Below are 53,275 nucleotides of genomic sequence, written 5' to 3'. Positions count from 1 at the left end.
TATTCGCAAGCAGTTGCGCGACTCGGACAACCTACGCGATGCGGTAGAATTTGTTCTTAAACAAGCTGCGTCCTAACCAATGTGGCAGTGGCTATACTGCTCAAATCGTTTTCGTTCATGTCGATTTGCCCGTCGTGCTGAAATTACTCGAATTACATCGCTTCACCGTTCTGTAAAATTATACTTTTGCCTGGTCTAGAGGTGAGAAGCCCAAGCTAGAGGCTTTTATATAGGCAGTTTTACTTATACAATATTGCTCTATAGCCTTTATACTCCGACAAAGCCCGTAATTTATTATAAAGTTTTTAACCTCATATATAAAGATTTTACTTTTCAAGCTAAATACACTATACTAAAGGAGTCGAATTACTTAAAGAGATCACTGAATATGAATAATAAGCCTACTAGAGGAAAACTACTCGCTTTTTACAACGCTGTTGCGAGAGACCATCCAGTTTCTAGAGAAGATCTTGAAAAGCTTGTAGATGAGTTAAAGAAGAAGTATCCTGACCGTCTGTTCAATCATCACGATGTTGGGAACCTGCTGTACCAAGGACGAGGCTTCATGATTCCTCATCCTGAAAGAGAGGGTTATTTCTTGAGAAGCGATAGCTCTCTAGCTTCCGGACTAGGTAGCAATTCTGTATCTCCAGTCCAATCTCTTGATCTAGACATGATGAATAGTAAGAATTTCTCTAGGAAGCTAGAGGACATTACAAAGCAGCACGAGGAGCTACGACAGCACATCAATGAAAAAGTTGAGCAAAAAGAACGCCTTGAACAGGAATTATGGCAAGATCAAGAAAAACTAAAAGAATTAGAGGATACCTTGGAGCTTGCACGTGAATTTTTTCGCAAGGCTGCCTGATAAGGATGGATTCTGATAGTTAAATAGCCGAGTGCAGTTCCTCCTAATATTTTCATTAAGAGGAACTGCATATTCCCAAAGATGTCCCAACAAGGGAGTTCAACTTAGCTTAAGCGGCACAGCTCACTGATGACTTTTCAACTTCAACTACGCCCTCACAAGTAACTTAAGCGGTTGGACAAACTTTTGGAACGACATTTCTTATAAGGAGTGGACGGTCAGTATGCTTGGGATAATTGTTTAACGTAAACCCGATCGCACCGCTCTGTCTCGATACCTGTTGCCGATTGATAGCCGCTCGATTCATAGAGTTTGACGGCTTCTTTGAGAACGCTGGCAGTCTCGATCCAGATTTGATCGAAGCCCCGATCGCCGATCGCTCTCTCCAATTCCTTCAGCAAAAATCTTCCTAATCCTTGCCCTCTGACTTCCGGCACAAGATACATTTTGCGAATCTCGACTGCTTTGTCTCCCCTTGACACCGGATAGTAAGCGCCCGTGCCGACTAGCTGACCTTCGCGCTCAATCACCCAAAATTCGCCGCCTGTTGCGTGATAAAACGGCTCAATTTCTAGAACATCACGATCGGCTCCCAGTGGTTCCCAACTCAGCCCATAATCTGCTAGGACTGAGCCAATAATTTCAACCGCTAGAACCCGATCGCGATCTTCCCAATCACGAATCAGAAAGTCTCGATACCGAACGTTCATCTATTTCAGAATCTCGAATTTCTGAACTTCTAGAACAGGACCGATCATCGCCAGAGTCATAATGTCATCGCGAATCTTGCCCTCGACTTTGACCTTTAGACCTTTTTTTTGTAACTCACTCGGCGGTTTGTGAAGCTCATAGGTTTGCCCGTCTTCGGAGTCGATCGCCCAAGTCCCCGTGCCAAACCCTTTACGATCGATGATGCCGTTCACAGTGGTACTCATGCAATTTTGTCTCCTGGTTTAATCGCAAGCCAAACTAAGCCGTAGCACAACAGCGCATTCACAATCAAAAATCCTCGTGCGAGGGCACCGTCACCCAGCCACATGAGTTGCGGATCGATCGCTGCACTCACCGCGAGACAGGCAGTGACTCCGATCGTAGACCCGATCGCAAACCACTTCCACTGAGCATGACCTAACAGCAGCACAACCAGCGCTAAAGGAATCAGCACACTCGCAAACAATGGGTTTAGTGCGCCGCTGCCCTGAATCGAGCTACCCAACTCAGGAATCGAGCTACCCATCACCCGTAGCGGAGCCTGCGGCAAGTCGAAGATATAAATGCCCTTGAGGAAGAACAACCCCGAACTTCCGGCAATCAGACCCGATGCCATTGACCAACTCCAGGCAAAGGGAAAGTAGTTTCGCAAGAAGAACGCCAGCAGATAGGAACCCACCACCATCGCCAGTTTGGGAACTAGCGCCACTACGCCGCCATCGATCCAAAAGCGCGGATTGAGATATCCACTATCGCGCAGCCATTGGAAGAAATCGTTGAAGGTGATTTTGCCTTTGAGTGCCAGCTTGACGGCTGCAGCCGCATCGAGTTTGCCTGCACCATAGTGATTGAGTTCGTCATCTTGCACCTTGCGAGCAGACTGCGTTAATGCCGCCGCCACTTCGTCGGGATCTTTTACGCCCGACGCGCTGACAAGAGCCGCCACACCAGCCACATGAGGCGCTGCCATGCTGGTGCCTTGAAACGCTGCAAACGTCGATTCTCCGGTCGAGGGATCGATCGTGTTCTGCAAAATTCCGCCTGCCGCATTTTCCTCTGACGTGGAGCCGCCCGGAGCCGAGACATCCACGCCTGCGCCGAAGTTAGAGTAATCCGCTTTTTGACCTGAAGAATCTAAGGCAGCAACGCCCAAAACGTGAGGATAACGAGCCGGATAAGAGGCTGAATTCTGACCAGAGTTTCCTGCCGCAGCGATGACTAGAACACCTTTTTTGTGGGCATAGTCGATCGCTTCTGCCATTGCCGAGCTTTCACCCCCACCGCCCAAGCTCATGTTGATCACATTCGCGCCGTGATCTGCCGCAAATCGAATCGCCTCAGCAATATCGGCAACCGTTCCACCTCCACTAGCGCTAAGAACTTTTAAGGGCATCAAAGTCGCTTCGTAAGCAATTCCGGCGACTCCAAACCCGTTGTTGGTGGATTGGGCGATCGTGCCTGCAACATGAGTGCCGTGACCATTATCGTCTCTGGCATCTTCTCGATCGTTGACAAAATCGTATCCTTTGGCAAAGCTCGTTTCTTTCAAGTCGGGCACTTCTGAGATTCCAGTATCAATCACCGCAACGGTCGCGCCTTTTCCTTTGGTGTCTTGCCAACTCGACTCAACGTTGATGCTGTGCAGATTCCACTGCTGGCTATACATCGGGTCGTTGGGTGCCTGACTCGCCTGAATCGGGCTTGCCTCTTTGCCGATCGAGACATTCACTCTAGAATCCTGAGATTCTGGAATGCTGTAGATATAGTCTGGCTCAACATATTCGGTGTATTGCTTGAGGTCATGCTTGAGGGCGTTTAAAAGAGCCTTGTCGCCTTTGACCGTGTAAAGGTGATCGGGCTGTGAGAATTCGCTGTTTAGACGAGGACGGACGTTATATTTCTGAGCGATCGTCTGCACTTGTTGCTCAATCTGGGCAGCATCGACATCTTCTCTAAAATCTAGAACGATGCGGTCATAGGTTCCTTGCGCTGCCAAGCCCGAAAAACTGGCGATCGCCCAAATCAATCCCACCAAAAATAAGCCCGCCAGCACTAGCTTTCTCATAAACACCTATCTGAGGTCTTGCTTGTCTACCAAGATAACTCAGAGTTCATTGAGATTTTGAGCTTTTAGTTTTAAGTTAAAGACTTGGTTAGGATGGAAGGAGGTTACCCTACTCAACCCTCAACATTATGATCCACGGACTTCTTTGGCTGCCTCTGTTAGCAGCGTTTATCGGTCTAGCGTGGGCAGGTCGAAATGAATATCAAAAGATAGAAGCCTATCGCGTCTGGGCTGAGACGTTTCAGCGTGCAAAATATGATGTCTATGCGGTGTTGGGTCAAGAGGGTAACTTGCTCACCTGGGGCAAGCCGACCCGCAAAGAACCTGTGAATGTGCAAACATTTTCGCTGAAAGATGTGCGAGAGATTCACCTGTTAGTAGACGGGCAAACGGCAGATTTGCGATCGCCGCCGAGTAAAGGTAAGTCGATCGGGTTGCAGTTTATTTTGGATCGGGATGGCTCGATCGAGATCCCATTTACTCAAACTGACTTAGCCGCAAAGTGGGGACAAGCGTTAACCGAAGATTTGCAAAAACTACGAAGTGAATCGCGTCTTTGAGATCAGGACTTCTTTGTGAAAGGTTGTTACTGAGACGGCTTTTGGGAGGCTTAAGGGTTCATTCTACAGGTGGGGCGCGATCGTCTTTCTCAATTTTTCGCTAGAACTTGACAACGCTCCACAAGCTAGGTTTTAGCAATCTAACCCAGAAAAAATAAGTAGGCAGGCTCAATTAAAGTTAACTCGTGTAGGTGGGTTTCGGCTCCACTCAATCCGCTGGAAACTCTTGCTTTGAGCGTTGAGGGGAGCCGAAACGCATCTTAAATTCTGTTCACCTACCTAAGGCGCTTCTATCTTACGATTCCTCTCTGTTTTTGTGCCGGAAGTCTTTGTGTCAGAATTGTTGAAACGGATTGTAGAAAAAAAGCCAACGTCGCAGACCATATGACAAACCTCTGGAGCCAACTTTTTCAATCCGAAGCGTTTATGCCCCACGGACACTGCTATCTGTGGCAAACGAATCTGGTAGGGTTGCACGTCATCTCTGATGCGCTGATTGCTTTGGCTTACTACTCCATTCCTATTACACTGCTCTATCTGGTGCGAAAGCGTCAAGATCTCCCGTTTGAATGGGTTTTTTTGCTGTTTGGAGCCTTTATCGTGTCGTGTGGGACCACTCACTTACTAGACATTTGGACTCTGTGGTATCCGACCTACTGGCTTTCAGGAATAGTCAAGGCATTCACCGCCCTGATCTCAGTAATCACTGCCACTCAGCTTTTTCCCCTGATGCCTCAAGTGCTAGCACTGCCCAGCCCAGCTCAGCTAGAACGCGCTAACGTCGCTTTGCAGTCTCAGATGACCGAGCGACTCAGAGTTGAGGCAGAACTCAAGGTCTATCAGACTCAGTTAGAACATCTAGTGACCGAACGAACGAACGAACTGATGCAGACCAATGCAACGCTGCAAGCAGAAATCAGCGAACGCAAACGGATTGAACAAGAGCGAACAAAATTGCTGGTACGAGAGCAGGCTGCCCGATCGGAGGCAGAGCAAGCCAATCGGATCAAAGATGAGTTTCTAGCGGTTTTATCTCACGAACTGCGAACCCCGATGAACCCAATCCTGGGCTGGTCAAAACTGCTTTTGAGCAACAGGCTCAATCCGGCTAAAAGTCGAGAGGCAGTGGAGACGATCGAGCGCAACGCCAAGCTACAGATGCAACTGATCGACGATTTGCTAGACATTTCCCGAATTTTAAGCGGCAAACTCAGCTTAGATGCCAGCCCGGTTGACCTCAACAGCAGTCTCTCTGCGGCATTAGAAACTCTACGGTTGGCGACAGAGGCAAAGTCTCTACAGATTCAAACGACCCTTTCATCAATGCCTATCTGGGTCATGGGAGACGATACGCGATTGCAGCAAGTGATCTGGAATCTCTTATCCAATGCGATCAAATTTACTCCGATCGCAGGTCAGATCGAGATTCATCTAACTCAAACGGAGGCTCATGCCCAAATCCAGATCAAGGACACTGGCAAAGGAATTCATCCTGATTTTTTGCCCTATGTGTTTGAGCATTTTCGGCAAGAGGATGGCGCAATCACACGCAAGTTTGGCGGGCTAGGGTTGGGGCTAGCGATCGTGCGTCGAATTGTAGAATTACACGGCGGAACCGTCAGAGCAGAGAGTCTAGGCGACTCACAAGGGGCAACATTCACGGTGCAAATTCCCCGTGCGGTGCCGTTGGATGAGCACTCTTCCTTAAGCGACTCTTCAAAACCCCCTACCGATCTAAACGGCGTTCAGGTCTTGGTAGTCGATGATGATGAAGACTCACGCAACTTTATCGCCTTCGTTCTGCAACAATCGGGGGCGATCGTCACGATGGCGGCATCGGGTATAGAAGCCCTCGATGCGATGACTCAATCAAAACCCGACGTAGTGGTCAGCGATATTGAAATGCCAGAAATGGATGGCTATCAACTGGTGAGCAAAATTCGGCAACTGACGAGTCTCCAAGGAAAAGAGGTGCCTGCGATCGCGCTGACTGCTCATGCGGGGGAGTCCAATCAGCAGCAGGCGCTGAAGGCAGGCTTTCAACAGCACTTTTCTAAACCTGCTGACTCAAATGAGCTAATTCGAGCCATTGCTAATCTGATTAAGTGACTACCAATACAGTAAGACTCGTCGGCTTCGGCTGATACTTCACCCTCAATCTCTTGAGTCATCAAACCCATCGGTTCAAACTCAATGCCCTTCTCGACAAAAAACGTTTCAATCAACAGCCCGATAAAGGTTTTAAAGAACTCGTGTTCGCGTCCGGGCATCAGAATCTCGATCGTACTGTTGTGATAAAAAAGTCTCACTCCCGAAGACTCAGCAAACCCTTCTTGAATTAGCTTAAATTGTTGCCAAGTCCTCCCATGACGAACGATGCGCTGATCTCTGGTTGGGTTAGGTTACTGAGTTTGAGCCATGACAAATCGCTTCTATCGTCCCTTTCAGTCACTCCAGCTTAGTCTCATGCTACTCCCACTCAGCCGATTCTTTAGCTTCTGATTGACGAATGGTTGCTTTCAAGGTTTGCCAGTCTACTTGATCGCTAAAGTCATCTTGTATTAACTCACCGCGATCTAGGTGCAAGACGCGATCGCAGAAGGATTGAGCGAGGTCTAACTGGTGATTTGCCATCAAAACTGTGATTTCTGGCAGATCTTTGAGGACATTGAGAACGTGATCACTCCGTCCTGAATCCAGGGCTGAAGTGGGTTCGTCTAGGAGCAAAACTTTGGGCTGAATGACCAGGGCACGCGCGATCGCCACGAGTTGCCGTTGCCCGACTGAGAGTTGGAGTTCAGTACGATCAAGCCAATCCTGAGGAATATGAAGCTGTTTAACCCACTTGCTTACTTGTTGTTCAGCTACTGTAAGTTGAACGCCTCTTAACTTAAGCGGGTAAAGCAGTGCTTCCCGGACGGTCATGTTCAGCAGTTTTGATTCTTGCTGCACTAAGGTGATTTGCTGGCGCAGTTGCAGCACTGAAATTTGGCGAAAATCCTGTCCTTCTAAATAGAGTGATCCCTGGGTGGGTTCGTTCAATCGATTGAGCAATCGCAGTAGCGTTGTCTTACCTGAACCCGACGCGCCCACGATCGCGATTCGCTCGCCCCGAACCACTGCGAATGATAAATCTTGCAATAAATAATGTACTCCGATCTGCGATCGGGTTCCCGGCTTTTTGCTAGACGCGACCCCTCTGGAGGCAAAACTAACGTGTTCTAAACAGATTTGAGGCGGCTTTGATAAATTCAAAATCATTAAGCGTGAAATCTCATGCACCAGCTTACTTCGCTGCGCCAAACTTTGAAGCCCACGGTGAGCATGGCACCTCTCAAAAAAAGTCTCTGGAGAGCCGTCAGATGCCTCGATCTAACTTTCTCCAGGGAGTCTGTGCTCTATTTGTTTACTAGAATACGTGCGAGAAACGGTATCGAACCTCCTCCGGTCGAGTATGTCTCATCTCTTCCAGCCGACTCAGTTTAGGATTGAGCGACTTTGTGATCGGTACCCAGCAGTTCGGCGATCGCTCGATGCTCTGCCGGAAGCTGGGTCGGCAGAGCTTGTCGAGTGTCGGTAATCAACCAGTCAAGAGAAGCGGCTTGCACGTCGATCGTGGCTCCCGTCTTGTCAACGCAATAGCGACCAAACACAAGCTTGTCTACCAGCCGCACACCCGGACCCAGCCGAGAATACTCAAAAATTACGCTGTTATCGACGGTTGCGCCACTGCACACCCAGCAGTTTTGACCAATCATCGCAGGACCGACGATTTTGGCACCGTCTTCGATGCAGGTCATGCTGCCGATATAAACCGGACCTTGAATATCTACTTTATCCCAGTTGACGCAGACGTTTAGCCCCGTGTAGATGCCAGGAGCCACTTCTCGCCCCGGAATCGCAACGTTTTTGACTTCGCCACTCAAGACACTGCGAATTGCGTGCCAATAGTCGGGCACTTTGCCGATATCGACCCACTCAAAGTCCATTGGCAAGCCATAAAACGGCGCATTCATCTCGACGAGCTTCGGGAAGAGTTGACTACCGATGTCGTATTCTTGCCCCGATGGAATGTAGTCGAGGATTTCGGGTTCAAAGATATAAATGCCTGTGTTGATCGTGGTGCTCATAGCTTCCTCAACAGAGGGCTTTTCCTGGAATGCTTTGATTTTGCCTTCTTCATCGGTGACGACCACACCGTAGCTAGACACCTCTTCGCGAGGAACGGTCTTCATAATCACCGTGGCGATCGACCCTTTTTCTCGGTGCCATTTCACGGCTGCGCTCAAGTCTAGATCGATTAAGGCATCGCCGCACAGCACGACGAACGTATCATCAAAAAACGGGGAGAAATCTTGGATTTTTTTCATCCCACCCGCCGAGCCGACCGCCTCGCCGACTAGCTCACCATCGACGATTTTACCCTCAAACGAGTAGCCGATCTGGACTCCAAACCGCTGCCCGTCGCGGAAATAACTTTCTATTTCGTATGCCAGGTGACTGACATTTACCATGATTTCGTCAAAGCCGTGCTGCCTGAGCAGTTCTAATAAAAACTCCATTACAGGCTTTTGCAGAATGGGAATCATGGGTTTGGGAATCGTGTATGTAATCGGACGAATCCGCGTTCCCTTCCCAGCCGCTAAAATCATGGCTTTCATAAATCGCTCTCTCTACCCTACACCGACAAATTCCAAGAGATCGACCGTCAATCTGGAGAAACTCCAAAACTTGATAGTCTCTATATTGAACGGTCAAATCTCAAGCAAAAGGCAAGCTGTGCCCGATCTCGACGTGACCTTTAGTGACTATAGCGGTTCTAAGTGGGATGTGTCACACCCGAATGGTTTAGCCCTTTATATCTTCATCTATTTGAAGTACCTAACTCTGGCAGTGCGTTATCTCAATCGAGCAGAACGCTGGCAGAGAGTTCGCTTAGCCCAGAGTCTGCCAGTTGTAGCAGTGAGCGGATCTTTAAATCCTGGTAAAACTCTTCTTGTGATAACTCGACTTTGTTTTGAGCCGACAATAGCAATAACGCCCAAAACACTCCGACTCGCTCATGATTTGGGTGTGAGTCGTGCAGATCGTCTTCCCCATCTTTAGGTCTTTGATCCTTTAAAGCGATCCAAAATTCTAGCACGAGATCAAAGTCGATCCACTCTTTGTCTTGAGCGACTTCTGTCCAGTGTTCGTGAAAGAATTGCTCGATCGCCACTGCCATTTCTGAGAGGTTTTCCTGATGGGCGAGTTCAGCGATCGCTCGCACTGCCTGGGCGCGAGACTGAGGTTTAGGGCGACGCAGCCGAGCACGAGGAGTCTGATCTTCTAAGGTCGTGGCGATTATCTGGAGCTGGTCGATTAGCTCTTTGAGGGTAACTCGCCGCTTTTGGGGAGGTCGTGCCACTGCCCTGCGTCGAAGCTGACGCTCTAAATTGGGAGGCAACGCAGCCCCGCCAAAGTCTGCCCCATTGAGAAATTCTGCCTCGTCAAACTCATCGGGATCGGCGGCGATCGCTTCTGGCTGAGTCAAGCTATCGGCTTTGAGCAATAGCAGCATCGACGCATATAAAAAGGCTTGACCCGACTGTGACAAATTTGACTCATATTGCTCTCGCCCGATCGTGGCAGCAGGCGTTAACTCGCTCAAGAAGCGATCGATCACATCAATGACCTTGACATCCCAGGGGTCAATTTCTCCCCGTTCTGCCAGGTCAATCAAGAGGGCGATCGCGTCCTGTGCTAAAGAAAGGGTCATGGAAGCAAGGGGAGGAGTGAATGCTTTATGGTGGCACGATCTTGCAGAATCGACTACCTAATTTTGATTCGCATGAAATACACGGCTGCCAGAAGAATCAACCCTAGCAGCAGCAAAGGAACTAGCAGACTCCAGAGGTTGTTAGGATTGGTCACTTTATAAAGTGAATTCACGATTTTTTATTGAGCAAATACCTCGGCTGATTCAGCATCTTGCACCATACCTTGAGGCAATAATCGCTGCTGTTCCTGAATTTCTGCTTTGTAGCGTTCGACATCTTGCTCAAGTTCATCAATGCGCTCTTCTCGAACTTGGAGTTCTTTGCGTGTGCCAATCGTGCGCTGGATCTGGCTCCACACGCTAAATACCCACGCCAATACAGCCCCGATTCCCATCGCTAAGATTAGCTCGATCGAGAGCGGTGCTTGCACCTGCACGCCTTCGATGACTCGAATCACGGCTGGCTCAGTATTTTCAATGCCAAACAAAACGAGTGCCAAACAAATCACGAAAATGAGCAAAAAATTAACTTGTCGCATCTTGGGTTCTCTCCAATCACGCCGCTAGTGGTTCAACGTCTTTAACAGAACAGTTGCTCAAGAGTAGAAACTGGAATCGAGTTTAGCACCCCGTTACTCGATCGGAGGATAGTCTTTGTGAACCACCTCTGTCACAATCACCTGAGTCGAAGTCACCGTGCGCAACGCATCGATCGTGCCTTTGATCGTGCCTGCGATCGGCACGGCAACGACGACCCCTAAGAAGCCACCAATTTGCAGCCCCATCAGCAGGGCAATAAAAATCCACAAGGGGTTTAGCCCAGTGAATTCGCCCATCATTTTGGGAGCCAGCACATTATCGCGGACTTGTTGCAAAATGACGGCAGCGATCGCGAATTGAAACGCCAGCCAGACACTCTGAAACATGATTAGAATCGTGACCAGCCCGATCCCCAACGCTGCTCCGATGAAGGGAATCAGTTCTGCAATGCCGATGATCAGGGCAAACAGAAGGGTGAAGGGCACTTTAAGCGCCAGAAAAACCGGAATCAATCCGCCTGCCATAAACAGCGCCAGCAGCACTTGGCTCAGAAAAAAATTGTGAAAGTTTTTCCGCAGTGACTCACTGATCGGAATGCCAAATTTGAGCGGCAGTAGATTGATCAGTCCTTGCCAGAGTCTTCCCCCATAAAGCAGCATATAAGATGCCAAGACAATGACTAAAATGCTGTCGATCAAGCCAGAAACGGTTCCTAGGGCAAATCCGAGTGCCTGGGTGGCGACTTCTTGAATCTGGCTTTCAATTTGGGTGCTGACTCGACCGCCAAAACTTTTGAGGTCGATCGGAAAGCTTCGCGTTCTTGCCCAAGCATCCCAAAAGTCTAGATTTTGCCGACTCGCCTCTAGCCACCCCGGAATTTTTTCAAGCAACTGGGTCGTTTGGGCGACCAAAACGGGCACCAGCGTGACTCCTAAGATCACCAGCACGGTGACTGCCACCAGCAGCACAATCACCACTGCCCCGATGCGTTTGATTCGAGCGCGTTCAAAAAACTCGACGGGGTAGTTGAGCAAAAACGCCAGAATTGCCGACACAACCAGCACGGTCAGAAGATGCTCAAAATAGCGCAACACCAACGTCACTAGCCAAACGTTGAGGGCGATCACGGGTCCGCTGAGACCCAATATGATTAGTCGTTGCAGGTCGGCTGAGCGGCGAGACATCCGGTAGTTATGAGTTGGGGGCTAGAGGCGGCGCAGTCGTTGGAGTCGGCAAAATGCGTCTAAGATAAATTCCACCCGCGACGATCGCGACGATTACCACCGTCCCAATTCCGAGCGGGTTGGGGAGCCAGAAAGCGGCTTCTAGGTGATTGCTTTGCCCTGGTTGCAGCGTCCAGATAAGCTGTTTGCCTTCGCGACGGGCGGAGATCGCGGTGCCGTCCTTTCGGGTGATGCTGCGCGCACCCCAAGGAGTCGTCAACCCAAACTCTAGCTCAAGCAGCGAACCCGGACTCGCGATTAAGCTGCCGTCTGGGGCGAGAATGCCCAGCGATCGCAAGTCCAGATCATAAATCACGCGCTGACGCTCTAGCAGGAGGAAATTGCCTTCCTGAACTTTGAGGTGAGACTTTAGTTTGGGCAAGTCGAATTCTTTTCGATCAGAGCGATCGGGATCGGTGACTGAACTAAAAAACTCGTTAAACCTCGTCTCTAATTCTCTGCTGTTGCCAAACGGAATCGTGACTAAAATTTCTTGATTTGAGAGGCGGCGAGCTTTCCCTTGAATTCTGCGAACTCGTTTTTCAATGCCATCCAGCCATTTTTGAGCCGTGCCGCTGTTCACGCTGGTCAGCCGCTCATCTAGACGAATATGCTGGACGATCGTCCCTCGATTTGGACTTTCAACCGTGATGCCCACTTCAGATTTGACGCAGCCTGACAGCACCAAGCTAGCGAGTAGCATCACCCAAATCATTCGCGATCGCTGCAAAAATCGCATCACAGAATGGGAACTTAGTAAAGGCACGTCGCCTGAAAAGAGAGTTGAAGTTCTGCGGGGCATATCGACAAAGGTTCATGAGTCCACTAACATCTAACACTACTTTAAGGAAATCAGAAGTTAACGGATGTTACAAGACAACCGTTTAAGGGCTAACTCAGCCACACTAAACCGCTTACGATCAGTCCTGCTGCAACTAGCGCCACCCAAATGAAGCGATTATCGGTGTTGACTTGACTCAAATCTACAGGTTCTGGGATGGCAGGACGGGTTTTTTGAGTCAGTTTCGGCGGAGTAGCAGTACCGAATTTAGACACCCCGCGATTGTCTTTTGCTTCGCTATCTGACAGTTTTGACAAGTCAGGAATCTCGGTTAACCATTCGGGGCGGGTTTGCAGCTTAGGGGCTTCGAGAATGTAAAGCAGTCGCTTTCCCTGCTGGCGAGTTTTGATATCTGGGTGACGACTAATTTTTTGACAGAGGGCGATCGCCTCCGATCGCTGTCCGGCTGCTTCGTAAGCGGTCACAAGCCAGATTTGCACTTCGCCGCCAAAGCGTGAACCTGGGTCGGTTAAGGCGCTAGCGCGTTCTAAATACTGCACCGACTTGCGGTATTCGCCTCGCTCAAAGGCATCTTTTCCGATTTGATATTCGGTGGTCGCCAAGTCTAATTGTTCAGAACTCACAGGCTTTTTGATTGTCTTAAGCTACTCTTGCATCCTAAGTTATCTGAAGCATGAATTCTACATCCGTGGTGGCATTGGGGGCAGATAACATGGGCACCTCGTTGACTTCACAATAGATCAGGGTTCATACCAGGATTGCGTTTGAGGACGATCGCTCGTTTATCCATCATTGTGATAAAAGCAGGCATATCAGGAGAAGCCCGATCGGCAACCTTCAAGTCTGCGACAACCTGGTCAAAGGTTTTGCCATCGGTCATTCGATAGGCGATTTCTTCGACTTCAGCCCAGGTGAGATCGCTCTGCACATAGGCTTTTGCCATGACGTTGAGCAGATTTTCCCATTTATTACCCTCGGCTTTGGTCAACATCGTGTGAGGAATGTTGAGAACCCGATCGAACTCGTAATACCAAGATTTAAGCTGACGCTTGAGAATATTCTCAAATAGAACTTGATGATCGGTGTCGCTGGTGGCTTTATCGGCTTCGGTCGAAACGATAAACATCGGCGCTGAATCTGCATTCTCTGAGCGATGGAGAATCTCCTTGCCCATGTCAAGATAGACTCGCAGAGCCTCCATCTTAAAGCCCTTATAGCCAATCACCTGATCTGGCGATGTGTCATCAATCCATTCAAAATAAGTGTTGAAGATTTTGACAAACAAATCAACGACTTTATTGCTGCTGCTGAGATAGGGCGCAAATAGCATCGCTCGATCAATCTCCTGGGCGCGCTCAAAAGCTAGCCAAGCCGCGAGGGTTCCTCCGCCCGACAAACCACCCACGACCACTCGATCGCCCAACGTCTGCGCTTTTTGCAGCCACTCTAGCCCAAATTGCTGATAGGTGTCGGGGTCAGTCGGCAGGGGTGGCGGGTTGTCGCGATTCCAGTCGCCTGCCTCACCGTGACCCGGCATTCTGGGAATCACAACGTTATAGCCCGCTTGATAAAGCACCCGTCCCATCGGCAAAAACTGATAGGGAGCCGCCGTGAAGCCGTGAAAAAACAAGCAGACTTTAGACGTGGGAGCCTCATGGAGCAGGAACTGCGATCGACAGCCTTCATTTTTTACGGGCAGTTCGGTTTCTTGAGTCTTCACTTGTTGAGCCAAGTTAATCGACGCGGCAGAATAGCCCAGACGAGAAGGAAAGTTAAGCATAGGTAGATGAGATCGGGGGTCGGGGGGCAGTCGGTGAGAATTCTATCTCAATTACTCCCCTCGCTTTCTCGTTGCTAACGATTGCCCATAAATTCTGAGGCAACTATCATGGAGCCGATGCCCATATCGGTGAAGATTTCGAGCAGCAGCGCGTGAGGGAGGCGACCATCAATAATGTGGGCAGCCTTCACGCCCTGAGCTAGCGATCGCACGCAGCAATTGACTTTTGGAATCATGCCTCCAGACACCACTCCGTCGTCGATCAGTCTGCGAGCGTCTTGAATGTCGAGTCGCGGGATCAGGGTGGAGACATCTTTATAGTCGCGCAAGATTCCGGCGGTGTCAGTCAGCAGAATCAATTTTTCGGCACCCAAAGCGGCAGCGAGTTCTCCGGCAACGGTGTCGGCGTTAATGTTATATGCCTGTCCGGTTTCGTCGGCTGCAACGCTAGAAACTACTGGAATGTGACCCGTCGTAACCAGCGACTCTAGAATCTGGATGTTGACGTTAGTGACTTCACCCACAAACCCGATGCCTTCCGCGTCAGCAGGACGGGCGGTGATTAAACTCGCATCTTTACCGCAAAGTCCGACGGCAGATCCGCCTGCCTGGTTGATTAACGAGACAATTTCTTTGTTGACTCGACCAACCAGCACCATCTCGACGACATCCATTGTGGCGGCATCGGTGACGCGCAGCCCGTCTTTAAACTGTGGCTCAATGCCAAGTTTGTCAAGCCAAGAGTTGATTTCAGGTCCGCCCCCATGCACGACTACCGGACGCAGCCCCACACACGCCATAAACACCACATCGCGGATCACCTTCTCTTTGAGAGCGGCATCCTTCATCGCGGCACCGCCATATTTAACGACGATCGTGCGTCCGGCAAATTGTTGAATGTAGGGAAGCGCTTCACTTAAGACTCGGACTCGTGTGGCAGCGGCTTTTTCAAAATATTCGCTTTCGTTGAGCATTGGCAAAGTAGAAAGATTGCTATGCAAATTATGCTACGAAATGCCGAATTAAAATTTTGTCTAGTGCAGCGTCACCCTTAGAAATTAGGGTTGCGTAATGGATAGAGTTTGAAGGGGGGCTTTACGCATTCACCTGGTAAGATTTGGGAGAAATTGAGTTCAGGACGATCGCGGTGTTAGCAGCCCTTCTCTATGGTCAAGAAGACCTTCGTTTAGAAACCGTTCCTGATCCGACCCCGGCGGCTGGGGAAGTCGTGATCGAAGTCGGAGCCGCCACCACCTGCGGGACAGATTTGAAGGTTTGGCGACGCGGTGGACACGCCAAAATGCTCAAGCCACCGACTCTATTTGGACACGAAGCCGCCGGACAAATTGTGGCACTCGGAGAAGGCGTGACGGGTTGGAGAATCGGCGATCGCGTCGTCGCAAACAATTCTGCCCCCTGCACAACCTGCTTTTTTTGCCAACGTCAAGAATTTTCTCTCTGCACGAATCTGACGTTTAATAACGGCACCTTTGCTAAATATCTGAGAGTTCCTGCCCCGATCGTGCAACAAAATTTGCTCTCAATTCCAGAGGACGTGACGGATGCGATGGCGGCAATGACCGAACCGTTAGCCTGTGTCTTGCATGGAGTAGCGAGATCGCAGGTCAAACCCGGCGATCGCGTCGTGCTGCTAGGCGATGGCGCGATCGGGCTAATGTTCGTCGCGGCTCTTGCAAAATCTGCTGAAGTATTTCTCTTTGGCGGTAGTGAATCTCGGTTAGAAATCGCCAAAAAATTTGGGGCGGTAAAAACCTTTAATTATCGTCAAGTGGCGGATCTACCAGATTTAGTTCGCGACTTAACCGATGGCTGGGGCGCAGATGTCGTGATTGAGGCGACGGGCGTTCCGGCTGCGTGGGAAATGGCGATCGCCTGTGCGCGTCCGGGTGCTACGGTCAATTTATTTGGGGGTTGCCCTCGCGACACAACAATTACCGTCAACACTGAGCAACTCCACTACAATGAACTGACTCTAAAAGGGGTGTTCCACAATACGCCTGAGTTTGTTCGCGCCGCGCTTGCTCTGATTTCGAGTCACACCATTCCGTTTAAGCTGCTGATCAGCGATCATCAACCCTTAAGGAACTTAGAGCAAGTCTTTCAGGATATGAAGCAGCGCAAAGTCGTCAAAGTGGCGATCGTGCCGTGAGTTGACCATCCACTTTGTTTTTATCGGGGAGTTCGAGATGGACGGGATTCGATTTGGCTCGATTTTGGGATTTTCACTGCTGCTCAGTTTAGGAGCCAGCCCCGCTAGGGCATTACCCGGAGAAACTACTAAAGACGTTGCCGCTTGGATGCAGGCAAATTCAACCTTGCGCCCCAGTCGAGGGGAAAAGTTTTTGGTGACCAAAAGCGCGACTGCCGCGCAACGATTCACTTTTGAAGCGTCGCTGCTGTCTCCAGGCAAAATCAAGCTGTCTCCCAGATCAGGCATTATTCGCAGTGAGCGGTTGACTCTTTTTGATATGCAAAACGGCGTGACCCAAGAACGCCTCAAAGAATCACTGCGAGCGATTTATGGGTCTGACATTTATCAAGACTTCGATCGCGCCCAAGTTCTCTACGCCTACCCCAGCGAGATCACGATTCAGCAAGCTGTCGCGCAAAAGAATCCTCTATTGGCATCGCTGCAAGGAGAACTGCGTCGAGGCAGTCGCTATGCCTATTGGCTAGAAGTTGCCCAAACCGCCGAAGGGCTTGCCTACTCAGGAAGATTTACCGTGTTTCTCAGAGACGACCTAGACAAACTAGAAGCAGAACTCAGAAATCGCTGATCTGATTTGAGGTATCGATTGATCAGGGTCAAATTTTTTAAGTCGGGGTTAACTTGGATGCCAAAGGCACTGAATCCCTGTAACCTGACACCTTGCCCATAACCCCCTGGGTTGCCTGTGATTGGAGAGCGATCGCTGTGAAGTTGCGCCAACTGATTCCTTTTTTTGATACGACGGCTCAAGACTGGGCAGCCGAAGCCCGCATCTTGCGGTGGCTGACCTTTCTCTGGCTGTTTGTTGGGCTGGCGGTGATGTTTTCAGCGTCCTATCCCGTCGGAGATGCCGATTTTGGCGACGGACTCTATTACGTCAAGCGTCAACTGCTGGCGGTTTTCATTGGCATGGTGGGGTTTAATCTCATCGTCCATGCGCCTCTTCGCTATGTGCTAGGAATCGCCGATTGGTTTTTGATCATCTGTCTCGGCGGAATTATCGTCACCTTGCTGCCAGGAATTGGCACCTCGATCGGAGGCGGTGCTCGATGGATCGCCCTCGGACCTTTTCTGCTTCAGCCCTCAGAACTCATCAAACCCTTTCTCGTGCTGCAATCTGCCCGGATTTTTGGGCAGTGGGAGCGACTTACCTGGACAACCCGAATCACTTGGGTAAGCGTTTTTGGTGCCATGTTGGTAGGCATCTTACTTCAGCCAAACCTCAGCACCACAGCGCTATGTGGCATGACGCTCTGGCTGATTGCTTTAGCGGCGGGGCTTCCCTATGTCTATTTGTGGTGTACTGCTGGTGGCGGGTTGCTGCTGGCAACGTTGAGCATCAGCCTGCGAGAATATCAGCGCAAACGGATTATGTCGTTTATCAATCCGTGGGCTGACCCGTCGCAAGATGGCTATCAGTTGATTCAAAGTTTGTTAGCGATCGGGTCTGGCGGCACGTTTGGCACCGGGTTCGGACTCTCGCAGCAAAAAATGGGCTACTTACCTATCCAATACACTGACTTTATTTTTGCCGTCTTTGCAGAAGAATTTGGCTTAGTCGGCAGCGTTCTGTTGATGATATTGATCTTGACCTACGGCACGATGGCGCTGATCGTTGCCCGAAAAGCTCGAACTACCGTGCAGCGATTAGTGGCGATCGGAGTGATGGTTCTCATGGTCGGTCAGTCGCTGTTGAATATTGCGGTCGCGACGGGGGCGTTGCCGACGACTGGGTTGCCGCTGCCTTTTTTCAGCTATGGTGGCAGTTCAATGATTTCGACCTTGATTTCGACGGCGTTGTTAATTCGGGTCGCGAGAGAAAGCAGCGAAGCAGAGGTCGTGTCTTTACCTGAGCGACGGTCTGCAAAACCCGCCCCAACGTCCAATCCCGCAAAAGAACGGCGCAAACCCGCTTCAGAACCGCAAAATAAAGCTTCCTCAGAGCCAAGACGATTTAGACCCCGCAATGCTCCTTAAGTTGGGTGGGCAGAAGATCGGTAGAATATGAGTAGCGCTTAAAGCAGCGTAACAATTGAGCCACCTTATGTTAGAAGCCCTTCAAACTCATCTCTATGAGCTAGAACAGTTCGCAAATCATCTAGTCTCAAATCAGTTAACTCATTTATCTCTGACTAGCGTTGGCGTGATTTTTGCGGCGGGGTTGCTCACCAGTCTGACTCCCTGCACCCTCTCGATGTTGCCAATCACGATCGGATATATCGGCGGCTATGAAACCAAAAGTCGAATGCAAGCCGCTGCCCAATCTATCTGGTTTTCATTGGGTCTCGCCACCACCCTTGCTGGGTTAGGGATTTTTGCCACCGTTGTGGGTCAAGTCTATGGGCAGATTGGGATTGGACTTCCGATCGTGGTTAGTCTCGTCGCGATCGTCATGGGGCTAAACCTGCTGGAGGCATTACCCTTGCGCTTACCGTCGTGGGGCGGCACCGATTGGATCTCGCAAGACTTGCCTGCTGGAGTTCGATCTTATCTGATCGGACTAACCTTTGGATTGGTTGCATCTCCGTGCAGCACTCCCGTTTTAGCGACCTTGTTAACGTGGATTGCCAACACAAAAGATCCGTTAGTCGGCGGCACGCTGCTGCTGTGCTATACCGCTGGATATGTGGCTCCTCTCGTGTTAGCGGGAACGTTCACCGCATCGATTAAGAAACTGTTAGAACTGCGTCGCTGGTCGGGTTGGATTAATCCTGTGAGCGGCAGTTTGCTGGTGGGGTTTGGTGTGTTTTCGTTGCTTTCTAGAATTAATTTTTTTAATTAAACATGACGACAGATCGATCGTTCTTGACGAAGCTATCCGGGTTGGGTTCGGCTCCTAGACGCTATTTCAAAAAAGAACTGCTGCCGCTGCTGGCAGATTTGCGATTAGCGATCGTGCTGCTGTTAGCGATCGCGGTGTTTAGCATTTCAGGTACCGTAATTGAGCAGGGTCAATCGCTCTCGTTTTATCAAGCAAATTATCCTGAACATCCGGCTCTATTTGGCTTTCTCACCTGGAAGGTGTTGCTAATCGCAGGATTTGATCACGTCTATCGAACCTGGTGGTATTTAGCACTGCTGATTTTGTTTGGCTCTAGTTTGACGGCGTGTACATTTGTGCGACAGTTGCCCGCGTTGAGATGGTTTACGCGCAACACCAGCAAGTTTTATACGCAGCCGCGACAGTTTCAAAAGTTTGCCTTGAGCGCGGAGTTTGATTCTGCCTCATTAGATGAAGCGATTTCTCTGTTAGAAAAGCGTCGCTATCGCGTGTTTCGCAGTGGCGAGACGATTTATGCGCGCAAAGGCATCATTGGGCGAATTGGTCCGATCGTCGTTCACGTCAGCATGATGCTGATCCTGATCGGCGGCATTATCGGGGCGATGACGGGTTTCATCGCTCAAGAAGTCGCGCCGAGCGGGTCAACCTTTCTGATTAAAAATATTGTCGATGCAGGTCCGTGGGCAGAACCTCAGTTTCCTAAAGATTGGGCAGTGAAAGTCAATCGCTTTTGGATTGATTATTTGCCAACGGGCGAAATCGATCAGTTTTATTCTGATCTTTCAGTGTTGGATAACGACGGAAAGGAAGTCGATCGCAAGACCATTCACGTTAACGAACCGCTTAAACACAACGGCGTGACTCTTTATCAAGCAGACTGGTCGATCGCGGCGGTGCAAGTCAAGCTCAACAAAAGTCCGGTTTTGCAGTTTCCGATGGCAAAATTGGATGCGGTGGGCAGTCGGGTCTGGGGAACCTGGATTCCGCTCAAGTCAGACTTGAGTGATGGCGTGTCTTTGATTGCGCGAGACTTACAGGGGCTGCTGCTAATTTATGACACCGATGGCAAACTGATTTCGACCGTTCGCAAAGGAATGTCGGTGCAGGTTAAAGGCGTGACGTTGGCGATCGCAGACATCATCGGCAGCACTGGGTTGCAAATCAAAGCTGATCCTGGCATCCCGATCGTCTATCTGGGCTTTGGCTTGCTGATGATCAGCACGATGATGAGCTACGTGTCTCACTCGCAGATTTGGGCATTGCAAAAAGACGGTAAGTTCTACATTGGCGGCAACACAAACCGCGCTCAAGTGGTGTTTGAGCGTGAGTTTTTAGAGTTGTTGGATCAGATTGGAGAACAGCAGCAGACCTTAGACTCAAATATTCAGTTAGCCAAAGTCTAGACAAACTATTGGCTTGAGTAAGGACGTGTTGTGATGCATCTCGCTGTAAACGGATGGCTTTCGGTCTTTCATAATCTTTTCATTTTTTACTGCTTTATGATAGATTTTAAAATATGAAATCATAATGAAAGATGCGAACGAAGCCTAAAGTTGGTTTTGGTCAAAGCTCGATTCTCTTAAAACTTTATCAGGCAGGTCTGGTTGCTCTGATGTTTGGGGTATGGCTAAGTGGCTGCGCCCAGACTACTCTACCTAGCACTCAGCAGAGCCAAGCAAATTCTACCGCTCCTGTCCCTGCCCGCAAAGATCAGAAGGTCATTCTCACCACTTTCACGGTGCTGGCAGACATGGCAAAAAACGTGGCAGGTGACAAGGCGATCGTCGAGTCGATTACCAAACCTGGGGCTGAAATTCACGGCTACGAAGTGACACCCAGCGATTTAGAACGGGGGAAAGGGGCAAATCTGATTCTAGAAAATGGCTTGAACCTAGAACGCTGGGCAGATAGGTTCCATAACAGTTTGCCAAAAGTCCCTCACATCACCCTGAGCGAAGGATTACAACCTATCAACATTACCGACGATTCCTATCAAGGTCAGCCAAATCCTCATGCCTGGATGTCACCGCAAAATGCCTTAATCTATGTCGAAAACATCCGCAAAGCTTTAGGAAATCTTGATCCCGCTAACGTGACTGCCTACGACACAAATGCAAAAGTCTATCGTCAGCAAATTCAGGCGATCGATCAAAAACTGAAACAAGCCATTGCCGAGATTCCTTCTGATAAACGCTACATCGTGAGTTGTGAAGGCGCATTCTCATACCTTGCCCGTGACTATGGTTTAAAGGAGGTTTATATCTGGGCAGTCAATGCCGAACAGCAAGCTACACCCAAACAAGTCGAGAAAGTAATCAATACGGTCAAAGCAAACCAGATTCCGGCGGTATTTTGCGAGAGTACGATCGACAATCAGGCACAACTTCAGGTGGCAAAAGAAACCGGTGCCAAATTTGCCGGAGTGTTCTACGTCGATTCCTTATCTCCCCCTGATGGTCAGGCCTCAACCTATCTCAGGCTATTAGAATACAACGTCAATACCTTGATTAAGGGCTTGCGAAGTAACTAAAGGAAATCTATGGATGCAGTCGGCATTGACATCGAAAATTTGCCGGTTGCCTACAACGGTAAAGTAGCACTGCACCACGCATCGCTGCACCTCACAGCGGGGACTATTTGCGGATTGGTGGGAATGAATGGCGCAGGAAAATCGACGCTGTTCAAAGCAATGATGGGATTCGTTAGACCTGCTAGCGGACGAATTCTAATCAACAAGCTGCCGATCCGCTCAGTGCAAAAACAGAATCTGGTGGCGTATGTGCCCCAATCGGAGGAAGTGGATTGGAATTTCCCAGTGAGCGTTCATGATGTGGTCATGATGGGACGCTACGGCTACATGAATCTGCTGCGGATTCCTCGATCGTCTGATAAATCTGCCGTGAGACAGGGTTTAGAGCGAGTCGAAATGTGGCAAATGCGCGATCGCCAAATTGGAGAGCTATCTGGCGGACAAAAGAAACGGACCTTCTTTGCGCGAGCGCTGGCTCAACAGGGCAAAATCTTGCTGCTCGATGAACCGTTTGCTGGAGTTGATGTCAAAACCGATAGAATGATGATTGATCTGTTGATAACTCTGCGACAAGCGGGGCAAATCATTCTGATCTCAACCCATGATCTCGCTTCCATCACCCGGTTCTGCGATCAGGTGGTGCTGATTAACCGCAGCATTCTGGCACATGGTCCTACCTCTGAGGTGTTTACTGAAGAAAATCTTTCCCGAACCTTTGGCGGTTCGGTTAGCGATTTCTCGTCTGCTAAGGAATGTGTATTAAATAAGACCCAGACTTTCCCTCACCCTAGCCTCCCATCAGGAGAGGGAACAAGATTCTAGCTCCCTTCTCTCTTGGGGAGAAGGGTTGGGGATGAGGGCAAATTTCCGGCATTATTAAATACACAATCCTAAAAATTGGTTAACGCAAAGCAATCAAGGGAAGCTGTAATGGATTTGGTTCAGTGGTTTGCTGCACCTTTGCAGAATGAGTTTATGGTGAAGGCGATTTTGGTCAGCGCCTTGGTGGGAGTTGTCTGTTCCGCGCTTTCCTGCTATATGACCTTAAAAGGCTGGGCTTTGATGGGCGATGCGGTTTCCCACGCGGTCATGCCAGGAGTCGTCATCGCCTATGTGCTGAATATTCCTTTAGCGATCGGGGCATTTGTGTTTGGGGTCGGCTCGGTCATTGCTATTGGGTTTATTAAATCAAAAACTCGGGTCAAAGAAGATACAGTCATTGGGTTAGTTTTCACGGGCTTCTTCGCGTTAGGGCTAGTGTTGGTTTCTAAAGTCAAAAGTTCGATCGATTTGACTCACATTTTATTTGGCAACGTCTTAGGCATTTCTGACTCCGATATCATGCAAACGTTAATCATTAGCGTGATCACCTTAGTGACGCTAGCGATTTTACGCAAAGATTTAATCCTGTTTTGCTTCGACTCAACTCATGCCCGCTCGATCGGAATAAACACCGTCTTTCTCTACTATGTCTTGCTCTCTCTGCTATCGCTCACTGCGGTGGCTGGGCTGCAAACGGTCGGCATTATCTTAGTCGTTGCAATGTTGGTCACTCCAGGAGCAACGGCGTATTTATTGAGCGATCGCTTTGATCACATGATGCTAATTGCAATGGCTTCCGGGGTATTTTCTAGCGTGATGGGCACCTATATTAGTTACCATATTGATGGCTCAACTGGAGGATGCATCGTTGTTCTGCAAACAGCCTTGTTTATCGTAGCGATGATTTTTGCGCCCAAGCACGGCTTGTTAGCTAGAGCTAAGAATTCACGGACAGTGGGTGAATAAGTCACAACCTAAAAAAGCAACATAAAAATGTCCTATCGAGTTGCTCTACTCGTCTGCGCGATCGCGATCCTGCCGATCGGCTACATCGCACGATTTTCTCAAGGGTTTGGGGCGGAATGGTTGCACGACCTCTCAGGCAGTCTCGCCTACGAGATTTTTTGGATTCTATTAGTGATGGTGTGCTTTCCCAAGGCTTCTTTGACGCGAGTGGCAATCGCCGTCTTTTTTGCATCCTGCGCGATCGAGTTCCTCTAACTCTGGAAGCCCCCATTTCTACAAGCCATTCGCGCTACACTGCCGGGAAGATTAGTGTTGGGCAACACTTTCACCTGGTCAGACTTTCCTCCCTACGCAGTGGGTAGCGCTTTGGGGTGGGCTTGGGTGAAAGCGTTGCGCCAATGGACGCGATGACCTACTCGCCCTTTTTGTGAGTCACCTCAACAACCGTATGCACATTGCCGCGAGGCGTATAGTCGGCTTTGACGGTGATTTCTAACGGGTCACACGCCGCAACCAGATCATCCAAAATTTGATTGGCAGACTCTTCGTGAGAGATATAGCGATCGCGATAGCTATTGATATAAAGCTTGATAGCTTTTAGCTCAACCACGCGCTGATCGGGCACATAGGTGACATAGATCGTCCCGAAGTCAGGATAGCCAGAAAACGGACACTTGCAGGTGAATTCTGGCAGCGTAATGGTGATGTGATAGCGCCGTCCGGGGCGAGGGTTGGGGAAGGTAATCAGTCTCCCTTCTTCGATGATACGTTCGCCATATTTAACGTTTGGATCGGGCAGCGTTTCTTGTGGATGAGTCATAGGAATAGGTGGAAATCGTAGGATTCAGGCAATATTGACTATTCTAAAACAGGGCGCATCGCAGTTATTGGCTCTGCAACGATTGATCGGTCGTTGCAGAACTCTTTCGCCCCCTAAATCCCCCATTCTGGTGGACTTTGAGATGAAACGAGGTCTTAGAGGTCAAGCCATTTATCTGGTTCAAAGTCCCCCAATTTTGATGAGTCACTGCGTTGGGCGGGTTCCCCGACTTAAAGCAAGTGACGTAGGGGATTTAGGGGGCATAAGCCGACTCAAACGAAGCGACGAGGACTTGTGTGTACACGGTAGCTCCCGTGGGAGAGGGGTCAGGGGTGAGGGCAATTCATATCTACATTCAGCAATACTGAAGCTATACTACAAATACTACAAGTGAACTTAAGGGCGCTCGAAAATTTGGGCACTCTTACATTCAAGTTCAAATCACTTACTATGCTGCTGACGATTACCACGACTCATTCACCTGCAACCGATTTGGGCTATTTGCTGGGCAAGCATCCCGATCGCTTTCAATCGTTCGACCTCTCGTTTGGACGAGCGCAGGTTTTTTACCCAGAAGCTACCGCAGATCGCTGTACGGCGGCGCTTTTGCTAGAGATCGATTCGGTCAAGCTTGTGCGGGGTCAGGCGACGACTTTAGACCAATATGTCAACGATCGTCCTTATGTGGCTTCTTCGTTTATGAGTGTTGCGATCGCGCAAGTGTTTCGCTCTGCCTTATCGGGTCAGTGCAAAGACCGTCCTGATCTCACCACGCAGGAAATTCCTCTCCAGGCAAAGCTTTCGGTGCTTCCCTGTCGCGGAGGTGAAGGCTTTTTGCATCGCTTATTTGAGCCGTTAGGCTATACGATTCGTGCAACTCAGCATTCGTTAGATGAGCACGCTCCAGAATGGGGAAACAGTTCTTATTTCAGCGTAGAGCTAACGGCAACCACGTCTCTGCAAACGTTGCTGAGTCATTTGTATGTCCTAATTCCAGTGCTGGATGAGGATAAACATTATTGGGTTGGGGAAGAAGAAGTCGAGAAACTGCTGCGGCATGGGGAAGGCTGGTTGAGTTCGCATCCTGAGAAGGCGCAAATCACCCAGCGTTATTTGAAGCGGCAACGAGATCTGACTCAGGCAGCATTGGTGCAGTTGAGCGCAGAAGAATCGCCCGAACCGATCAGTGTTTCGTACGATTCCGAAGGTAGTGAAAAACCGATTAGCCTGAATCAAATCCGCTATGAAACAGTCATCGCTAGCCTCAAAAAATCCCACGCCAAACGAGTCATCGATTTGGGGTGCGGAGAAGGAAAACTTCCAGTTCAGCTAGCCAAAGATCCGTTTTTTGAGCAGATTGCAGGTATGGATGTCTCGCACCGATCGCTCGGAATTGCCCAAGAGAAGTTAGATCGCCTCTTGATTTTAGAGTCTCAAAAGCAGAGAATTCAAGTGTTTCAAGGGGCATTGACCTATCGCGATCGTCGCCTAGAAAACTATGATGCGGCAACTCTCATCGAAGTCATTGAACATCTAGACGAATCAAGGCTTGCTGCACTAGAACGAGTCGTCTTTGAATTTGCCCATCCGCACACTGTTCTGATTACGACCCCCAACAGCGAGTACAACGTCAAGTTTGAGAATTTGCGAACCGGAAAATTACGCCATCACGATCACCGATTTGAATAGACGCGCCAAGAATTTCAAACCTGGTCAGCGGCAATTTCTCAACGGTTTAATTACACGGTGAGTTTTGCGGATATCGGCACTCTCGATTCAACAGTGGGCGCACCGACCCAAATGGCAATCTTTGAGCACGGCACATGAACATCACAATTCCTGAACTCTCTTTAGTCACCCTAATCGGGGCTTCTGGCTCTGGAAAGTCAACCTTCGCCCATCAGCATTTCTTGGCGACTGAGATTGTTTCATCCGATGTTTGTCGCGGATTGGTCTCAGACGATCAACTGGATCAATCTGCGACTCAAGATGCGTTTGATGTGTTGCACTACATTGCAGCCAAGCGACTGGATCGAGGACGATTAACGGTGATCGACGCAACCAATACTCAGGCGGCAGATCGCAAACATCTGATTCAAATCGCGCGAGAATATCACTGTCTGCCCGTGGCGATCGTTCTGAATTTGCCAGAGCAGATTTGCCGCGATCGCAATCACCTTCGACCCGATCGTCAATTTGGAGATCATGTCGTTCGTCGCCATGTCCAGAATATTCACAGATCGCTTAAAGGACTTCAGCGCGAGGGGTTTCGTCAGGTTTATGTGCTCTCATCGATCGAACAAATCGAGTCCGTTGAGATCACACGGCAACCGCTCTGGAATAACAAAAAACACGAGTCGGGTCCCTTCGATATTATTGGCGACGTGCATGGGTGTTGCGATGAGTTAGAAACGCTGCTGCAAACGCTGGGATATCAATTAAAAGAACACACCTATTATCATCCTGAAGACCGAAAAGTGATTTTTCTGGGTGATTTAGTTGATCGGGGCGATCGCATCCTCGACACCCTCAATCTTGTGCAAAAAATGGTCGCTGCGGGAAGTGCGCTCTGCGTTCCCGGCAATCATGACTATAAGCTACTCCGCAAACTCAAAGGTCAAAACGTCAAAGTCAATCACGGTTTAGACAAAACTCTCAAAGAACTCGAATCATTGGATGAATCTGAACTGCGATCGCTGCAATCTTTTCTCGATTCTCTAATCAGCCACTACGTGCTTGATCAAGGTCGCCTCGTCGTTGCCCACGCTGGCATGAAACAAGCTTATCAAGGGCGTGGTTCTGCCAAAGTCAGAGAATTTGCATTGTATGGCGAAACGACGGGAGAAATCGACGAGTTTGGGCTGCCTGTGCGCTACAACTGGGCATCTGACTATCGGGGCGACGCGATCGTGGTTTGTGGTCATACGCCTGTCCCCGCTCCCGTGTGGCTCAATGGCACGATCGATATTGATACGGGCTGCGTGTTTGGTGGCAACCTTACCGCATTGCGCTATCCAGAAAAAGAACTGGTTTCGGTTCCGGCTCAAAAGGTGTACTGCGAGCCGATTCGCCCCCTTGTGTCTGAATCTCTATTATCAATTCAGCAACAGGATGATGATGTTTTAGACATCGCTGACGTGACAGGCAAACGAATGATTTCGACTCGGTTGTATCGCGCGATCGCGATTCGCCCAGAGAACGCGATCGCAGCCTTAGAAGTGATGAGTCGGTTTGCGGCTGATCCGAAATGGCTGATTTATCTTCCGCCCACCATGTCTCCGGTGGAAACCTCTAAAGAACTGGGATTTTTAGAGCATCCTGCCGAAGCATTTGCCTATTATCGCAAGCAAGGAATCACCCAGGTTATCTGCGAAGAGAAACACATGGGATCACGAGCCGTCGTGATTGTTTGCAAATCTCCCGCAGCGGCACAAACGCGATTCGGCATCACAGATAGTCGGTTTGGCATTTGCTACACACGCACCGGACGACCTTTTTTCGACCATCTTCCCCTCGAAACGGAATTTATAGATCGACTGCGATCGTCCCTTTCCGCCACTCACTTTTGGGATGAATTTCAAACCGATTGGGTCTGTCTAGATTGCGAACTAATGCCGTGGTCAGTCAAAGCCCAGCAGCTTTTGCGGCAGCAGTATGCCCCCGTTGGAAAGGCGGCTCAAGTCGCCTTAACTGACGCGATCGCGCTACTAGAACAAGCCAAATCGCGGGGAATTGAGGTGCCCTTAGAGCAGTATCAAGCGCGATCGCAGCTTGCCCAGCAATACAGACACGCTTACCGTCGCTATTGTTGGTCAGTCAACTCGATCGCGGATCTCAAACTCGCCCCCTTTCATCTACTCGCCACTGAGGGAGCCGTTTACACCGACAAATCCCATCTGTGGCATCTAGAACACATGGCTAAACTTGCGCGATCGGACTCCGACCTGCTTCTCGAAACGGCTTCTCAAATAGTTGATACCACAAATTCTGAGAGCGTTGCAGCCGGAATCGATTGGTGGCTCTCCCGCACTCAGCAGGGCAGTGAAGGAATGGTCGTCAAGCCCCTCGAATTTATTCCTCAATCGCGATCGATTCAGCCTGCGGTCAAATGTCGAGGACAAGAATATCTGCGGCTCATTTATGGTGCCGAGTATTCATTGCCTCAAAATCTAGAGCGACTGCGGCAGAGAGGATTGTCGGCTAAACGATCGCTCGCCCTGCGAGAATTTGCCTTGGGAATTGAGGCACTCGATCGCTTCGTCGCCAAAGAGCCGCTGCGCCGCGTCCATGAATGTACGTTTGGAGTCTTAGCCCTAGAAACCGAACCGATCGATCCCAGACTGTAGCCAGATCATTGAACTTCTTGCTGTAAGTGTGGCTGGTCTGGAATCCGACGATCCAAACATTGACGACGGGCTAAGACACTCAGTTCAATCTCTGCCATGTTTAACCAACTGCCATGCTTGGGCGTAAAGTGAAATTCGAATTTGTCTAAAATTCATCGCGCTTTCCCGCTCGTTCAGTTCCTGTCGCAGCGTGGTGATGAATTGGGCGCACTTGGTGTCTTCGCATGTGTTGTCGAACCGCCGCAGCAGGTCTTCGAGGTACTGAATCTCTTTAGGGTCAATCGGTTCGAGATAGGATTCTAGCCCTTCAATGACTGCATCGTCGGCATTGTCCAATTCTGCCAAATCGTCTGTGGTGAAGTCCGTTACCCTGTTGAGTCAAGAGGGCATCGAGGCGGCGCTGGAGCGATTGCTGAGCTGCATAGAACGAACTGGTCAGGCGTTTGCGATAGAGCGTCATCAAAAAGCCCAACGCCTTGCGGTTTTCTTTCTGCGCGAGTCGGTAGAAGTGACGGACGTAATCGCTGACGGCTCGGTAAAGGGCGGTGGCGCGATTGGGTTCTAGAACGATCGCATTATCTTGCACTTCCCGCGTGGGAATATCGCGATCAAGCAGTCCCCGACGATAGTATTGCCGTAGGGTATCGCGAGTGTGGCGAAACATGCGGTCTTTCAAAGGCGTGTTGATGGTGAGGTATTGACGAGAGGCGTTGATTAAGGCTTCGTTGTCAATAAACTGCTTGGGGTTGATGATTTTTTTACCGTTGTGCCAGGTGTCTTGAAGTTGGTAGGTCAGCAAGCGATCGTGTTTTTGGAGGTGCTGCTGTAATTGGGGGCAGGGCTGACCGCCTTGAATGAAATAGTCGGTAGACATTTGCTGCCAGAAGTCGAGGATGTGACGGTCTGGTTTTTCTGTCAGAGCCGCAAAGTAATTGCAGAAGTTGTCGCCATATTGCCAGTGTCCTTCTAACCCCAGCAGACTTAGGAGATCAAAGATTTCGATCGGGTCAATCTGCATGGGAGTTGCCGAGAGCAACAACAGCGCTTTGGTTTTGTGCCGCAGCTTCCGCATCAGTTCTAGCAGGCGATTGGGGGTGTCTTTGCGGTCTTGTGGGCTTTTGCGCCGAGCGTGGTGGGCTTCATCTGGCACGATGAGATCCCAGGGGTCGGAGTCTAGCAATTCCTGCATTCGCTCTTTGCGGCGAATCAGACTGGGCTAATGATTCTGGCAAGGGTCGTTGATCAAACTCATTCTGCCGATCCCAAGCAGGTTGGGTTGTCGGGGTGTAGCGAAGCAGCTTGCGTTTGACGGCTTCTGGAACTTCAAAGACGCGCACGTTTGGCAGCTTATTGTCCCAGAGTTTATCAACCCGGGACATCTCAAGCTGGACTCGTTCAAGGTCGCGTCCGCCTTCCCAGCCAAAGTAGACGGGAAAGGATTCGATGTTGGCTTCCCAGCCGCCGATCGACTCGTTGTTAGAGCCACTGAAGGTAAGCCGATCGCCATTGGTAAGTAGACAGACTTAATTAAACATAAAATGCGGGAGATGCCCTCACCCCAGCCCTCTCCCGCAGGAGAGGGAGCCAGAATCTAGTTCCTCTTCTCCTTGGGGAGAAGGGGTTAGGGGATGAGGATCTTCAGTTTAATTGTGCCTACCTACTTATCAGTAATGATGCCAACTTTTTCGTGGAAGATTCGATGGGGGTCAAGTTGGCGATCGCTCTCTTCAGGTAGTCCATCGCTCTTGAGGGGAATGGCGATGCGAATATCCAGGTATTGATTCTGGATCAGCCAACTGAGAATCTCGAAGTGCTTGAGTTGGGCAAAGTTTTTGGGCGCTTGGAGGTCGGCATCGAGCCGTTGAGCCACTGCCTCTCGTAGTTCGTATCCTTGCTGGATTGCTTGTAAGTCTTGAGGGCTGAACTGACAGCCCATCACTAGCCGCATCTGTCCCTGGTTGTGCAGCATGGCTCCGAGTCCCCGTGCAACTTTGCTGAGAATCGTGCTGTTGAAGAAGCCAGCTTTGCGATCATACTGAACCGCGCATTCGAGAGCCGGGATGTAGAAATCAGCGACGGGATTATTTTCGTCGTTGGAGTAGCTGATTTTCCAGGAGCGATCGCGGAGGAGCTAAGACATAGGCAAAGATTCGATAAGTTCTTCAAAGTCAGAAGTCAAGAAGTAACCTCAGACAAAATGACAACAGGCAGATTCGATAGACTTTTGAACTGCTGATCGTTAGTGAGCAAAGTGGTGCATTTTAGAATCACCGCCGTAGCAACATGGATCGTATCTGGAAGTTTCAACCTGCTGCTGGTTGCCCGTTGCCGCGCTGCTTCAATTAAGATTGCCCGTTGTACTGGAATCACCCGTAGATTTGCACGACTTGAAAGAAACTGTCGGGAGGTAGTCTGCCGAGGAACATCCTCTTCTCGCATGGGTTTAACCAATGCTTCTGCCAGTGATAATTCACTGGTGACAACAGTTAGCTGAGATCTTGCACCTGAACTAAACCTCTCTCGTTTCTGGCATTCACCCGCCCGTGGTTGAACATCACGGTCTAACGGTGCGAAGTCCACTCAAGGGACTGAGAGAGGGTTTGAGGTTCAGTCCGTTTCAACGTCCTACATCCCACCCGGAATTTCGTGAATCGAAAGATGGGCACCATTGAAAGCCGAATCGGTGCGCGTCTGCCATTTGAGAAACTGCCCTTTAGTGAGATTGTCGGCAAAGACTCCAACTCTCAGGCTGATTTTCGTGCCAGTGGGCAGCATGAGAGTGGTGCAGCCCGAAAAGCTAAACCCCGAATCTTGAAGATTTCCGGCAGGCGAGAGCGCAACCACATTTTGTCCTAGCCGCAGTTCGTGAGTCGCAATACCAGGGTTGACAGACGGATTGGGAGGAATGCGAATGACGATCGCGCCCATCACATCAACAGTGGCGTTGGCATCGCTGGCTTGGATCCCACCCTGAACGTAGGTCGAGCCACACACAATAAACCGTCCGGTTCGCCCGATCGTCACCTCTCCAGTGTTGAAGTCTAGCAGCAAGACTTTTGAACCAACGCTATTGCTGATCACCGGGGTCAACCCGATGATGTTGTGTCGAGTGACTTTGCCTGCGATCGGGTTAAACCACTGCGGCGACTGGAGAATGGCATATTCTCCCCAAGCGGGAATCGCGGTTTCGTCTAAGTTTCCAACGTCTGTCAAGGTTAAGCTCTCGTTTTTCGTGACATGGTGTCATTCAGTCTAGCGGTTCACTAGACCTCCCGCGTGAATCTGGATAGCCCTCCTCACAAAGTGGGGCAAGCCCTCGCCAACCCTTCTCCCCAGGGAGAAGGGAGCTAGAACCTCTTGTTCCCTCTCCTCAGGGAGAGGGCTAGGGTGAGGGCGAATCTATCGGTTCATACCTAGATTCAGCAACGCCAAAAATTCGTTATGCGGTAGATCAAGCAACGCTATTTATCGCTGAATGCGAACCGTCAGTGTGCGAATTTGCCGTTCTTTAGGTTTCAACTGAGCCGCCGTCCCGTTTTGGCACGCGACATCTAAATCGTAGGGCATCGTTGTGCAAGGCTCCATCACCAGCACATAATAATCGCGCCAGCCCCCATAGCTTTGAAACACCCAAACATAGGGAAAATCAGCCGTATCAAAGGTCATGACTAGCGCAGTGCCCGATCGAGCATTGCGAATTCCACACTCGCCTTTAGCCAGATCGGAACTGTAGAAGAACTCCTGAGATTTCGCCGATCGGGGCGGAATGTGCTGCAAATCAATTTCTTGCCCGTCGGCTGCAAAGGCTTTGGGAAAGTGAGTTTTTTGAGCGCGTCCGATCAGGGTGCTAAACTCTAGGGCGACTGGCTCAATGAGACAATCGGGCAGCAGAATCTCGTCTCCGGCTTCGATGACGATCGCGGGGTGGTGCTTAAATAAAAACGGAATCGTCTCGTCTGATTTGTTGTGAAACTGAAACTCAATGTGAGCCTGCGTGTCGTCTAATCGAATAGTCTTCTCAACGCTCACAGGCACCGTCTTGCAAAATCGCGCCATCTTAATGCTGGTGCGCGTTGTCTCCACCACGTTCCACGCCTGTGACCAGAGTTCGCCGTGATCGACCAGATGCCGATTTTGAGACAGTCCTTCCCCATCGTTTGGAAACATCTCATCCCACCCGCCTGACCAATGCTCGTCAAACGAGGCACCAACCGGGAGCGATCGCGTCTGATTTGGATCATATTCGGGTGGATGCCAAAGCCACTCGCGCCCTGTTTTTTGGTCTACTAATTGATCAATCCGTCCACCTAAGTCAGGGCGAATCGTCAATTTGAGTTCAGAGTTTTCCAATATGGTAGTCATCGTCGTTCCCGCGTTCAGAAATTGAGCACAAATCTTTTTCCATACTCTCCATCCTCAACGCTATCGGTCACGGCGCGATCGCGATATATATCGCTAGGAGGAAATGTGAACGCTGATTTGCACTTGCAGGTCTACTCCCCTCATGGCAGAGGTGGGAACGCTCGCAGTTTCGTCGTCAAAGCATTGCCCGGTTTGCAGACTGAAGTCTTGTTTGTAGATCGGAGAAGCCACTTTAGAAACGCCATTGCGATCGCCCACATTTCCCCGTGACCGCACAAAGGCGTTGCTAAACGGGTCGTAGTTGCTCAACGCATAGACTGCGGTGCTGTCTCCGATGCGAAAGACCGCAATTTGCTGATTCTTGAAGGATTGCTCAACAACTCTGCTTTTCAGTTTGCCATTATTGACCATAAACTCAACCAATATTGGCAGCGATCGCGGTTAGCAAGTGATGGCAACGAAGCATTAGCGATCAGGTGCGTCGCATCGTGGTGCAGAGCGGTAAACCCGATCGCTCCCCTTCGGCGCGATCGCGGTTAGGAGGCATAGGGGCGGAGACGTTCCGGTAGAACATCTCTACGGGAGGTTGGGTTTATTTACTTTCGTAGGGAAACTGGGTCGTCGGAAGGATCTTTTTCTAACGTGGGAGACGGCTCGATCGCGTCTATTTTTTTGCCTCGTCGCCAACCAAATAGATCATGCAGCAGTAGATAAGAACAGGGAATAATAAACAGCGTCAACAGAGTCGCTAACGACAATCCTGAAAAGACCACGATTCCTAACGGTTGTAAAAACTCTCCGCCCTGCCCCAGACCCAAGGCGAGGGGAAATATTCCTAGAACAGTTGTAACGGTTGTCATCAAAATAGGGCGAAGTCGCTGGGGAGCCGCTTCCAAAATGGCAGTTCGACGATCGACTCCCTCCTCTTCCCGAATCTGGTTCGCGGTCTCGACCATAATGATGGCATTGTTGACCACAATTCCAACTAGCAGCACCGCTCCGACAATCACCGTCGCTCCGATCGCGGTTTGTGTAAAAAACAGCCCCCAAATGCCGCCTGCCAGTGCTAGCGGTAGGGTCAACATAATCACTAGCGGATCGACCAGCGAATTGTATTGCACTGCCATGACCACAAACACTAAGAATGCTGCCACCAAACACCACAAAGGTGACTGCCAAAACCAGAAATCGACGACCTACGACTCGTCTTAATACTCTGGCATATTGATGAGTTGCGCCCTCAAACCGCCGATTAAATTCTCTCAACAGCCAGAACCGATCGATTCGACTCGACCAGCGAATCGTAATCAACAGAGACGAAAGCATCGGCACCACCGTAACGGCAACCAGCAGCGATGCGGCAACTGCAAAGCAAATCGTCAGAATCAATTCGTTAAAGAGTAGAGAGATGAAGCCGCCAATCAGCAAAAATGGCAGCACTGATACCAGGTTGCCCCCAGTTGCCGCGACCAGCGAAGATTCTACCTCTCGACTGCTTTCTTCTACTAAGTCGATCGCAGCTTGGCGAGTCTGCCCATTGCGGTCAATAGAGGAAGATCCGCCTACTTCAGCCGATCGCTTATTGATGTTTTCTAAAACCACGACTGAGGTGTCCACCGCCTGCCCGACGCTGATTGCCAGCCCCGCCAGCGTAAAGACGTTGAGCGAAAATCCGCAGAGCTTCATGGCGATCGCAGCTGCCAGTGTGCAGAGGGGAATGGTCAAACTAATGATCAGCGTTTGCCGCAGAGACCCCAAAAACAGCAGCACAGCGAGCGCAGCCAGAACAGCACCAGAAAGCGCGGCATCTGTCACACTGTTTAGCGATTCTTGAATGAACACCGACTCATCCAGAGTTGATGTCAACTCCATGTCGTTTGGAATGGCTCCTGCTCGTCTCAACTCTTCGATGCGCCGTTTCACCGCTTCTACGACTGCGATCGTGTTTGCATCTGGCTGTTTTTGAATGCTGACTTTGACCGCAGGCTGCTTGTTTAACAAGACGAAAATGCGTTGATCTTCGGTTCCATCGACCACCTGAGCAAAATCGCGCAAATAGACTCGACGGGCAGCGGAAACGGGGCGACTCGATTCAGCCCCTGCGATCGCTGGCGCAGCAGTTGCAACTCTAAAAGAGAGGTTGCGAATCTCATCGGCATTCCGAAACCGTCCGATAACTCGTGTCAGTGGCTCAGTCAGATCACCGAGAATTCGTCCTCCAGAAACATCTTGATTCGCTTCCTCTAGCTCGGTGAGAACTTCGTTGATGCCAATCCCCAGAGATTGAAGACGGTTGAGGTCTAACACGACTCGCACTTCTTCAGGGACTCCACCTGCAATGTCTACAGACGCAACCCCTGGAACCACTCCGAGTTCACGCGATAGCTCTTCGTCAGCAAACACCCGCAGGTCAACATCCTTTAGGGACGGAGACGTGATCGCCAGCTCATATACGGGAAGCTGTGATGGATCAACTTTAAACAGGCGCGGGGCTTCGACGACATCGGGCAGATTTGACTGTGCCCGGTTAAAGGCAGCCGTGGCATCGTTCAGCGCTTGGTCAATGTTGCCCCCTGGCTCAAAATATAAGTCGATGTTCACCTGCCCCTCTCGCGTCTGAGAGTAGACCTGCACAACCCCTTCGGTTGCTGAAAGGGCTGCTTCGAGCGGTCTAGTGACTTCATCGATCGCCACTTCGGGGGAGATGCCTGGAACATTGACCCGCACGCCGATGCGAGGGTAGGTAATGGAAGGCAGCAAATCAACCTGAAGATTGAGGATAAAAAAGATGCCGATCGCAATCACGGCTAAAGTCAGCATCAACGTGCCGATGTGTTGCCGGATTGCAAGGCTGCTAATGCTAAAACCAGACGGTTTTGAGTTTTGCGACATGAGCCGTTTTATCGGGTGAAGGGCTAGTGAGTCACTGGGAGCTATTGAGCCGACTGCTGAGGCTTTTCTGAGAGAAAGCTCAGACGAACGGAGTCACCGTCTTTGAGAGTGCGATTGCCGCGAGCCACAAATGACTCTCCGGGCTTGAGTCCTGATAGGATCTCGACTTTGCCGTCCGATCGCTGACCGAGCTTCACCGATCGAGCCACCACTTTTGCTTGATCTCCAGTTCTGTTGATCACAAAAAGCGTTCCGGTGTCTGATTTATCTTGACCTTTAGGGGTTTGAACGGCTGCTTCGGGCACGACGACTCGTTTCGCGATCGTTCCTGCAAAGTTGACCCGCGCCAGCAGTCCACTCCGAATCTGCCGCTCTGGGTTGGGGAGAGTGACTTCAACGGGCACCAGTCGCGCCGTGGGGTCAGCCGCCGGGGAGATGCGACTCACTTGTCCTTCAAACCTCTGATTGGGAAAGGCATCTAGACGCACCTGTACGGGCTGTCCGACTCGAATATTTCCTAGCTCTAGTTCTGAAATTTGAACCGCAATTTTGACGCGGCTAAAGTCTCCTAGCCTAAGAATTTCGCTGCCTGCTTGCGCTAGATTTCCCGGTTCGGTGATGCGCTGCAAAACGGCACCCGTGACCGGAGACGTGAGAACGGTATACGACTGCCGCTCGGCTTCTTGATTGACGATCGCCTGCTGAGAAGTGACTCTTTTTTGAGCGGCAGTGACGGCTTGCTGTTGCGTTCTAATTTGCGCTTGGACTGAGCGAAGGGCTTGCTCGGCGGTGCGGGCAGCGGTGCGGGTAGCTTCAGCTTGCTGGGCTGAGATGGCACCTTCTCGAAAGAGTTGCTGATTGCGGGAGGAGTCCGATCGGGCTTGCTGAAGCTCTAATCGAGTGCGTTCTACCTGGGTGCGGTTGTTGCTGAGTTCTGCTTCTGCCTGGGCGACTTCTGACTGCTGTGCGGCAACATCGGCTTCTGCCCTGGTCACGGCAGCGACGGGAATTGCGTCATCGAGTTGTCCCAAAACCTGACCTTGCTGCACCTGATCGCCCACATCAACCTTCAGGTTGAGCAATCGCCCCTCAATTTGAGCGCGAACAGACACTTCACGAACAGGCTGACTTGTTCCTGTATATTCAAGCTGTTTTTGAAGAGAATCAGTCCGGGCGATCGCGACATCGACGGCGGAGTTGCCTTGCTGTGCACCTGACGGTCGTTTTGCAGACTCGGCATCTGCTTTAGGAGAGCCACCACAGCTTGATGAGAGCATCAGCATTAAGCCAGCGACCAAAAGCTGACTCCAGACGGGTTTAGACTTCGGAATCAACTTGGCAAATTGAGCGATTGGCATAGCGACTGAGCAACGCGTGTGGGGTTTCCAAGGTTAAACTGCGATCGCTTTCAAAGGTGAGCAGTCTAGTTGCAAAACTTGAGCATTTATCTTGTGATGGGGTGATGGGTACCGAGATCTGTACGCAGGTGGAGATCAGCCGATACGTTGTTCTTCGCCCTGATTTAAATCAACCCTGCGATAATATTGATGGTCATCGCGACGATCGTGGTGTTAAAGAAAAACGCCAGCACTCCATGCAGCAGTGCCAGTCGTCGGATCTCACGAGAAGTCACTTCCACATCTGACGTTTGACTCGTCATGCCAATCACAAACGAAAAGTAGAGAAAATCCCAGTAATCTGGCTCGACATCCCCCGGAAAATCTAAGCCATCTTCTTTACACTGATGCAGTGACTTTCCCGATTTGTAGTAGGCGTGCGCGTAGTGGAAGGCAAAAATCGTATGCACCAACAGCCACGAACCGACGATCGTGACGATCGAGAGTGTTAGGTGCAACAGCAGCAGCCGCTTCTCTACCCCTTTGTCGTGCAGAAGAAAGGCGATCGCAAACAGACTTGCACAGGCGGCTGTCGTCACTAGACTCAAGATGACTAAGCGTCCAAAGTCTTCTTGCTGAGCGTAGCGGCGCATTGAGTCAGGTGTAGCAGTCAGCATCAACTGCCAAATCAAACCGAGAAAGCAAATCATTCCCGTATCCCAAATGCAGAGAAGGCGGGTCGCCCAATGAAACTCCGACGGCAGCACGACTGCGACGAGTCCGGCTGCACAAACAGACAGAAGCAATCGAGAGCGAACACTCCGCCTTCGAGCTAGTTTAGGTTTTGAAGTCGAACCCACAGGATGAGTGCCGCAAAGGATGATTAGACCTCCTGCGTGAATCTGGACAGCCCTCCTCACGAAGTGGGGCAAGCCCTCGCCAACCCTTCTTCCTAGGGAGAAGGGAGCTAGAACCTCTTGTTCTCTCTCCCCAGAGAGAAGGGAGCTAGAACCTCTTGTTCCCTCTCCTTGGGGAGAGGGCTAGGGTGAGGGCGAAGGATTCGTGCAGGAAATCTGTTGTCAGTATAGTTCTGAATCGATCGTAGGAGTTAGTGTTTTCAACGTTGCCCGATCGCTGCCCCAAACTGTTTACGCAAGGTTAACGTTCGCTTACCCACCTATTAAAGATAAACCTGATAATCTGTTCACAGATATGGGCAGGCAGTTGTCTCCCTATCTCAATCTATCGTCTTGAGTTCCGCTGCATGACCCTAACCGTCAATCGACCTACTGCCCGCAAACCATTGGTCTTACGCCCCTGCTATTGCGGCTATCTGCACTCAGAAAATACACATCAAAAAGTGCAGATGGTGAGCATTGCACTCGTGTTGTTAAGCAGCCTTTTTGCCACTGAGCTAGCGATCGGAGCGTTGAGCCATAGTCTCTCACTGCTGGCTGACGCAGGGCATCTATGTGCAGACATTGCAGCGCTAGGACTGACGCTGCTCGCCGCCTGGATCGCTCAACGCCCTGCTAAAGGTCGATCGACCTTTGGGCATCAGCGAGCCGAAATTCTGGTTGCGTTACTCAATGGGTTAAGTCTATTGGCGATCGCCGCGTTTGTGATTTGGGAAAGCGTCGATCGTTTCCACACGCCGCAGACGGTTTTGGGGTTGCCAATGCTGATGGGGGCAACCGTCGGGCTAGGAGTCAATAGCCTAAATTTGGGATTGCTACACCAGCGCAGTCAAACTGACTTAAATCTAAGAGCCGCCTTTTTGCACGTCATGGCAGATGCGGCTAGCTCGATCGGAATGATTGCCGCAAGTCTAGCGATCTATTTTTGGCATTGGATGTGGATGGATGCTGCCGCGAGTCTGTTAGTGGCGGCTTTAACTACCGTCAGCGCTCTACCGCTCATTAGAGAAAGCCTGGAAGTCCTACTGGAATATGCGCCCCGGTCAATCGACCCCATAGAAGTCGAGACATCACTGCTGACATTTGAGCCGATCGCTCAGGTCAAAAATCTGCGCATCTGGAGCATTACATCCGGTCACACTGCAGTTAATGCCCATTTATATGTTTCGGCATCGCTAGAAGCTCACGATCGCGATTGTCTTTTAGAACAAATCAAAACTCACTTATCTGAAGCGTTCTTGATCCAAGAGATGACGCTTCAGATCATCAGCGAACAATCGCTCGAAAAACCCAAACTACACCCATTCTTCAACCAAAGCTTAACCTCTCATGTATTGGGGACAACACGGAGTTTAGCAAGCTGAGTATTAACCTAAGTAAGAGATTTCTGAACCTCTAGTCATTTATTCAACTTACCTATGCGTCTTCATTCTCTAAGCGCTTTACTGGGGATAGCAACCGTTGCGATCGTCGCAGTGACTCCCGTTCAGGCGGCTCCTTCAACCTATCAAGTTGGCTCAGGAACGACCAGCCTTCAGCTAGATCAGACGGCTCTCGATGCCCTCGCATCGGTGGGGTTGAAGTTTGACAGCAGTTTTGGCACCGTTCCCGCAGCGACGGGCTTTGGGCTTGGGTTTGCAGTCAACCCTAGCACTGATTTTACGTTTAGCTACGATGCGACGACCCAGGCATTTGCTCCGGTGAGCGGCACGATCGAGCATTCTGGTGGCATTAAGTTTGCGGTTGACGAAGCCAAACTCAGCTATCCGTCATCATTAGAAGTTGGGGATTTCTCGATCGGCTTCGATCAAGGCTTCTTTCTCAGAGATACGCTGACCACAGGCTTACGGTTATTCGATTTAACTCCCACAGGCGCTCCCACGTTGGCGGAGGGCATTCTCACTGTTCCTGGGTTTGATGTCAAAGTTGCCCAGCAGTTTAACGATTCTCTCAGCGCTGCCACGATCGCCGGAACCGACCTCGGTTTAACAGGTGCCAAGCTAGGAACCGCAAAACTCGTTGCCAAAAAGGTTCCTGAACCCGGTGTCGTGCTTGGACTGCTTGCTGTCACCGGAACCCTGCTTGCTGCAAAAGGGCGGCGGCTCAACAAATGTCTCAATCTGACTCCCCAGACCGACCGTTCTTCAACCTAGAATAACCCATGATGATCCTCAATTTTCCTCAACCTCTGCGCTGGTGCATCTATTTTCTCGTTGGCTTTTGCGGAGCCTTGATGCTGGCGATCGCCTCGTTTTCCGCCCCTCAAATCGCCCCTGCGCAAAGCGCTCCGGTGGTGAATGAGTCGCAGGTTCAACCGCCGATCAACGAGTTTGCCTTAGAAACCGCTGCCTCTCACCGGGCACCCAACTACTATCAGTAGCTCGATCGGGCTATCTCTGATTAGACTTCTTGCCTCCATAAAACTCTTGAAATTGTCGAACTTCGCTCTGAGCTAAGTTCACAGCTTTTTGTGCCTATCTATCAACCCGAAGCTCACCGCTAAATGAATCTGCCATGATGAACGTTCTTCAGACCATGACTCGGCATCTATCCATTTTTATGGCGTGCCTTTTCTGCATTATTTCCTTAAATCTGGTTCCTCTTACCACACCCTCCGCTTTGGCTGCTCAAAAGGGCAACGGAGTCAACGTCATTTTGATGATCGGTGACGGCATGGGCTGGAATATGGCTCGTGCGGCGGCTGTGGCAAACGGCACACCGCTCTACACGGCTGGAAAAGGACGGGGATTGAGCTTTCAGAAGCTGACGGGCTACACCTACGCCACCACGTATGGAACGACGATCGCTGGTTCAACAGGCAACAGCGCCTTAAATGCCACCACAGCAGTCTGCCGATCGACGACCAACCCTGCGGGCATCGACTGTGGAGTGACAGGCGCGGCTCCTGTTCGGGCTGGCTTCCAATTCAATCCAGCGCTCAATCCTGGCACACCGACCCGCAACTTGACTGCCACAGCCGCTCAACCCTGCCGCACTGGGGAAAATCCTCTAGGTGGCAACATTGTTGGATATGAGTCTGCTAAAGGAGGATCGAACCCTTGGACTCCTTTGAACCCCGCGTCTCCGGGCAGTGCCGACCCTGAATATATTAAGTGCAGCTATCCCGACTCGGCAAACACGGCATCAACCCTTTACACCGGGGTCAAGAGCTACAACAACGCAATGGCTGTAGACATCTACGAGCGGACTACGGTGAAAACCATTCTGCAAGATGCTAGAGAGTTGGGCAAATCGACGGGCTTGGTCACCTCAGTGCCCATCACCCACGCAACTCCAGGAGCGGCAGCATCGAGCGTCAATCGTCGTAGCAAATATGACAATGACTTTCCGGCGCTTGACAACATTTTGCAAGAGGCGATTCGAGAAGACCAAGGCTATTTGCCAACCGTGCTGCTCGGTGGTGGACATCCTCTAGACTTTGAGAACGCGACTTCCGCAACTACCGGAACGCCTGCTGGCTTTACCTACATCAAAAAGTCTACCTATGATGAACTGAAGTCAAAGCCTACCAGCAACCGCTATGGCTACACGTTTTTAGAGCGCGATACCAAGGTCACGACGACGAATGATTTAGGTGCGATCGTCGATGGCGGCAAAACTCTGATTCAAACCGCTACAAAGATTGACCCCAATAAAGGTGAACGGCTGCTAGGGCTGTATGGTGCTCGTGGTCAGAATGGCAACATTCCGACTCAGGGATCATCGGGCAATTACAGCATTACAGGGTTAGACAACTTTTCCCTCTACTCAACTGCTGCTGCCTCAACTGCCACAGCCCCCGCGGTTAACAACGGCACTCAAATTCCTAAGCCAGATGTCGTTCGTCCGCTTGCTCCGGGTGAAACCGACCGCCAGTTCATCGCTAAAGAGGTCAAAGCGAATCCAACATTGGCTCAAATGAGTCGCGCTGCGCTAGAGGTGCTCGGCAAAGACAAAGACGGGTTTTGGCTGATGATTGAAGGGGGCGACATTGATTGGGCAGCCCACGACAACAACCTCGACAACTTGGTTGGAACGATGCGATCGTTTGACAAAGCTGTCTCAGAAGTCATCAACTGGGTCGGTCAAAACGGCGGCTGGAAGAAGAATGTACTAATCGTCACTGCCGATCACGACCACTATTTGACCTTGAACGAGAACTACGCGCAGCTCGTGCAGTCAAATGGAGCAGCCGACCTGACCTACAACAAACACACGCCCGCTACCGCAGGTCACTTTTGGGGATCTGACCCTGCCATCAAATATGGGTGGGGCAACCACAGCAATCGCATGGTGCCCGTCTATTTCCAGGGTGGCGCACTCAAGCTGGCAGATTATGTTGGTCGCGACGTGGATTACGTAAACAGTCCTCCTAGTGGAACGACGAAGCGATATAAAATTCCGGGCGTTCCAAGTGCGATTGATCAAAGCCACATCTATCAAGCTATGTTAGATGCGCTGAAGTCTTAAGCACAGAGGTTTTCTCCCTCAAACCTCGTACACTTTTAATAAAGCTATCGATCGGGTGCTTGTTTGTTCTGAACTGCGCCTCAATAGACCTCTTGCATGAATCTGGACAGCCCTCCTCACGAAGTGGGGCAAGCCCTCGCCAACCCTTCTCCCCAGGGAGAAAGGAGCTAGAACCTCTTGTTCCCTCTCCTTAGGGAGAGGGCTAGGGTGAGGGCGAAGGATTCGTGCAGGAGGTCTAATTAGATCGGTAGCTTTTTTGTAGAAATAACGTTTGGGGTCTACAAAACCACGATCGAGGTCTACGAAACCGTTGTTGAGGTCTACGAAACGAGCATTGAGGTTCACGAAGCCGTTGTTGAGACTCACGAAGCCGTTGTTGAGACCTACGAAACGAGCACTGAGGTCTACGAAGCCGTTGTTGAGACCCACGAACGAGCACCGGGGTTCACGAAACCGTTGTTGAGGTCTACAAAGCCGTTGTTGAGACCCACGAAATGAGCACTGAGGTCTACGAAACGGTTTCTGACTCCCTGACTAGCGGAGTTTACGGAAGTTGAGCGCAACAGCAACTCCGTTAATCAACTAGATTCCAAGGTTCTACGGATCTCGGTGGACTGAGCGCAGGTCTAAAGTGAACCTATCACCACAACTGCATTTGGAATTGGGAGCTATCTACTCTATGGTTTATCAAAAACGACGTTCTACCACTTTAGAAAAAGCGCAGGCAAGATTGCGCGGGCTGCAATCGATTCATCCCAACCTAGAGATAGGCAATGGGCTAACCCTGCAAGACTATGCTGCCTTGATTACCACGTCAGACACCTGTTTGCAGACTCATAATCTTGCTCTTTCCGCGGTCGATCGCACCCGCATCGAGTTTGCCGAAGCCGAAGCCGCCGTATCCATTCTGTCAACACGGCTTTTGAGCGCTGTCGTGGCGACGTATGGCAGAGACAGCAAGGAATATGAGATGGCAGGTGGAAAACCGCCGAGTAATTACAGACGCTCCAAAAAACAACTGGCGACCAATCTAAATCAGTCTCAGAACGGAACGATCGCCCCCATCAATGGAGCGACACCGAACGGTGCTGGAGCGGTGCCCCTTTCACGCTAGAGGAACTGCGGTTTAATCGAGTCTCGATCGATTTCTTCGGGCTTCGACTTTGCTTAGATCTCGACTCTCAATGAGTGCGCTAAGAGAAATCGAGTGGGTTGAGCGGAGTCGAAATCCACAGACAACACATTAAGAGATTCTGTTTTTGTGCAAGTTTACAAGGGAGATGCTTCCAAAAGGATAATCCCTGGGCGTTTCTAAATCGATCTGTGAAGCACAGATTTTACCCTCACCCTAGCCCTCTCCTTTTGGGAGAGGGGACAGTATCAACCAAGCACCGGATGAATAGCGATGGCAGCCATTGTAGAGAGCCTACTGACCAAAGTGGGCGTTTTCGCAAACCGCAAGTGACCTTTTCTGTGATGTTGTTCACGACCATGCTGGTGGTGTGCGTCAACGTCAACGTCACGAGCTTGAGTCGGTACAGCGAGTTGAACGAGAAGACCTATCGACGACACTTTCAGCAAGTGGCAGATGTCGAGAGCGCGATCGGTTGGTTGCGCGATCGTCTGGTCGATGTGCGGTGATTAACGCTACTTTGGAGTTAAAGGTTTAGGGATTGGGTGCGATCTAGTTGAAGTAGTACTGGGAAATCACAAGGATGAGGGCAAGATAGTGGCGAAACAGGAACAGTTAGATTTGCTAAGACAAGGGGTGGAAATTTGGAATCAGTGGAGACAAGAATTTTCTAGTAATGAAGGTTCCAATCTTGAATGTGCCAACTCTATTGGCGCTGATCTCGAAGATGCCAACCTGAGTGGTTCTAACCTCATTAGTGTTGACCTCGGAGGTGCTAATCTGAGTGGTGCTGACCTTAGCAATGCCAATCTTAAATATGCCAACCTCAGCAATGCTGATCTCGAAGGTGCTGACCTTAGCAATGCTGACCTCAGTGGTTCTAATCTCATCAATGCTAACCTTAGCAGTGCCAATCTGAGTGGTGCTGACCTTAGCAGTGCCAATCTTAAGTATGCCAACCTCAGCAAGGCTGATCTCGAAGGTGCTGACCTTAGCAATGCTGACCTTAGCATGGTTGACCTTGGCAATGCCAGCCTTAGCGAGGCTAACTTAAATGGTGCTAACCTCAGTGGTTCTGGCTTCATTGGTGCTGACCTTAGCAGTGCCAATCTGAGTGGTGCTGACCTCAGTGGTTCTAATCTCATCAGTGCTGACCTTAGCAGTGCCAATCTGAGTGGTGCTGACCTTAGCAGTGCCAATCTTAAGTATGCCAACCTCAGCAAGGCTGATCTCGAAGGTTCTAACCTTAGTAATGCTGACCTTAGCAGCGCTGATCTCGAAGGCGCTAACCTTAGTAATGCTGACCTTAGCAGCGCCGATCTCGAAGGTGCTAACCTTAGCGATGCCAACCTTAGTGGGATAGACCCCAGCAACGTCGACCTTAGTGGGATAGACCTTAGCAGTGCCAATCTGAGTGGAATAGACCTCAGCGGTGACAAATTTAGCAGAGTAGACCTTAGCAGTATCGACCTCCGGGGTGTAAAACTTAGGGGTGTAAACCTCAGCAAGATAGACCTCAGCGAGATAGACTTCAGTGATATAAATCTTAGGGAATTAGACTTCAGCGGAATAGACTTCAGGGGTGTAAACCTCAGCGAAATAGACATCTACGAGTTAAAGGATTTAGACCTCAGCCGAATGGACTTCAGTGATGCTGATTTGCATAGCGCTAACCTAAGTGATGGAAACCTGAATGGCATGAATCTCAGCAATGCTAATCTGAGTGGAGCAGATTTTACTCGAACCCAGGCGCTAGCCACTAACTTCACAGGTGCAACATTGACCGGAGCCTGTCTAGAAGACTGGAACACTAACAGTAAAACCAAACTAGATGGCGTGATTTGTGAGTATGTTTATTTGAAACAGAACCAGCAAGAACGTCGCCCTAGTAGCGGTAGTTTCAAACCTAGAGAGTTCACTGCTCTATTTCAAAAAGCCCTCGAAACCGTTGACCTCATCTTTGCTGATGGTATTGACTGGAAAGCCTTTTTTGCCTCATTTCAGGAATTACAGGCTGAGTATGAAGATGATAACCTTTCTATCCAAGCACTTGAAAAGAAAAGTGGTGGTGCATTCATAATTCGCTTAGAAGTGCTAGCAGGAGCGGATAAAGTTGCGATCGAAAGCGGGTTCAAAGAGCGTTATGAGATGCAACTTCAGTTCCAAGAAAAACTCTACCGAGTAGAGTTGCAGGCAAAGGATCGAGAGATTGAGATCTACAAACAAAAAAGCGCAGATATAATGGAGATTGCTAAACACGAAGCTAGTAGACCTATCAACATAACTGCAACAGCGGAGAGTCAATCAATGGGAGATCGAAACATCCACATGGGAAGCGGTAATTACAACGAGCGAATCGATCGTGATTACATCCAGGGCAACTACATCAACATGAGCCAAGACCTGACGCAAGCGGCTCAACAAATTCAAGACTTACTTCAACAGCTTCAAAATCAGGGCGTGACTGTCGAAGACTCTCAGCAACAGGTCGCCGATGGTATAGCAAAGCAAGCAGAAGTAAATCCTACCATGATGGGAAAATTAGTGCTGTGGGGCAAAGCAATGGCAAACAAAGCCAGTGAAACAACAGTAAGCGAAGCAGCAAAGATAGTTTTTACGCTGGCACTAAAAGCAGCCGGGGTCTCTTGACTATGGAGTTAATAATGCGATAGTAGCAAATCCCAAGCACGATCGTATTTCTCCTACTCAAACTTAAGCGGAACAAGCTTAAATAGCGCATCGCTCAGTGAAGCAGATCTTAGTCGAGTAGATTCACCTCAGTTTGAATCACAAATAAAACCTGATCGACTGAAACCAATTGTCCTTGGGTGCATAGAACATCCAGAATCGTACCTGCAACAGGGGCAATGATCGCGATCTCCATTTTCATTGCCTCCAACACAACGAGCTTATCGCCCACCTCAACCACGTCGCCTGTCTCGACCACAATCTGCCAGACATTAGCAGGGATATGCGCCCTCACAACCTCGCTGTTGGGCGGTAACGCTAACTCACTCTCTGGCGCGGCTGCGGGAGGCTCGATCGCCGTCTCGACCTGAAGATCGAGTTCTGCCCAGCGATCGCGCTCTGCTTCAAACGCCGCCTGTTGTTTTGTTTTGAAAGCAGTGGTCTCGTCGGATATCGATCGTAAAAACTCGTTATAGCGTCTCAGACTAAAGGTTTCTTCCTGAATCTCCAATTTCACCTTGCCTTGAATAAACGCATCGCGATACTTCAGCAGGTCGGGGGCAGACATGGGGTAGAACCGAATCTGATCGAAGAAGCGCAACAGCCACGGTTTTCCTGCTTGAAAATCAGCCGTTTGTTGATAGCGATTCCACATTTGCACCGTGCGACCGACAAACTGATAGCCACCCGGACCTTCCATGCCGTAGACACATAGATAAGCGCCGCCAATCCCGACTGCATTTTCGGGTGTCCAGGTGCGAGCAGGATTATATTTTGTCGTCACCAACCGATGACGCGGATCGATCGGAGTTGCGACAGGTGCCCCCAAATAGACATCGCCCAATCCCATCACGAGATAACTGGCGTTAAAGACGATTTCTTTGACCTGTTCAATACTCTCTAATCCGTTGATTCGCCGAATAAATTCGAGATTGCTCGGACACCACGGGGCATCACTTCGCACCGACTGCATATATTTTTGAATCGCCAATAACGTCGATTCGTCTTCCCACGAAAGCGGGAGATGAATGATTCGCGTTGGGACTTCCATATCCTCGATCGCAGGTAGCTCTCCTTCAGCCGCAATCAGCGTTTCTAGTAACTCTGCTAACGGCAAAATGCGACTATCGTAGTGAACTTGGAGCGATCGGATTCCGGGTGTTAATTCTAAAATTCCTGGTAGCAAGTTGGACTGTAGCCAATTCATCAACGCATGAACTCGGAATCTCAAATTCAAATCCAATACCAATTCACCATATTCAACCAGAAGATATTTATCTCCTGATGGGCGATAAGTCACTGCGATTTGATCTGGCGTTTCAGGAATCTCATAAAGCGTTGCTCGATTTGATTGGTTTATCGTTATTAAATTTGATTGGTTATTATCTTGAGACTGTAGATTTTTTTGTAGCGTGTCGATCTCTTGATCTTGAATCAGTTCTTTTTGAAGCGCTTCCGCAAACGTTAACGGGCAAAACCGAATCGTGTCTCCTGGCTTAAGTTGTCCTACTTTCCAGAGATCAGCCTGCACGATCGTAGCAGGGCAGACGAATCCGCCTAAGCTCGGACCATCAGGACCCAAAATCACAGGCATATCTCCCGTGAAATCGATGGTTCCGATCGCATAGGCATTATCGTGAATATTCGAGGGATGTAGCCCCGCCTCACCGCCGTCTGTTCGTGCCCACTGAGGCTTCGGACCAATCAACCGAACCCCGGTTCGAGAGGAATTGTAATGAACTTCCCAATCGGTTGCAAAAAAAGTCTGAATGTCCGCGTCTGTAAAGAAATCTGGTGCACCGTGCGGACCGTAAATGACTTTAATTTCCCAGGTGTTGGTATAGCGTGGAATCAGATTGGGGGGCAGCGATCGCGGCTCACGGTTCAATTCAGCATGATGTAATTTCAGCACGTCTCCGGTGCGAAGAGTCCGTCCGCAGTGTCCGCCAAATTGCCCCAGCGTAAAGGTTGATTTGCTGCCCAGATAATCGGGGATTTTGAATCCGTTTTGCACCGCGAGATAAGTTCTACAGCCGTCTCCTTGAATGGATTTGAGCTTTAAAGTACTCCCTGCTGAAACCGAAACTGCTGCCCAAAAAGAAACGGGACGATCGTCGATCGTGGCATTCATCGCCGCCCCCGTCAGGCAGATCACTGCATCGGTGTTAAACCGCAGCGTCGGACCTGACACCGTAAACTCTAGCCCTGCGGCATCCGACGAGTTGCCCACCAACCGATTCGCTAGCCGGAATGCCAACTGATCCATTGCCCCCGATGGAGGCACCCCAACATTCCAATATCCTGTGCGTCCCGGATAGTCTTGAATCGTGCTGAAGGTTCCAGGGTCTAGAACGTCGATCGTACTCGCTGCATAGTGAAACGAATCTAGAAATCGCGTACTAATACCACCAGCATTATAAGTCTCGTCATCTAAGATTTGTCTCAGATAATCTAGATTACATTCCAATCCTGCAATTTTACATTCATCGAGCGCTGATTTTAATTGCTCGATCGTGTCTTCGCGATTAGTTCCTTTCACAATCACCTTCGCAATCAGTGGATCATAAAAGGGCGTAACTTCAGTGCCGCGATCGACCCACGTATCACACCGGACAGAATCGGGAAACACCACCTCTGTCAATAGCCCAGAACTTGGCTGAAAGTTTTTACCAGGATCTTCGGCGTAAATTCTGACCTGAATCGAATGTCCTTGAGGCTGATGTTGATACTCCTCTAACGGAAATAAATCATCCGCCGCTAGTCGAACCATCCATTCAACCAAATCAACTCCGGTTACCTCTTCGGTGATGCCATGTTCAACCTGTAAGCGAGTGTTGACCTCCAAAAAATAAAACTCATTGGTCGTAGCATCCAACACAAACTCAACGGTGCCTGCTGACTGATAATTGATTGCCTTACCCAGTCTCACCGCCGCTTCTGCTAAATTGTGACGCAGACGATCGCTGATTCCCGGTGCCGGAGTTTCTTCGATCACTTTTTGATTGCGACGCTGAATTGAACAATCTCGCTCACCGAGGGCAATTACGTTGCCTTTACCGTCACCAAAAATCTGCACTTCTAGATGTCGGGCACGATCGACATATTTCTCTAAATACACCCCACTCTGACCAAAATTATTCTGACTCAAACGCTGAACGGTCTGAAATAATTCTGGCAGTGCGTCCTCAGTTCGACAAAGCTGTAGCCCAATTCCGCCACCTCCTGCGGTGCTTTTGAGCATGACGGGATACCCGATCGTACTTGCCGCAATCTGCGCTTCTTCCAAACTCCCCAAAAGCGGACTCCCCGGCAGCAATGGCACTTGATGCTGAGATGCCAACTCTCGCGCCGTGTGCTTCAGCCCAAATCGTCGCATCTGATCAGGAGTCGGACCGATAAACACGATATTTGCAGCAGCGCAGGCTTCCGCAAACTCAGCGTTCTCACTCAAAAAACCATACCCCGGATGAATCGCTTGAGCACCTGTTTGCTGTGCCGCCTCTAGAATCCGCTCCCAGCGCAAATAGCTATCGGCAGCGATCGCGGTTCCAATCTCCACAGCTTCACCCGCCATCGCCACATGACGGGCATTTGCATCGGCTTCAGAATAAACGGCAACGGATGCGATATTAAGACGATCGAGGGTGCGAATAATGCGGCAGGCAATCTCGCCCCGGTTGGCAACCAAAACTTTATCGAACATGGTGAATGGTTAGGAGAACAGTAGCTAAAGCGCATCCCAGATCAGCAATTGAATCGGAGTCGGATTGTAAGCGTTACACGGGTTGTTCATCTGCGGACAATTAGAAATGACCACCAGTGCATTCATCTCAGCGTATAAATCGACAATGCTACCGGGATCAGAAATGCCATCGACAATTTCTAACGTACCGTCTTTGCTAACAGGCACATTCATAAAGAAATTGATGTTGCTCGTCATATCCCGTTTGCCCATTCCATAATCTTTGAGGGCATAGAGAAAATTTTCGACGCAGGCGTGCTGCCACTTTTTATCTAGTCCAAACCGCACCGAATTGCTTTCACAACTGCACGCTCCGCCTGATGTATCATGCTTTCCGCACGTGTCTTTAACTACCGTCATCAGCGCGTTTCCATCGTTAGAATAGAGTTTTGTTCCCGTTGTAATAAAGATGTTTCCCTGCATCCGAATCGTGTCAGGTGCGCTATATCGCTCACTCGGATCATCGGCGTTATAGACCAAAAAATCGACGGCTTGATTGCCTCCCAAATCGACAATTCGCAGGGTTTGACCTTTTTTGATCACCTGTGCCCACGGCTTGCGGGCGGCGAGAACCTGATCATAAACGGCTAACTTAGAATCTAATTCAGATTGTGTCGTTGAAACCATGATGTACTCCTCTCGATCTCAATAAATTAAATAAACAAAGCATCAGTATTTTGAAATCCGCGAATCGCCTCTGGTGATGCCGTTCGGCACAGATCATCAGCCCCCGGCGCGGGTGATTTCCAAACAACCACGCGAATGGGTTTAGGATCGTAAGCTGTAACGGGATCAAGCACATGGGGACAGTTTGAGAGAATCGCTAAAACATTCATCTCAGCACGCAAATCGACAAAACAGCCTGCTTGAGAAGCACCTTCTACCCAAGTCATTGAGCCATCTGGCTCGATCGCCACTTGAGAAAACAGATTCAGATTCGGCATGATGTCTTTTTTGCCCATATTTCGCTTCGTCAAGGCAAGTAAGAAATTGTCGCGAGAGTTGCGGCTATCATCGCCATACTTCGCGGCATTGGTGGCAACATTACTGCATCCCGCTAAAGTGTCGTGATGTCCACAAGTATCTTCGGTCAATGAGAACAACACGCGCCCCATGTCGGAATAGAGCACCATCCCTTTTTTTAGGAACGCATTGAACTGAATTTTTGCGGTATCGGCGGCGTTATATCGTTCGACCCCATTATCGGCGTTATAGCACAGCATCGAAAGCCCTCTCGACCCTTCTAAATCGACAATCCGTAGAGTGGTGCCGCGCTGAATCACTCGCGACCAATAAGCCCCGCCGGGAATGATTTCATCCCACAAAATCAGCGTGGGATCAATTTCTAAAGAATGCTCGGTTGTTTGTGCGGTAGACATAATTCACTCCTTGCAATAAATGGCAAAAGCCCAGGAAGCCGCCGACAGTCAATGACTGCCCTCTGGCTCTCCCGGGCTTTTTTCCCGCCGTGTGACCGTCTGATTAAAAAACGGTTGCTTCTCTCGGACCAGACGTTTAGCTTGGCTAAACCGGAACCCTAGAAGCAAATTCTGTTTGTGTCTTGTTGACCAAAATCTAAAAGATTTGAGCTTAGTATACGTCTTAACCTGCTAGAAGGAACCGTATCGAGAGATACATTCTTTCATTTTCACGCCAGATGCTATTCTTTATCAGGTTCGCAGTTTGAGCGTTATGAGCGATTCGACATTTAACCCCTTGCCACCGTGGTTGAAGTGGCTAGAAGCTTGTCCGAGCACCAACACTTGGGCGATCGAGCATCTTGCTCAACTCGATCACGGCACCGTTGTCTTTACTCGTCACCAAACCCAGGGACGGGGGCAACATGGGCGCAAATGGCAGTCGCCTCCGGGCGTATTGACGTTGAGTGTAGTGCTCGATCGGCTCCCTGCCGCTCAATTACCTCAGTTTAGTCTGATTGCGGGATTAGCTGTTATCTATGCCATTGAAGATTTGATTCCAAGATTACAGAGTCAGTTGTGTTTAAAATGGACGAATGATGTCTGGCTCTACGATCGCAAGCTAGCTGGAATTTTGTGTGAAGGCGTTACGAGTGGTGTAACTAACAGAACTAAACTTGTGATCGGGGTTGGTCTAAATTACCAGGCTGACTTTTCAAGCCTAGAGATTACATCCATCAAAAATCCGATTAGTCTTCACGAAGTTGTTCCGATTATTCCAGACGAGCATTTTTTAATTGAAAAACTACGTTATTACTTGTTGCAGTTAGCTGGAATAATGCAATCATCCGTTCATTCGTCTCAATTCTCTAATCTGTTATCCGTAGTGCGAGAGCGAGATGCTCTTTTGGGTAGATTTATCACGATCGAGACATCACAAGAGCAGATTTCAGGGGAAGCGATCGGGATTGACGATCGTGGCTGTCTCCGGTTACAACTTTCTGACGGCACCATTCGCACATTCACGTCTGGTCACATTACATTTGCATCCCAATGAACCTTCCCAATCACAAGACAGATTCCCCTATTTGGCGACCTTGAACGATCGCCGCGATGGAAATCACGACCGATCAAACATCGGGCTATTTCAACACGATCGGCTCTGTGTTACGCGATCGATTTCTAGAATTAGGATTCTTCATTCGTCCGCTTGGCAACACGCTATATTTAATGCCGCCTTATTGCATTACTGACAGCGAACTCGAATCTATTTACCAAGTCATTCGCAAGGTACTCGATTCCCTGTGAAAATTTCTTTTTTGGGTCAGAGAGATTTAGAGTGAGAGCTTCTTAGGAAACAAGAAGCTAACCTATTTTGTCTGACTCATGGCTAAGTAAGCGGCGAGTTCCTCAGAGAGGGTGCGACCTCTATTTGATACTATTAGAGGGCAACGGAAAAGCCGTATTGATTCAGTTTGTTCCAGAATTGATCCCAACGCGTTGAGGTCAAGACC

The 53,275-nt window shown here is 49.9% G+C and carries 51 protein-coding genes, 3 pseudogenes and 1 riboswitch; of the genes and pseudogenes, 25 read left to right on the top strand and 29 right to left on the bottom strand.

The window, feature by feature from the left end; all coding sequences use genetic code 11:
* The first annotated feature begins 50 nt into the window (after window positions 1–50).
* Together A8707_RS30265 and A8707_RS17685 are read left to right on the top strand one after the other, a co-directional pair.
* Window positions 51–176, top strand: a complete 126-nt coding sequence (locus tag A8707_RS30265; protein WP_269452737.1) for a hypothetical protein — start codon at window positions 51–53, stop codon at window positions 174–176.
* A 212-nt stretch (window positions 177–388) separates the two neighbouring features.
* Window positions 389–868: a hypothetical protein gene (locus A8707_RS17685; RefSeq protein WP_156518684.1), complete on the top strand. Its 480-nt coding sequence runs from the start codon at window positions 389–391 to the stop codon at window positions 866–868.
* 218 nt (window positions 869–1,086) lie between these two features.
* On the opposite strand, the gene A8707_RS17680 is transcribed toward A8707_RS17685, so the two are convergent.
* The 3 genes from A8707_RS17680 to A8707_RS17670 are packed head-to-tail and all read right to left on the bottom strand — an operon-like array spanning window position 1,087 to window position 3,644.
* Window positions 1,087–1,578, bottom strand: a complete 492-nt coding sequence (locus tag A8707_RS17680; RefSeq protein WP_068818525.1) for a GNAT family N-acetyltransferase — start codon at window positions 1,576–1,578, stop codon at window positions 1,087–1,089.
* Complete coding sequence (locus tag A8707_RS17675) at window positions 1,579–1,803, bottom strand: hypothetical protein (protein WP_068818524.1); 225 nt, start codon at window positions 1,801–1,803, stop codon at window positions 1,579–1,581.
* Complete coding sequence (locus tag A8707_RS17670) at window positions 1,800–3,644, bottom strand: S8 family peptidase (RefSeq protein WP_068818523.1); 1,845 nt, start codon at window positions 3,642–3,644, stop codon at window positions 1,800–1,802. Before A8707_RS17670 ends, A8707_RS17675 begins: the two co-directional genes overlap by 4 nt.
* A 128-nt stretch (window positions 3,645–3,772) precedes the next feature.
* Here A8707_RS17670 and A8707_RS17665 point away from each other — a divergent pair, with 128 nt between their 5' ends.
* Both A8707_RS17665 and A8707_RS17660 read left to right on the top strand, forming a co-directional pair.
* Window positions 3,773–4,204 (top strand): hypothetical protein, encoded by a 432-nt coding sequence (locus A8707_RS17665; protein WP_068818522.1) that lies wholly within the window; start codon window positions 3,773–3,775, stop codon window positions 4,202–4,204.
* 384 nt (window positions 4,205–4,588) lie between these two features.
* Window positions 4,589–6,313, top strand: coding sequence for a hybrid sensor histidine kinase/response regulator (locus A8707_RS17660; protein WP_068818521.1), 1,725 nt, complete (start codon window positions 4,589–4,591; stop codon window positions 6,311–6,313).
* Here A8707_RS17660 and A8707_RS17655 read toward each other — a convergent pair.
* The 10 genes from A8707_RS17655 to argB all read right to left on the bottom strand — a co-directional run bounded on the left by A8707_RS17655 (window position 6,244) and on the right by argB (window position 15,281).
* Entirely contained in the window at window positions 6,244–6,513 is a 270-nt protein-coding gene (locus A8707_RS17655) for a hypothetical protein (protein WP_068818520.1), read from the bottom strand. The two genes, A8707_RS17660 and A8707_RS17655, sit on opposite strands and share 70 nt — an antisense overlap.
* 160 nt (window positions 6,514–6,673) lie before the next feature.
* The gene (locus tag A8707_RS17650) at window positions 6,674–7,507 is read right to left on the bottom strand and encodes an ABC transporter ATP-binding protein (RefSeq protein WP_231948128.1); all 834 of its coding nucleotides are present in this window, start codon (window positions 7,505–7,507) and stop codon (window positions 6,674–6,676) included.
* Between the two features lie 179 nt (window positions 7,508–7,686).
* A complete protein-coding gene (locus A8707_RS17645) occupies window positions 7,687–8,865 on the bottom strand; it encodes a sugar phosphate nucleotidyltransferase (protein ID WP_068818518.1) in 1,179 nt (392 codons plus the stop codon).
* A 242-nt stretch (window positions 8,866–9,107) separates the two neighbouring features.
* The gene (locus tag A8707_RS17640; RefSeq protein WP_068818517.1) at window positions 9,108–9,962 is read right to left on the bottom strand and encodes a segregation/condensation protein A; all 855 of its coding nucleotides are present in this window, start codon (window positions 9,960–9,962) and stop codon (window positions 9,108–9,110) included.
* A 179-nt stretch (window positions 9,963–10,141) separates the two neighbouring features.
* The gene (locus A8707_RS17635; RefSeq protein ID WP_068818516.1) at window positions 10,142–10,501 is read right to left on the bottom strand and encodes a LapA family protein; all 360 of its coding nucleotides are present in this window, start codon (window positions 10,499–10,501) and stop codon (window positions 10,142–10,144) included.
* A 93-nt stretch (window positions 10,502–10,594) separates the two neighbouring features.
* Entirely contained in the window at window positions 10,595–11,686 is a 1,092-nt protein-coding gene (locus A8707_RS17630; RefSeq protein ID WP_068818515.1) for an AI-2E family transporter, read from the bottom strand.
* A gap of 7 nt (window positions 11,687–11,693) precedes the next feature.
* Window positions 11,694–12,491 carry a DUF3153 domain-containing protein gene (locus A8707_RS17625; RefSeq protein WP_231948127.1) on the bottom strand — a complete coding sequence of 266 codons (798 nt, stop codon included), beginning with the start codon at window positions 12,489–12,491 and terminating at the stop codon, window positions 11,694–11,696.
* 125 nt (window positions 12,492–12,616) lie between these two features.
* Window positions 12,617–13,150 (bottom strand): outer membrane protein assembly factor BamD, encoded by a 534-nt coding sequence (locus A8707_RS17620; RefSeq protein WP_068818513.1) that lies wholly within the window; start codon window positions 13,148–13,150, stop codon window positions 12,617–12,619.
* Between the two features lie 107 nt (window positions 13,151–13,257).
* A complete protein-coding gene (locus A8707_RS17615; RefSeq protein ID WP_068818512.1) occupies window positions 13,258–14,307 on the bottom strand; it encodes an alpha/beta hydrolase in 1,050 nt (349 codons plus the stop codon).
* A 74-nt stretch (window positions 14,308–14,381) separates the two neighbouring features.
* Window positions 14,382–15,281, bottom strand: coding sequence for an acetylglutamate kinase (gene argB, locus A8707_RS17610; RefSeq protein WP_068818511.1), 900 nt, complete (start codon window positions 15,279–15,281; stop codon window positions 14,382–14,384).
* A 143-nt stretch (window positions 15,282–15,424) separates the two neighbouring features.
* On the opposite strand from argB, the gene A8707_RS17605 reads away from it, so the two are divergent.
* From A8707_RS17605 to A8707_RS17565, 9 genes and pseudogenes are all read left to right on the top strand, one after another.
* Window positions 15,425–16,477, top strand: coding sequence for a zinc-dependent alcohol dehydrogenase (locus A8707_RS17605; protein ID WP_231948126.1), 1,053 nt, complete (start codon window positions 15,425–15,427; stop codon window positions 16,475–16,477).
* Between the two features lie 37 nt (window positions 16,478–16,514).
* A complete protein-coding gene (locus A8707_RS17600) occupies window positions 16,515–17,105 on the top strand; it encodes a hypothetical protein (RefSeq protein ID WP_068818510.1) in 591 nt (196 codons plus the stop codon).
* 92 nt (window positions 17,106–17,197) lie between these two features.
* Window positions 17,198–18,514 carry an FtsW/RodA/SpoVE family cell cycle protein gene (locus A8707_RS17595; protein WP_231948125.1) on the top strand — a complete coding sequence of 439 codons (1,317 nt, stop codon included), beginning with the start codon at window positions 17,198–17,200 and terminating at the stop codon, window positions 18,512–18,514.
* 67 nt (window positions 18,515–18,581) lie between these two features.
* Window positions 18,582–19,319, top strand: coding sequence for a cytochrome c biogenesis protein CcdA (locus tag A8707_RS17590; protein WP_068818508.1), 738 nt, complete (start codon window positions 18,582–18,584; stop codon window positions 19,317–19,319).
* A 2-nt stretch (window positions 19,320–19,321) separates the two neighbouring features.
* On the top strand, window positions 19,322–20,722 hold the full coding sequence (locus A8707_RS17585) for a cytochrome c biogenesis protein (protein ID WP_068818507.1): 1,401 nt from the start codon (window positions 19,322–19,324) through the stop codon (window positions 20,720–20,722).
* Window positions 20,723–20,853: 131 nt separating this feature from the next.
* Window positions 20,854–21,849, top strand: coding sequence for a metal ABC transporter substrate-binding protein (locus A8707_RS17580; protein WP_231948124.1), 996 nt, complete (start codon window positions 20,854–20,856; stop codon window positions 21,847–21,849).
* 9 nt (window positions 21,850–21,858) lie between these two features.
* Window positions 21,859–22,671 (top strand): metal ABC transporter ATP-binding protein, encoded by an 813-nt coding sequence (locus A8707_RS17575; protein WP_082906413.1) that lies wholly within the window; start codon window positions 21,859–21,861, stop codon window positions 22,669–22,671.
* A 108-nt stretch (window positions 22,672–22,779) separates the two neighbouring features.
* Window positions 22,780–23,637, top strand: a complete 858-nt coding sequence (locus A8707_RS17570) for a metal ABC transporter permease (protein ID WP_068818506.1) — start codon at window positions 22,780–22,782, stop codon at window positions 23,635–23,637.
* A 27-nt stretch (window positions 23,638–23,664) separates the two neighbouring features.
* Window positions 23,665–24,048: pseudogene (locus tag A8707_RS17565) on the top strand (ribosomal maturation YjgA family protein).
* Between the two features lies 1 nt (window position 24,049).
* Here the strand turns inward: A8707_RS17565 and queF are convergent.
* Window positions 24,050–24,457 (bottom strand): preQ(1) synthase, encoded by a 408-nt coding sequence (gene queF, locus A8707_RS17560; RefSeq protein WP_068818505.1) that lies wholly within the window; start codon window positions 24,455–24,457, stop codon window positions 24,050–24,052.
* 450 nt (window positions 24,458–24,907) lie between these two features.
* On the opposite strand from queF, the gene A8707_RS17555 reads away from it, so the two are divergent.
* Together A8707_RS17555 and A8707_RS17550 are read left to right on the top strand one after the other, a co-directional pair.
* Complete coding sequence (locus tag A8707_RS17555) at window positions 24,908–26,146, top strand: 3' terminal RNA ribose 2'-O-methyltransferase Hen1 (protein ID WP_231948123.1); 1,239 nt, start codon at window positions 24,908–24,910, stop codon at window positions 26,144–26,146.
* Between the two features lie 134 nt (window positions 26,147–26,280).
* Window positions 26,281–28,803 (top strand): polynucleotide kinase-phosphatase, encoded by a 2,523-nt coding sequence (locus tag A8707_RS17550; RefSeq protein ID WP_068818504.1) that lies wholly within the window; start codon window positions 26,281–26,283, stop codon window positions 28,801–28,803.
* Between the two features lie 11 nt (window positions 28,804–28,814).
* Here the strand turns inward: A8707_RS17550 and A8707_RS26975 are convergent.
* From A8707_RS26975 to A8707_RS17540, 3 genes and pseudogenes are all read right to left on the bottom strand, one after another.
* Window positions 28,815–28,955 (bottom strand): annotated as a pseudogene (locus A8707_RS26975) (transposase); the annotation flags it as partial.
* A complete protein-coding gene (locus A8707_RS30670; RefSeq protein ID WP_414858407.1) occupies window positions 28,888–29,148 on the bottom strand; it encodes a hypothetical protein in 261 nt (86 codons plus the stop codon). The pseudogene A8707_RS26975 and the gene A8707_RS30670, both read right to left, overlap by 68 nt.
* Window positions 29,111–29,992 (bottom strand): DEAD/DEAH box helicase family protein, encoded by an 882-nt coding sequence (locus tag A8707_RS17540; RefSeq protein ID WP_068818502.1) that lies wholly within the window; start codon window positions 29,990–29,992, stop codon window positions 29,111–29,113. The genes A8707_RS30670 and A8707_RS17540 overlap by 38 nt, the downstream gene beginning before the upstream one ends.
* Before the next feature lie 49 nt (window positions 29,993–30,041).
* On the opposite strand from A8707_RS17540, the gene A8707_RS17535 reads away from it, so the two are divergent.
* Complete coding sequence (locus tag A8707_RS17535; RefSeq protein ID WP_068818501.1) at window positions 30,042–30,320, top strand: hypothetical protein; 279 nt, start codon at window positions 30,042–30,044, stop codon at window positions 30,318–30,320.
* 140 nt (window positions 30,321–30,460) lie between these two features.
* Here A8707_RS17535 and A8707_RS17530 read toward each other — a convergent pair whose 3' ends face one another.
* From A8707_RS17530 to A8707_RS17495, 9 genes and pseudogenes are all read right to left on the bottom strand, one after another.
* Window positions 30,461–30,772 carry a phospholipase D-like domain-containing protein gene (locus A8707_RS17530; RefSeq protein WP_068818500.1) on the bottom strand — a complete coding sequence of 104 codons (312 nt, stop codon included), beginning with the start codon at window positions 30,770–30,772 and terminating at the stop codon, window positions 30,461–30,463.
* 206 nt (window positions 30,773–30,978) lie between these two features.
* Window positions 30,979–31,383 (bottom strand): type II toxin-antitoxin system VapC family toxin, encoded by a 405-nt coding sequence (locus A8707_RS17525; RefSeq protein ID WP_074382522.1) that lies wholly within the window; start codon window positions 31,381–31,383, stop codon window positions 30,979–30,981.
* A 45-nt stretch (window positions 31,384–31,428) separates the two neighbouring features.
* Complete coding sequence (locus A8707_RS17520) at window positions 31,429–32,016, bottom strand: hypothetical protein (protein WP_068818498.1); 588 nt, start codon at window positions 32,014–32,016, stop codon at window positions 31,429–31,431.
* Between the two features lie 252 nt (window positions 32,017–32,268).
* On the bottom strand, window positions 32,269–33,165 hold the full coding sequence (locus A8707_RS17515) for a DUF4432 family protein (RefSeq protein WP_082906412.1): 897 nt from the start codon (window positions 33,163–33,165) through the stop codon (window positions 32,269–32,271).
* A gap of 93 nt (window positions 33,166–33,258) precedes the next feature.
* Window positions 33,259–33,576, bottom strand: coding sequence for a nitrite reductase small subunit NirD (nirD, locus tag A8707_RS17510; RefSeq protein WP_068818496.1), 318 nt, complete (start codon window positions 33,574–33,576; stop codon window positions 33,259–33,261).
* A 185-nt stretch (window positions 33,577–33,761) separates the two neighbouring features.
* Window positions 33,762–34,292, bottom strand: coding sequence for an efflux RND transporter permease subunit (locus A8707_RS30490; RefSeq protein WP_331711727.1), 531 nt, complete (start codon window positions 34,290–34,292; stop codon window positions 33,762–33,764).
* A gap of 102 nt (window positions 34,293–34,394) precedes the next feature.
* Window positions 34,395–35,985, bottom strand: a pseudogene (locus tag A8707_RS17505) (efflux RND transporter permease subunit); the annotation flags it as partial.
* A 113-nt stretch (window positions 35,986–36,098) separates the two neighbouring features.
* A complete protein-coding gene (locus tag A8707_RS17500) occupies window positions 36,099–37,415 on the bottom strand; it encodes an efflux RND transporter periplasmic adaptor subunit (protein ID WP_074382521.1) in 1,317 nt (438 codons plus the stop codon).
* A 164-nt stretch (window positions 37,416–37,579) separates the two neighbouring features.
* The gene (locus A8707_RS17495; protein WP_231948122.1) at window positions 37,580–38,200 is read right to left on the bottom strand and encodes a DUF1345 domain-containing protein; all 621 of its coding nucleotides are present in this window, start codon (window positions 38,198–38,200) and stop codon (window positions 37,580–37,582) included.
* A 458-nt stretch (window positions 38,201–38,658) separates the two neighbouring features.
* Between A8707_RS17495 and A8707_RS17490 the strand changes: the two genes are divergently transcribed.
* The 7 genes from A8707_RS17490 (at window position 38,659) to A8707_RS17455 (ending at window position 46,562) form a co-directional block, all read left to right on the top strand.
* Window positions 38,659–39,675: a cation diffusion facilitator family transporter gene (locus A8707_RS17490; RefSeq protein WP_082906411.1), complete on the top strand. Its 1,017-nt coding sequence runs from the start codon at window positions 38,659–38,661 to the stop codon at window positions 39,673–39,675.
* Window positions 39,676–39,729: 54 nt separating this feature from the next.
* Window positions 39,730–40,464 (top strand): PEP-CTERM sorting domain-containing protein, encoded by a 735-nt coding sequence (locus tag A8707_RS17485; RefSeq protein WP_068818493.1) that lies wholly within the window; start codon window positions 39,730–39,732, stop codon window positions 40,462–40,464.
* 8 nt (window positions 40,465–40,472) lie between these two features.
* Complete coding sequence (locus tag A8707_RS17480; RefSeq protein ID WP_068818492.1) at window positions 40,473–40,691, top strand: hypothetical protein; 219 nt, start codon at window positions 40,473–40,475, stop codon at window positions 40,689–40,691.
* 134 nt (window positions 40,692–40,825) lie between these two features.
* On the top strand, window positions 40,826–42,781 hold the full coding sequence (locus tag A8707_RS17475; protein WP_082906410.1) for an alkaline phosphatase: 1,956 nt from the start codon (window positions 40,826–40,828) through the stop codon (window positions 42,779–42,781).
* A 679-nt stretch (window positions 42,782–43,460) separates the two neighbouring features.
* On the top strand, window positions 43,461–43,895 hold the full coding sequence (locus A8707_RS17465) for a hypothetical protein (protein WP_068818489.1): 435 nt from the start codon (window positions 43,461–43,463) through the stop codon (window positions 43,893–43,895).
* 281 nt (window positions 43,896–44,176) lie between these two features.
* The gene (locus A8707_RS17460) at window positions 44,177–44,422 is read left to right on the top strand and encodes a hypothetical protein (protein WP_068818488.1); all 246 of its coding nucleotides are present in this window, start codon (window positions 44,177–44,179) and stop codon (window positions 44,420–44,422) included.
* A gap of 88 nt (window positions 44,423–44,510) precedes the next feature.
* A complete protein-coding gene (locus tag A8707_RS17455) occupies window positions 44,511–46,562 on the top strand; it encodes a pentapeptide repeat-containing protein (RefSeq protein WP_068818487.1) in 2,052 nt (683 codons plus the stop codon).
* A gap of 109 nt (window positions 46,563–46,671) precedes the next feature.
* Here the strand turns inward: A8707_RS17455 and uca are convergent, their stop codons facing one another.
* From uca to A8707_RS17440, 3 genes are read right to left on the bottom strand one after another with little or no spacing between them, the layout of a single operon-like run.
* Complete coding sequence (gene uca / locus A8707_RS17450) at window positions 46,672–50,304, bottom strand: urea carboxylase (protein ID WP_068818486.1); 3,633 nt, start codon at window positions 50,302–50,304, stop codon at window positions 46,672–46,674.
* A gap of 24 nt (window positions 50,305–50,328) precedes the next feature.
* Complete coding sequence (locus A8707_RS17445) at window positions 50,329–50,970, bottom strand: urea amidolyase associated protein UAAP2 (RefSeq protein ID WP_068818485.1); 642 nt, start codon at window positions 50,968–50,970, stop codon at window positions 50,329–50,331.
* A gap of 26 nt (window positions 50,971–50,996) precedes the next feature.
* Window positions 50,997–51,722, bottom strand: coding sequence for an urea amidolyase associated protein UAAP1 (locus A8707_RS17440; RefSeq protein ID WP_068818484.1), 726 nt, complete (start codon window positions 51,720–51,722; stop codon window positions 50,997–50,999).
* 66 nt (window positions 51,723–51,788) lie between these two features.
* Window positions 51,789–51,895, bottom strand: a riboswitch (guanidine-I (ykkC/yxkD leader).
* Between the two features lie 140 nt (window positions 51,896–52,035).
* On the opposite strand from A8707_RS17440, the gene A8707_RS17435 reads away from it, so the two are divergent.
* A complete protein-coding gene (locus A8707_RS17435) occupies window positions 52,036–52,818 on the top strand; it encodes a biotin--[acetyl-CoA-carboxylase] ligase (protein WP_068818483.1) in 783 nt (260 codons plus the stop codon).
* Between the two features lie 56 nt (window positions 52,819–52,874).
* Complete coding sequence (locus tag A8707_RS17430; RefSeq protein WP_068818482.1) at window positions 52,875–53,069, top strand: aminotransferase class III-fold pyridoxal phosphate-dependent enzyme; 195 nt, start codon at window positions 52,875–52,877, stop codon at window positions 53,067–53,069.
* Window positions 53,070–53,275: the final 206 nt, after the last annotated feature.

It is taken from the genome of Phormidesmis priestleyi BC1401, from assembly GCF_001650195.1.
GTDB classification, from domain to species: Bacteria; Cyanobacteriota; Cyanobacteriia; order Leptolyngbyales; family Leptolyngbyaceae; genus Phormidesmis_A; species Phormidesmis_A priestleyi_B.
This window is presented reverse-complemented; position numbering and strand designations above follow the sequence as displayed.

Excerpts from the sequence above, each read along its gene's own strand:
- A8707_RS17475 (WP_082906410.1), top strand. The coding sequence starts at position 40,826 with ATGATGAACGTTCTTCAGACCATGACTCGGCATCTATCCATTTTTATG.
- A8707_RS17615 (WP_068818512.1), bottom strand. The coding sequence starts at position 14,307 with ATGCTTAACTTTCCTTCTCGTCTGGGCTATTCTGCCGCGTCGATTAAC.
- A8707_RS17460 (WP_068818488.1), top strand. The coding sequence starts at position 44,177 with ATGAATAGCGATGGCAGCCATTGTAGAGAGCCTACTGACCAAAGTGGG.
- A8707_RS17585 (WP_068818507.1), top strand. The coding sequence starts at position 19,322 with ATGACGACAGATCGATCGTTCTTGACGAAGCTATCCGGGTTGGGTTCG.
- A8707_RS30490 (WP_331711727.1), bottom strand. The coding sequence starts at position 34,292 with ATGGCAGTGCAATACAATTCGCTGGTCGATCCGCTAGTGATTATGTTG.
- A8707_RS17430 (WP_068818482.1), top strand. The coding sequence starts at position 52,875 with ATGGAAATCACGACCGATCAAACATCGGGCTATTTCAACACGATCGGC.
- A8707_RS17685 (WP_156518684.1), top strand. The coding sequence starts at position 389 with ATGAATAATAAGCCTACTAGAGGAAAACTACTCGCTTTTTACAACGCT.
- nirD (WP_068818496.1), bottom strand. The coding sequence starts at position 33,576 with ATGGTCAATAATGGCAAACTGAAAAGCAGAGTTGTTGAGCAATCCTTC.
- A8707_RS17435 (WP_068818483.1), top strand. The coding sequence starts at position 52,036 with ATGAGCGATTCGACATTTAACCCCTTGCCACCGTGGTTGAAGTGGCTA.
- A8707_RS17480 (WP_068818492.1), top strand. The coding sequence starts at position 40,473 with ATGATGATCCTCAATTTTCCTCAACCTCTGCGCTGGTGCATCTATTTT.
- queF (WP_068818505.1), bottom strand. The coding sequence starts at position 24,457 with ATGACTCATCCACAAGAAACGCTGCCCGATCCAAACGTTAAATATGGC.
- A8707_RS17445 (WP_068818485.1), bottom strand. The coding sequence starts at position 50,970 with ATGGTTTCAACGACACAATCTGAATTAGATTCTAAGTTAGCCGTTTAT.
- A8707_RS17640 (WP_068818517.1), bottom strand. The coding sequence starts at position 9,962 with ATGACCCTTTCTTTAGCACAGGACGCGATCGCCCTCTTGATTGACCTG.
- A8707_RS17665 (WP_068818522.1), top strand. The coding sequence starts at position 3,773 with ATGATCCACGGACTTCTTTGGCTGCCTCTGTTAGCAGCGTTTATCGGT.
- argB (WP_068818511.1), bottom strand. The coding sequence starts at position 15,281 with ATGCTCAACGAAAGCGAATATTTTGAAAAAGCCGCTGCCACACGAGTC.
- A8707_RS17550 (WP_068818504.1), top strand. The coding sequence starts at position 26,281 with ATGAACATCACAATTCCTGAACTCTCTTTAGTCACCCTAATCGGGGCT.
- A8707_RS17635 (WP_068818516.1), bottom strand. The coding sequence starts at position 10,501 with ATGCGACAAGTTAATTTTTTGCTCATTTTCGTGATTTGTTTGGCACTC.
- uca (WP_068818486.1), bottom strand. The coding sequence starts at position 50,304 with ATGTTCGATAAAGTTTTGGTTGCCAACCGGGGCGAGATTGCCTGCCGC.
- A8707_RS17440 (WP_068818484.1), bottom strand. The coding sequence starts at position 51,722 with ATGTCTACCGCACAAACAACCGAGCATTCTTTAGAAATTGATCCCACG.
- A8707_RS17570 (WP_068818506.1), top strand. The coding sequence starts at position 22,780 with ATGGATTTGGTTCAGTGGTTTGCTGCACCTTTGCAGAATGAGTTTATG.
- A8707_RS17555 (WP_231948123.1), top strand. The coding sequence starts at position 24,908 with ATGCTGCTGACGATTACCACGACTCATTCACCTGCAACCGATTTGGGC.
- A8707_RS17645 (WP_068818518.1), bottom strand. The coding sequence starts at position 8,865 with ATGAAAGCCATGATTTTAGCGGCTGGGAAGGGAACGCGGATTCGTCCG.
- A8707_RS17670 (WP_068818523.1), bottom strand. The coding sequence starts at position 3,644 with ATGAGAAAGCTAGTGCTGGCGGGCTTATTTTTGGTGGGATTGATTTGG.
- A8707_RS17465 (WP_068818489.1), top strand. The coding sequence starts at position 43,461 with ATGGTTTATCAAAAACGACGTTCTACCACTTTAGAAAAAGCGCAGGCA.
- A8707_RS17515 (WP_082906412.1), bottom strand. The coding sequence starts at position 33,165 with ATGACTACCATATTGGAAAACTCTGAACTCAAATTGACGATTCGCCCT.
- A8707_RS17500 (WP_074382521.1), bottom strand. The coding sequence starts at position 37,415 with ATGCCAATCGCTCAATTTGCCAAGTTGATTCCGAAGTCTAAACCCGTC.
- A8707_RS17530 (WP_068818500.1), bottom strand. The coding sequence starts at position 30,772 with ATGCTGCACAACCAGGGACAGATGCGGCTAGTGATGGGCTGTCAGTTC.
- A8707_RS17540 (WP_068818502.1), bottom strand. The coding sequence starts at position 29,992 with ATGCAGGAATTGCTAGACTCCGACCCCTGGGATCTCATCGTGCCAGAT.
- A8707_RS17630 (WP_068818515.1), bottom strand. The coding sequence starts at position 11,686 with ATGTCTCGCCGCTCAGCCGACCTGCAACGACTAATCATATTGGGTCTC.
- A8707_RS17600 (WP_068818510.1), top strand. The coding sequence starts at position 16,515 with ATGGACGGGATTCGATTTGGCTCGATTTTGGGATTTTCACTGCTGCTC.
- A8707_RS17675 (WP_068818524.1), bottom strand. The coding sequence starts at position 1,803 with ATGAGTACCACTGTGAACGGCATCATCGATCGTAAAGGGTTTGGCACG.
- A8707_RS17575 (WP_082906413.1), top strand. The coding sequence starts at position 21,859 with ATGGATGCAGTCGGCATTGACATCGAAAATTTGCCGGTTGCCTACAAC.
- A8707_RS17490 (WP_082906411.1), top strand. The coding sequence starts at position 38,659 with ATGACCCTAACCGTCAATCGACCTACTGCCCGCAAACCATTGGTCTTA.
- A8707_RS17680 (WP_068818525.1), bottom strand. The coding sequence starts at position 1,578 with ATGAACGTTCGGTATCGAGACTTTCTGATTCGTGATTGGGAAGATCGC.
- A8707_RS17590 (WP_068818508.1), top strand. The coding sequence starts at position 18,582 with ATGTTAGAAGCCCTTCAAACTCATCTCTATGAGCTAGAACAGTTCGCA.
- A8707_RS17485 (WP_068818493.1), top strand. The coding sequence starts at position 39,730 with ATGCGTCTTCATTCTCTAAGCGCTTTACTGGGGATAGCAACCGTTGCG.
- A8707_RS17580 (WP_231948124.1), top strand. The coding sequence starts at position 20,854 with ATGCGAACGAAGCCTAAAGTTGGTTTTGGTCAAAGCTCGATTCTCTTA.
- A8707_RS17660 (WP_068818521.1), top strand. The coding sequence starts at position 4,589 with ATGACAAACCTCTGGAGCCAACTTTTTCAATCCGAAGCGTTTATGCCC.